This window comes from Brevibacterium sp. ZH18, from assembly GCF_022748595.1.
GTDB lineage: Bacteria > Actinomycetota > Actinomycetes > Actinomycetales > Brevibacteriaceae > Brevibacterium.
The window spans coordinates 1-57,671 of the sequence record NZ_JALDSX010000016.1 but is presented as its reverse complement, the minus strand read 5'-3'; the positions used below and the strand labels follow the sequence as shown (position 1 = coordinate 57,671).

50 protein-coding genes and 2 tRNA genes (1 of these 52 running past the window's edge) are annotated in these 57,671 nt (G+C 64.0%); 37 read left to right on the top strand and 15 right to left on the bottom strand.

Translation table 11 applies throughout. The annotated features are described in order from the left end of the window. The 5 genes from MPN20_RS08225 to MPN20_RS08205 all read left to right on the top strand — a co-directional run. Positions 1 to 367, top strand: partial view of an ABC transporter substrate-binding protein gene (locus tag MPN20_RS08225; protein WP_242781047.1) — the 3' end only. The gene continues 1,136 nt to the left of window position 1, outside the view; the window shows 367 of its 1,503 coding nt (coding positions 1,137-1,503); its start codon lies beyond the left edge, outside the window; it ends in the stop codon at positions 365 to 367. A 13-nt stretch (positions 368 to 380) separates the two neighbouring features. Next, on the top strand, positions 381 to 1,328 hold the full coding sequence (locus MPN20_RS08220) for an ABC transporter permease (protein WP_242781046.1): 948 nt from the start codon (positions 381 to 383) through the stop codon (positions 1,326 to 1,328). Between the two features lie 209 nt (positions 1,329 to 1,537). Continuing rightward, positions 1,538 to 2,356, top strand: a complete 819-nt coding sequence (locus MPN20_RS08215) for an ABC transporter permease (protein ID WP_242781071.1) — start codon at positions 1,538 to 1,540, stop codon at positions 2,354 to 2,356. After that, positions 2,349 to 4,154 carry an ABC transporter ATP-binding protein gene (locus tag MPN20_RS08210; protein ID WP_242781044.1) on the top strand — a complete coding sequence of 602 codons (1,806 nt, stop codon included), beginning with the start codon at positions 2,349 to 2,351 and terminating at the stop codon, positions 4,152 to 4,154. The genes MPN20_RS08215 and MPN20_RS08210 overlap by 8 nt, the downstream gene beginning before the upstream one ends. A gap of 59 nt (positions 4,155 to 4,213) precedes the next feature. Next, a complete protein-coding gene (locus MPN20_RS08205; protein WP_242781043.1) occupies positions 4,214 to 5,635 on the top strand; it encodes an amidase in 1,422 nt (473 codons plus the stop codon). Positions 5,636 to 5,848: 213 nt separating this feature from the next. Here MPN20_RS08205 and MPN20_RS08200 read toward each other — a convergent pair whose 3' ends face one another. Then, positions 5,849 to 7,726 carry a hypothetical protein gene (locus MPN20_RS08200; RefSeq protein ID WP_242781042.1) on the bottom strand — a complete coding sequence of 626 codons (1,878 nt, stop codon included), beginning with the start codon at positions 7,724 to 7,726 and terminating at the stop codon, positions 5,849 to 5,851. Positions 7,727 to 7,842: 116 nt separating this feature from the next. Here MPN20_RS08200 and MPN20_RS08195 point away from each other — a divergent pair, with 116 nt between their 5' ends. Then, positions 7,843 to 9,099 carry a DUF6350 family protein gene (locus MPN20_RS08195; RefSeq protein ID WP_242781041.1) on the top strand — a complete coding sequence of 419 codons (1,257 nt, stop codon included), beginning with the start codon at positions 7,843 to 7,845 and terminating at the stop codon, positions 9,097 to 9,099. A gap of 263 nt (positions 9,100 to 9,362) precedes the next feature. On the opposite strand, the gene MPN20_RS08190 is transcribed toward MPN20_RS08195, so the two are convergent. Beyond that, positions 9,363 to 9,815: a hypothetical protein gene (locus tag MPN20_RS08190; protein WP_242781040.1), complete on the bottom strand. Its 453-nt coding sequence runs from the start codon at positions 9,813 to 9,815 to the stop codon at positions 9,363 to 9,365. A gap of 105 nt (positions 9,816 to 9,920) precedes the next feature. On the opposite strand from MPN20_RS08190, the gene purN reads away from it, so the two are divergent. The 4 genes from purN (at position 9,921) to MPN20_RS08170 (ending at position 12,872) form a co-directional block, all read left to right on the top strand. After that, positions 9,921 to 10,541 (top strand): phosphoribosylglycinamide formyltransferase, encoded by a 621-nt coding sequence (gene purN / locus MPN20_RS08185; RefSeq protein ID WP_242781038.1) that lies wholly within the window; start codon positions 9,921 to 9,923, stop codon positions 10,539 to 10,541. Positions 10,542 to 10,594: 53 nt separating this feature from the next. Continuing rightward, a complete protein-coding gene (gene purH, locus MPN20_RS08180; RefSeq protein WP_242781037.1) occupies positions 10,595 to 12,172 on the top strand; it encodes a bifunctional phosphoribosylaminoimidazolecarboxamide formyltransferase/IMP cyclohydrolase in 1,578 nt (525 codons plus the stop codon). 124 nt (positions 12,173 to 12,296) lie between these two features. Then, positions 12,297 to 12,515: a hypothetical protein gene (locus MPN20_RS08175; protein ID WP_242781035.1), complete on the top strand. Its 219-nt coding sequence runs from the start codon at positions 12,297 to 12,299 to the stop codon at positions 12,513 to 12,515. A gap of 174 nt (positions 12,516 to 12,689) precedes the next feature. After that, the gene (locus MPN20_RS08170; RefSeq protein ID WP_242781033.1) at positions 12,690 to 12,872 is read left to right on the top strand and encodes an antitoxin; all 183 of its coding nucleotides are present in this window, start codon (positions 12,690 to 12,692) and stop codon (positions 12,870 to 12,872) included. 155 nt (positions 12,873 to 13,027) lie between these two features. On the opposite strand, the gene MPN20_RS08165 is transcribed toward MPN20_RS08170, so the two are convergent. Continuing rightward, positions 13,028 to 15,550, bottom strand: coding sequence for a UvrD-helicase domain-containing protein (locus MPN20_RS08165; protein ID WP_242781032.1), 2,523 nt, complete (start codon positions 15,548 to 15,550; stop codon positions 13,028 to 13,030). 98 nt (positions 15,551 to 15,648) lie between these two features. Then, a complete protein-coding gene (locus MPN20_RS08160; protein WP_242781030.1) occupies positions 15,649 to 16,056 on the bottom strand; it encodes a hypothetical protein in 408 nt (135 codons plus the stop codon). Between the two features lie 63 nt (positions 16,057 to 16,119). Between MPN20_RS08160 and MPN20_RS08155 the strand changes: the two genes are divergently transcribed. The 6 genes from MPN20_RS08155 to pth all read left to right on the top strand — a co-directional run bounded on the left by MPN20_RS08155 (position 16,120) and on the right by pth (position 21,394). Next, positions 16,120 to 16,191 (top strand) — tRNA-Gln (locus MPN20_RS08155). A 32-nt stretch (positions 16,192 to 16,223) separates the two neighbouring features. Further along, the gene (glmU, locus tag MPN20_RS08150) at positions 16,224 to 17,681 is read left to right on the top strand and encodes a bifunctional UDP-N-acetylglucosamine diphosphorylase/glucosamine-1-phosphate N-acetyltransferase GlmU (RefSeq protein ID WP_242781029.1); all 1,458 of its coding nucleotides are present in this window, start codon (positions 16,224 to 16,226) and stop codon (positions 17,679 to 17,681) included. After that, on the top strand, positions 17,674 to 18,645 hold the full coding sequence (locus MPN20_RS08145) for a ribose-phosphate diphosphokinase (RefSeq protein WP_242781028.1): 972 nt from the start codon (positions 17,674 to 17,676) through the stop codon (positions 18,643 to 18,645). Before glmU ends, MPN20_RS08145 begins: the two co-directional genes overlap by 8 nt. Before the next feature lie 120 nt (positions 18,646 to 18,765). Further along, positions 18,766 to 19,827 carry an alpha/beta fold hydrolase gene (locus MPN20_RS08140; protein ID WP_242781069.1) on the top strand — a complete coding sequence of 354 codons (1,062 nt, stop codon included), beginning with the start codon at positions 18,766 to 18,768 and terminating at the stop codon, positions 19,825 to 19,827. Between the two features lie 160 nt (positions 19,828 to 19,987). Then, complete coding sequence (locus MPN20_RS08135) at positions 19,988 to 20,635, top strand: 50S ribosomal protein L25/general stress protein Ctc (RefSeq protein ID WP_242781027.1); 648 nt, start codon at positions 19,988 to 19,990, stop codon at positions 20,633 to 20,635. Positions 20,636 to 20,794: 159 nt separating this feature from the next. Then, complete coding sequence (pth, locus tag MPN20_RS08130; protein WP_242781025.1) at positions 20,795 to 21,394, top strand: aminoacyl-tRNA hydrolase; 600 nt, start codon at positions 20,795 to 20,797, stop codon at positions 21,392 to 21,394. A gap of 7 nt (positions 21,395 to 21,401) precedes the next feature. Here pth and MPN20_RS08125 read toward each other — a convergent pair whose 3' ends face one another. Further along, the gene (locus MPN20_RS08125) at positions 21,402 to 22,130 is read right to left on the bottom strand and encodes a rhomboid family intramembrane serine protease (RefSeq protein WP_242781024.1); all 729 of its coding nucleotides are present in this window, start codon (positions 22,128 to 22,130) and stop codon (positions 21,402 to 21,404) included. A 259-nt stretch (positions 22,131 to 22,389) separates the two neighbouring features. On the opposite strand from MPN20_RS08125, the gene mfd reads away from it, so the two are divergent. The 10 genes from mfd to MPN20_RS08075 all read left to right on the top strand — a co-directional run bounded on the left by mfd (position 22,390) and on the right by MPN20_RS08075 (position 34,458). Beyond that, positions 22,390 to 25,998: a transcription-repair coupling factor gene (gene mfd / locus MPN20_RS08120; protein ID WP_242781023.1), complete on the top strand. Its 3,609-nt coding sequence runs from the start codon at positions 22,390 to 22,392 to the stop codon at positions 25,996 to 25,998. A 99-nt stretch (positions 25,999 to 26,097) separates the two neighbouring features. Beyond that, the gene (locus tag MPN20_RS08115) at positions 26,098 to 26,292 is read left to right on the top strand and encodes a CsbD family protein (RefSeq protein ID WP_242781021.1); all 195 of its coding nucleotides are present in this window, start codon (positions 26,098 to 26,100) and stop codon (positions 26,290 to 26,292) included. Positions 26,293 to 26,479: 187 nt separating this feature from the next. Then, entirely contained in the window at positions 26,480 to 27,034 is a 555-nt protein-coding gene (locus MPN20_RS08110; RefSeq protein WP_242781020.1) for a MazG nucleotide pyrophosphohydrolase domain-containing protein, read from the top strand. Further along, positions 27,031 to 27,834, top strand: a complete 804-nt coding sequence (locus MPN20_RS08105; RefSeq protein WP_242781018.1) for a tyrosine-protein phosphatase — start codon at positions 27,031 to 27,033, stop codon at positions 27,832 to 27,834. The genes MPN20_RS08110 and MPN20_RS08105 overlap by 4 nt, the downstream gene beginning before the upstream one ends. A gap of 108 nt (positions 27,835 to 27,942) precedes the next feature. Next, a complete protein-coding gene (eno, locus tag MPN20_RS08100) occupies positions 27,943 to 29,223 on the top strand; it encodes a phosphopyruvate hydratase (RefSeq protein WP_242781017.1) in 1,281 nt (426 codons plus the stop codon). Positions 29,224 to 29,510: 287 nt separating this feature from the next. Further along, positions 29,511 to 30,002, top strand: a complete 492-nt coding sequence (locus tag MPN20_RS08095) for a septum formation initiator family protein (RefSeq protein WP_242781016.1) — start codon at positions 29,511 to 29,513, stop codon at positions 30,000 to 30,002. Continuing rightward, complete coding sequence (locus tag MPN20_RS08090) at positions 30,002 to 30,643, top strand: DUF501 domain-containing protein (protein WP_347566810.1); 642 nt, start codon at positions 30,002 to 30,004, stop codon at positions 30,641 to 30,643. The genes MPN20_RS08095 and MPN20_RS08090 overlap by 1 nt, the downstream gene beginning before the upstream one ends. 9 nt (positions 30,644 to 30,652) lie before the next feature. Next, complete coding sequence (locus MPN20_RS08085) at positions 30,653 to 31,600, top strand: Ppx/GppA phosphatase family protein (RefSeq protein ID WP_242781015.1); 948 nt, start codon at positions 30,653 to 30,655, stop codon at positions 31,598 to 31,600. Then, positions 31,597 to 32,949, top strand: coding sequence for a S8 family serine peptidase (locus MPN20_RS08080; RefSeq protein ID WP_242781010.1), 1,353 nt, complete (start codon positions 31,597 to 31,599; stop codon positions 32,947 to 32,949). The genes MPN20_RS08085 and MPN20_RS08080 overlap by 4 nt, the downstream gene beginning before the upstream one ends. Positions 32,950 to 33,084: 135 nt before the next feature. Then, complete coding sequence (locus tag MPN20_RS08075; protein WP_242781009.1) at positions 33,085 to 34,458, top strand: NAD(P)/FAD-dependent oxidoreductase; 1,374 nt, start codon at positions 33,085 to 33,087, stop codon at positions 34,456 to 34,458. Between the two features lie 186 nt (positions 34,459 to 34,644). On the opposite strand, the gene MPN20_RS08070 is transcribed toward MPN20_RS08075, so the two are convergent. Further along, positions 34,645 to 35,250 carry an NAD(P)H-binding protein gene (locus MPN20_RS08070; RefSeq protein WP_242781004.1) on the bottom strand — a complete coding sequence of 202 codons (606 nt, stop codon included), beginning with the start codon at positions 35,248 to 35,250 and terminating at the stop codon, positions 34,645 to 34,647. A 79-nt stretch (positions 35,251 to 35,329) separates the two neighbouring features. Here MPN20_RS08070 and MPN20_RS08065 point away from each other — a divergent pair, with 79 nt between their 5' ends. Continuing rightward, positions 35,330 to 35,704 carry a helix-turn-helix domain-containing protein gene (locus MPN20_RS08065; RefSeq protein WP_242781002.1) on the top strand — a complete coding sequence of 125 codons (375 nt, stop codon included), beginning with the start codon at positions 35,330 to 35,332 and terminating at the stop codon, positions 35,702 to 35,704. Here MPN20_RS08065 and MPN20_RS08060 read toward each other — a convergent pair. The 3 genes from MPN20_RS08060 to MPN20_RS08050 all read right to left on the bottom strand — a co-directional run bounded on the left by MPN20_RS08060 (position 35,686) and on the right by MPN20_RS08050 (position 37,539). Beyond that, the gene (locus tag MPN20_RS08060) at positions 35,686 to 36,771 is read right to left on the bottom strand and encodes a carcinine hydrolase/isopenicillin-N N-acyltransferase family protein (RefSeq protein ID WP_242781000.1); all 1,086 of its coding nucleotides are present in this window, start codon (positions 36,769 to 36,771) and stop codon (positions 35,686 to 35,688) included. The two genes, MPN20_RS08065 and MPN20_RS08060, sit on opposite strands and share 19 nt — an antisense overlap. A gap of 162 nt (positions 36,772 to 36,933) precedes the next feature. Beyond that, positions 36,934 to 37,386, bottom strand: a complete 453-nt coding sequence (locus tag MPN20_RS08055; RefSeq protein WP_242780998.1) for a hypothetical protein — start codon at positions 37,384 to 37,386, stop codon at positions 36,934 to 36,936. Between the two features lie 79 nt (positions 37,387 to 37,465). Further along, a tRNA-Leu gene (locus MPN20_RS08050) sits at positions 37,466 to 37,539 on the bottom strand. A 99-nt stretch (positions 37,540 to 37,638) separates the two neighbouring features. Between MPN20_RS08050 and MPN20_RS08045 the strand changes: the two genes are divergently transcribed. Both MPN20_RS08045 and ppk2 read left to right on the top strand, forming a co-directional pair. After that, positions 37,639 to 38,991: an MFS transporter gene (locus MPN20_RS08045; protein ID WP_278189757.1), complete on the top strand. Its 1,353-nt coding sequence runs from the start codon at positions 37,639 to 37,641 to the stop codon at positions 38,989 to 38,991. A 138-nt stretch (positions 38,992 to 39,129) separates the two neighbouring features. Next, positions 39,130 to 40,032 (top strand): polyphosphate kinase 2, encoded by a 903-nt coding sequence (ppk2, locus tag MPN20_RS08040; protein WP_242780992.1) that lies wholly within the window; start codon positions 39,130 to 39,132, stop codon positions 40,030 to 40,032. A 218-nt stretch (positions 40,033 to 40,250) separates the two neighbouring features. On the opposite strand, the gene MPN20_RS08035 is transcribed toward ppk2, so the two are convergent. The 5 genes from MPN20_RS08035 to MPN20_RS08015 all read right to left on the bottom strand — a co-directional run bounded on the left by MPN20_RS08035 (position 40,251) and on the right by MPN20_RS08015 (position 43,707). Continuing rightward, positions 40,251 to 41,324 carry a TIGR01906 family membrane protein gene (locus MPN20_RS08035; protein ID WP_242780987.1) on the bottom strand — a complete coding sequence of 358 codons (1,074 nt, stop codon included), beginning with the start codon at positions 41,322 to 41,324 and terminating at the stop codon, positions 40,251 to 40,253. A 154-nt stretch (positions 41,325 to 41,478) separates the two neighbouring features. Next, positions 41,479 to 42,405 carry an AEC family transporter gene (locus MPN20_RS08030; RefSeq protein WP_242780985.1) on the bottom strand — a complete coding sequence of 309 codons (927 nt, stop codon included), beginning with the start codon at positions 42,403 to 42,405 and terminating at the stop codon, positions 41,479 to 41,481. Between the two features lie 130 nt (positions 42,406 to 42,535). Beyond that, positions 42,536 to 42,856, bottom strand: coding sequence for a hypothetical protein (locus MPN20_RS08025; protein WP_242780984.1), 321 nt, complete (start codon positions 42,854 to 42,856; stop codon positions 42,536 to 42,538). A 135-nt stretch (positions 42,857 to 42,991) separates the two neighbouring features. Next, complete coding sequence (locus tag MPN20_RS08020; RefSeq protein ID WP_347566809.1) at positions 42,992 to 43,369, bottom strand: DUF202 domain-containing protein; 378 nt, start codon at positions 43,367 to 43,369, stop codon at positions 42,992 to 42,994. Then, complete coding sequence (locus MPN20_RS08015) at positions 43,366 to 43,707, bottom strand: DUF202 domain-containing protein (protein WP_242781068.1); 342 nt, start codon at positions 43,705 to 43,707, stop codon at positions 43,366 to 43,368. Before MPN20_RS08015 ends, MPN20_RS08020 begins: the two co-directional genes overlap by 4 nt. Positions 43,708 to 43,797: 90 nt before the next feature. On the opposite strand from MPN20_RS08015, the gene MPN20_RS08010 reads away from it, so the two are divergent. Beyond that, positions 43,798 to 44,385 carry a DinB family protein gene (locus MPN20_RS08010; protein ID WP_242780982.1) on the top strand — a complete coding sequence of 196 codons (588 nt, stop codon included), beginning with the start codon at positions 43,798 to 43,800 and terminating at the stop codon, positions 44,383 to 44,385. Between the two features lie 62 nt (positions 44,386 to 44,447). Further along, positions 44,448 to 48,713 carry an ATP-dependent RNA helicase HrpA gene (gene hrpA / locus MPN20_RS08005; protein ID WP_242780981.1) on the top strand — a complete coding sequence of 1,422 codons (4,266 nt, stop codon included), beginning with the start codon at positions 44,448 to 44,450 and terminating at the stop codon, positions 48,711 to 48,713. An 8-nt stretch (positions 48,714 to 48,721) separates the two neighbouring features. Here the strand turns inward: hrpA and MPN20_RS08000 are convergent, their stop codons facing one another. After that, positions 48,722 to 49,081, bottom strand: a complete 360-nt coding sequence (locus MPN20_RS08000; protein WP_242780980.1) for a hypothetical protein — start codon at positions 49,079 to 49,081, stop codon at positions 48,722 to 48,724. Between the two features lie 114 nt (positions 49,082 to 49,195). Here MPN20_RS08000 and MPN20_RS07995 point away from each other — a divergent pair, with 114 nt between their 5' ends. The 6 genes from MPN20_RS07995 (at position 49,196) to MPN20_RS07970 (ending at position 57,599) form a co-directional block, all read left to right on the top strand. Continuing rightward, the gene (locus tag MPN20_RS07995) at positions 49,196 to 50,788 is read left to right on the top strand and encodes a peptide chain release factor 3 (RefSeq protein WP_242780979.1); all 1,593 of its coding nucleotides are present in this window, start codon (positions 49,196 to 49,198) and stop codon (positions 50,786 to 50,788) included. 245 nt (positions 50,789 to 51,033) lie between these two features. Beyond that, positions 51,034 to 52,119, top strand: a complete 1,086-nt coding sequence (locus tag MPN20_RS07990; RefSeq protein ID WP_242780978.1) for an inositol-3-phosphate synthase — start codon at positions 51,034 to 51,036, stop codon at positions 52,117 to 52,119. 279 nt (positions 52,120 to 52,398) lie between these two features. Further along, the gene (locus tag MPN20_RS07985) at positions 52,399 to 53,982 is read left to right on the top strand and encodes an AbgT family transporter (RefSeq protein WP_242780977.1); all 1,584 of its coding nucleotides are present in this window, start codon (positions 52,399 to 52,401) and stop codon (positions 53,980 to 53,982) included. A gap of 189 nt (positions 53,983 to 54,171) precedes the next feature. Then, positions 54,172 to 54,969 carry a Bax inhibitor-1/YccA family protein gene (locus MPN20_RS07980; protein WP_242781066.1) on the top strand — a complete coding sequence of 266 codons (798 nt, stop codon included), beginning with the start codon at positions 54,172 to 54,174 and terminating at the stop codon, positions 54,967 to 54,969. A gap of 244 nt (positions 54,970 to 55,213) precedes the next feature. Further along, the gene (locus MPN20_RS07975) at positions 55,214 to 56,119 is read left to right on the top strand and encodes a dihydrodipicolinate synthase family protein (RefSeq protein WP_242780976.1); all 906 of its coding nucleotides are present in this window, start codon (positions 55,214 to 55,216) and stop codon (positions 56,117 to 56,119) included. After that, a complete protein-coding gene (locus tag MPN20_RS07970) occupies positions 56,112 to 57,599 on the top strand; it encodes an aldehyde dehydrogenase family protein (RefSeq protein WP_242780975.1) in 1,488 nt (495 codons plus the stop codon). Before MPN20_RS07975 ends, MPN20_RS07970 begins: the two co-directional genes overlap by 8 nt. The last annotated feature ends 72 nt before the right edge of the window (positions 57,600 to 57,671 follow it).

Genomic DNA, 57,671 nt, shown 5'->3' with positions numbered 1-57,671 from the left:
CAAGGCCGACATCAAGACGCAGGAGTTCCCCGCAGTGTGGTTGGACAAGACGTTCACGAAGCACGACTTCGACATGTCTGTGATCAACCATGCCGAACCGCGTGACATCCTCACCGTGTTCTCGAAGGACTACTACATCGGCTACGACGATTCGAAGATCAAGAAGATCGCGGAGAAGGCAGACACCGGAACCGAAGAGGAATACATCTCGGGAATGAAGGACATCGCGAAGACCATCACCGATGACGCAGCGTCGGACTTCCTGTTCCTCTTCCCGAACCTCGTCATCGCGAAGTCCGATGTCAGCGGAATCCCCGCCAACAGGGTCTCCGATGCCTTCCGGATCGCGGATCTGAGCTGGAACTGAGCCGTCGTCGTCCATGATCACCTATGTGGCCAATCGCGCACTCCAGTTCGCACTGTCACTGATCGTCGCCTCGGTGGCGGTGTTCGCCCTGATGAGCCTTCTGCCTGGCAATGCCGCGCAGGTCGCCCTGGGAACGAACGCCACACCTGAGGCGGTGGCGGCGCTCGAAGCCCAGTACGGACTCGACCAGCCGCCTGTCCTCCGGTACTTCGACTGGATGGGCGGAATGCTGACAGGCGACTTCGGCACCTCGTACGTCACCGGAGCTGCGATCACTCCTGTCATCGTCGGCAGCGTCCAGGTCACCGGGATCCTCGTCATCGCCTCGATCGTGCTCGCGATCCTCATCGCCGTGCCGCTGGGCACCTTCGCCGCACTCGAGCAGCGCAACTGGATCGGCGTGACGATCTCTGCCCTGAGCCAGATCGGCATCGCCGTGCCGAACTTCCTTGCAGCGATCATCCTCGTCATGGTCTTCTCACTCACCCTCGGCTGGTTCCCGTCCCAGGGATGGATGGCCCCGGTCGAGGGGGTGGGCGGATTCCTCGTCCGACTGGTCCTGCCGGTCGTGTCGCTGGCACTCGTCCAGGCCGCGATCCTCACCCGCTATGTGCGCTCAGCGGTCCTCGACGTCATGCGCGAGGACTATATCCGCACCGCCCGGGCCAAAGGCCTGACACGGACCAAGGCACTGTTCGTCCACGGTCTGCGCAACGCCGCGATTCCCGTCGTCACGGTCGCCGGCGTCCAACTGGCGACTCTGCTCGTCGGGGCCGTGATCATCGAGCAGATCTTCGTCATCCCCGGCATCGGCTCGGAACTCGTCCGCGCTGTGGCCAACCGCGACCTCGTCGCAGTCCAGGGCATCGTCATGGTCCTCGTCCTGCTCGTACTCGTCATCAACCTCATCGTCGATGTCCTCTACCCGATCATCGACCCCCGGATCAGGACCGCCGCATGAGCCAGAACCCGAGCCCCGCCTCGTCGGGGGAGACGAACCCCCGCAACGTCGTCACCGCCGACGGGATCCCCGCGGCAGCCTCGGCGGAGGGAACCACTGCGCCGGGAACCACTGCGCCGGGAACCGCCGCGCCAGAAGCTGCCGTGCGTCCGAGCAGACGAACTGGCGTTGACCAGCGCAAGCGGACGTTGCTGCGCCTCAACGCGTCCATGGTCATCGGCGCCGTCCTTGTCATCCTCATCTTCGCGCTCGCCCTCGTGTCCTTCCTCTGGACACCGTACGACCCGAGCGCCGTCGATCCCGTCGCCCGGCTGCAGTCCTCGAGCCTCGAGCATCCCTTCGGCACCGATATGTTCGGTCGTGACACCTTGACCTGGGTTATGTACGGGGCGCGGATCACGCTCATGGTCGGGATCGTGGCCGTCGGCATCGCCCTGCTCATCGGCACCCCCATCGGGGTCATCGCGGCGCTCTTCGCCCAGTATCCGTGGGGCGCGTGGATCGGGGCCGTGATCATGCGCGCCAACGATATCCTGCTCGCGTTCCCGGCTCTGCTGCTCGCGATCATCTTCGCCGCCGTCTACCAACCCGGGACCGGTCCCGCCATGGTCGCAGTCGGGATCGCCGCGATTCCCGGGTTCGCTCGCGTGGCCCGGTCCGGCACGATGCAGGTCCTCGGCTCCGAATACGTGCGGGCCGCCAGGGCCTCGAACCGTCGCGTGCCCGCGATCGCCCTCTTCCATGTCCTGCCGAACATCGCCGGGATGGTCATCGTGCAGGCCTCCGTGGCGTTCGCGATCTCGATCCTCGCCGAGGCGGGGCTGTCGTTCCTGGGACTCGGCACCCAGGCTCCGGTTCCGTCCTGGGGGCGGATGCTCCAGGAGTCCCAGCAGTTCCTGTCCACCCACCCGGGGCTCGCGCTGTGGCCGGGACTGTTCATCGCCCTGGCCGTGCTGGGGTTCAACCTGCTCGGTGATGGGCTGCGCGACCGATTCGATCCGAAGATGGAGGCCCGCGGCAATGGCTGAGAACCTGCTCGAGGTCCGCGACCTCACGATCACTCCGGCCGGAGCTGATGGGCCAGTGCTCAAGGACGTGTCCCTGAGCTTGGCGCCGGGAGAACGGGTCGGCCTCATCGGCGAATCCGGCTCCGGGAAATCACTGACCGCGCAGTCCGTGATGGGCCTGCTGCCCGAAGAGCTCAGAGCCACGGGGACGGTATCGCTGGCGGGATTTTCCGGAAACGTCCTCGAAGCGAAGGAGCGGACGCTGGCGCGGATGCGCTCCGACATCGTCTCGATGGTCTTCCAAGAGCCCATGAGCGCGCTCAATCCGCTGATGCGCATCGGGGACCAGATCGCCGAGGCGCTGCGCATCCACGGCAGCACTGATCGCCGTGCCGTTCCCGGCCGGGTCCTCGAGCTCCTCACCAGTGTGCACATGCCCGATCCGGAGGGTGCCCGCTATGCCTATCCGCATCAGATGTCGGGTGGACAGCGACAGCGCGTGATGCTCGCGATCGCGCTGGCGAATACGCCGCGGCTGCTCATCTGCGACGAACCGACCACAGCACTCGACGTGACCGTGCAGAAGCACATGCTCGACCTCATCGCCGAGCGTGTGGCCGCCGTCGAGGCGGGACTGCTGTTCATCACCCACGACCTGGCCGTCGTCGCGGGAGTCTGCGACCGGGTCATCGTCATGAACTCCGGTCGCATCGTCGAGACCGGAAGCGTGCACGACATCTTCACGAATCCGCAGCACGAGTACACGCGCGGTCTCCTGGCCTCCTCCGATCTCGAAGCCACCGACGCGAACGGGAAGCTGTTCACGCTCAAGACCGCCCTCGCCTATGCGGGGCCCCTTGGCGAAGCAGGCTCACCCCCTGAGGCAGGGACGAACCCTGACGAAAACGTCGATGCTGATGTGGAGCCGACGACCGCCTCGGCGGGGGAGAGCGGACGTGTACGAACACGTGCGGTGGACAGTCCGCGTGCGCGGGAGCCCGAACTGACAGGGCAGTCTGCTCCGCTCATCGAGGTCACCGGAGTCTCGAAGCTGTACAAGGCCCGGGGGCTCACGCTTCGCCGGCGCTCTGAAGTGCAGGCCCTCGAAGACATCGGCTTCCGAGTCTCGGCCGGTCAGCGCCTCGGCATCGTGGGGGAGTCCGGTTCGGGCAAGTCGACGCTGCTCAACATCCTCTCGGGCCTCGACAGACCGACCACCGGACATGTGCGAGTCGGCGACGTCCGCGTCGAGTCGGCCAGTGCCTCGGCGCTGCGGTCGCTGCGTGAGAACCTGCAGATCGTCTTCCAGGATCCGTTCGCCTCTCTCGACCCTCGCATGCGGGTCGAGGACATTGTCTCCGAACCCCTGATCGCGCGGGGAATGGGCCGAGACGAAAGACTCTCTCGCGTCGAGGAGATGCTGCTCGCCGTCGACCTCGACTCGGCTGCGATGCGACGATATCCGCACCAGTTCTCCGGCGGTCAGCGACAGCGGATCTCCATCGCCCGAGCGCTCGTGACCCGACCACAGATCCTCATCGCCGACGAACCGGTCTCCGCTCTCGACGTCTCGGTGCGCGCTCAGGTGCTCAACCTGCTCACCGACCTCGTCGACGACTACGCACTGACGCTGCTCTTCGTCTCCCACGATCTGGGCGTCGTCCAGCATCTGTGCTCGGACATCATCGTGATGAAGGACGGGCACATTGTCGAATCCGGTACCACCGAGGACATCTACGCGAACCCGCGCGAGGAGTACACGCAACGCCTCATCGCGGCGACCCCCAGCCTGGCAGGAGCGCTCGCCTCAGCCGGTTGATCCGGAGAGCAGGGGAGAGCGAACCTGTCCGCAGAATGCACGAGAAGAAAGGACGGCACTTGAGCCAGAACACGCTTGCCGACCACACCGCTGCCGCGATGACCACGGGATTCGCGGCTGGAGACTTCGATCCGCTCGACGTCCATGCCGCCGTCGTCGACCGCATGGACGACTTCGAACCGATCATCAACGCCCTCCACCACCGTGACGATGAGCGCTCACGTGGCGCAGCCGAGGCCAGCGCAACCCGGTGGCGGGAAGGGAAATCGCTGGGCCCGCTCGATGGGGTGCCGGTGACAATCAAGGAGAACGTCGCCCGCAAGGGTGTGCCGATGCCCAGCGGCCACGCGTGGGTCGAGGTTCCCGTGTCAACTCACGATTCTCCGATCACCGAGCGCCTCGAAGAAGCCGGTGCCATCATTCTCGGATCGACGACGATGCCCGACTGGGGCATGCTCTCCTCCGGCGTCTCCTCGCTACACGGCGTGACTCGTTCCCCTCTTGACCCGAACCTGACCACAGGTGGATCCAGTGCTGGAGCGGGTGCTGCTGCGGCGGCCGGCTACGGACCGATTCACATCGGCTCCGACATCGGCGGGTCGATCCGTCTGCCCTGTACTTGGCTGGGGCTGGCCGGTCTCAAACCCAGCTTCGGCAGGGTGCCGCTCGATGCTCCGTACATGGGCCGCTGCGCAGGACCGCTGGCCCGGCGGATGGCCGACGTGAAGATCGCGATGGACGTCATCTCCGGCACCGACGATCGCGACTACTCGCGTCTGCCCCGGTTCGCCGCCGATGATCGTGCAACGCTATCGGACTCTGCTTCCGACGCCGCGTTCGATCCTCGAGGGCTGAGAATCGGAGTCCAACTCGACGCCGGGTGCGGAGAGCCCGTGGAACCTGAGATCGCGGCCACCATCGCCGAGGCGGCCGAGCGTTTCGCCGCTGCCGGCGCCCAGGTCGAAACAGTCGACCCCTTCATCGACGATGACCTGCTGGCGGACATGGACCTGTTCTGGCGGGTGCGCTCATGGTCCGATCTGCGGGCCCTGCCCGTCGAGGAGCAGGCGCTCATCCTGCCCTATATCCAGCAGTGGGCACAGGGCGGAGCCGACGTGACCGGTGTGAAGCTCATGGACTGCTACCACAGCGTGCAGGAGATCCGCCGACGCAGCGTGGCCGCGACCGGCGGCTTCGACCTGGTCATCTCGCCGGTGTCGCCGAACGCGGCGTTCCCTGCAGACCAACCCATGCCGTACCCGAAGGTCAACGAACCGATGGGCCACATCGGGTTCACGATGCCCTACAACATGTCGGAGCAGCCGGCGGCGACAGTGCTGGCCGGGTACATGAAGGACGGGCGGACGATCGGTGCGCAGATCTCGGGCCGGCGCTTCGCCGATGAACTCGTGATGGCGGCAGGGACCTGGTTCGAACAGGCTGCGGACATTCCACTGCCGGAGCGCACCTCTCCGAACTGAGCAACGCGGACGGGCAGCGCCGGCTGAGCAGCGCGGACGGGCTGGGCACTGCCAGCCGGCCGGGATTTGCTCAGGTGGCGTGCGGCGTTCGACGCGATCACACACAGACGACAGGAGGGCCGAGGTTCGAAAGAACCCCGGCCCTCCTGTCTGCCGACTTACGCTTCGGTGGGCACCGCCTCGGTGAGGCTCGAGCAGAAGTCGACGACCTCGTCAGAAGTCGAAGAACTCGACCTTGAGCTTGTCACCGTCGATCTTCACACTGCCCGAGACCGACAACGTGTTGCCGTTCGAGAAGTACGACGAACCGGACTTCTTGCCCTGCACGGTGAAGTTGAACTTGCCTGGCTTCTCCGTGAAGAACGAACCGGTGCTCGTGTCGCCGGCGCCGAAGTCCGCCTTGACCTTGGGCATGTCCTTCATATCCCATTTGGCGGTGTTCTTCTTGGCCAGATCATCGAGCTTCTTGTCCGTGCCGCCGACCGGGATCTCGGTCGGGTCGAACTTGATGAACTTGCACTTGGGCTTGATGTCCTTATTGTCGAAGCACTTCTTGAGCTCGGCCTCGACCTGCTTCTGGACTTCCTTCTGGAATTCACCTGTCGGCGAGAGATCGAGATTGAGAGTCATCGGCGACACCTGGTCGGTGTTCGGCTTCCCACCCGGTCCGAACGCCTGCGGGAAGTTCACTGCGGCAGTGTCCGAGGCCTTGCTGACCCATTTGCTGGCCGGGATCGAGAAATCATAGTTGCCCGGATACACGGCGAAGGAGGTGGTTCCCGACTGTGCCTTGTAGTCCTGGCCGTTGACGGTCATGCCGTCGGCGGCCGGAACGTCGAGGGAGATGACGTTCAGTGCGGGGCCGGTGAGCTTCCATTTGTCGAAGAACAGATCCTGTTTGCCGTCCTTCTTCGCCGTCAGCTCAACGTTGAAAGCGCTGCCATCGAGCTCATAGGAGACGACGACCTTGCCGTTGTCGCCATCGACGTTCGACGACTCGACCTTCGCGTTCTCGACCTTGGTCGATGAGTTGTCGGTGAAGTTCTTCGACAGCAGATCCAGGTTAGTGCCCTCGGGTCGCGGTGATGGTGCGATCTTCTCCGCGGCGGCGAAGTCGCCCTTGCTCAGCGCCGAGACGTAATCCTCGGCGACTTTGTCAGGTCCGTAATTGTTCTTATTCACCGAGTTGACGACGAGGAATCCGACGAGGACCAGGATGATGACGAGCGCGACGGCACCGAGAGTGATGAAGAGAGGCATCTTGCTCTTCTTCTTCTCGGGACGCGCATCAGCGCGGGTCGCGGCCGCGGTCGAACCGGCGAACCCGGGAGCCGGAGCCGGCTGTGGGATGGCCTGCGACTGGCCTGGGCCCGATCCCGTGCGATGGGCGTCTGGGCCGGAACCGGTCTGGTACTGACCGTACTGGCCGGGACCTGTCTGTGCTGGGCCCGAACCGTACTGGCCCTGGCCGGGCTGGCCCGAACCATACTGGCCCTGGGCAGGAGGATATGCGCCGTTCTGGCCGGGGCCCGACTGGTACGGGGAGCCGCCCTGGTACTGGCCACCCCACTGCTGATTGCCGCTGTGCTGTCCACCGGAGTAATACGGAGCCTCGTTCGACGGCACCGGATTCGGATTCTGCGGTGGCTGATTGGGATTCTGCGGCGGCTGGTTCGGGTTCTGCTGACCCGATCCGCCCTGCTGCGGGAAGTTCCGATGAGAATCGCCCGACTGAACCTCGGGACGAGGCTGCTGGTTCTGGTTCGGATTCTGCTGGCTCGGATTGCCGGCCTGAGAGTTCTGGCCGGATGGATCAGCACGTTTGCCGTCGCGGTTGTCGGCTTGAAGGGGAGGTGCCTGATCCTTCGGGTATGACGGTGCAGACGATGCGCCTGACTCAGCCGACTCCGACGCCGAATCCGGCTCGGTGCGCGATGTGTCGTCTTGAGGAGTGTTCTCGGAACGGTCTGCCCTCGATGGACTATCTGATTGGTCGTCCGCCGACGTCTCCGAACCGGTTCCCGAGTAGTTGTTCTCCGGAGGGGTGTTGGGAGGTGGCGGGAAATTCGGCTGATCGTTCCCGTTGCTCATCGCTGGATGCATCCTTCGTGTCTACAAGCTTGTCCTGGCGCAATTGTACGTCCCACAGCAGGGAATCGCGTGGTCAATACCGCGATGAGAGCGCGACGTCAGCGAAAATGGAAGAGATGCACACTTCTCCTCATCCTCGAACCAACCGCCATCCTGTTCTCCAGGGACTGATGGAGGCCCTCAAAGTCGATCTCATTGTCGTCCCTGCCGCCTTCGTCGTCGCTGCGGTCTGCTGGATCGTCGGCCTCGGATCGCAGCTTGCGTACTCCATCATTCCTGAGTGGGCCTTCGCACTGTGGGCCGTCGTGAACGGACTGACCGTGACGACGATCGGCTTCGACTTCTCACTCGCGCCCAGCTTGGTCACTGTGGGGGTGTGGTTCCTGCTGGCGTTCGGGGCGAAACGTCTGGTGGAGGAGTTCTCAGCCGCCGAGGCCGATGGCACCAACGATGATGACTCGTCGTGGTGGAAGGACATCGCCCTTGCCCTGGCAGCTTTCGTCGTCGCCTATGCCGCGCCTCTGCTCGTGCTCGCCATACTCGTTGGCGAGACGACTGTCACTCCCTTCGGATTCCTCCGACTCTTCCTGCTCTTGATGACCGCCTCGGCGGCCGGTTGGCTCTGGGTCCGCGGTGTCGCCGACATCCCTCGGCTGCAGGATCTCGACCTCGACGTCTGGGATGCGAGTGCGCGACTCGTCAAGAGACTTCTCTGGTCAGCAGCTGTCCTCTCCATCGTCGTCCTTGCCGCAGGCATCGTCCTTCGTTGGAGCGAACTGACTGACTCGCTCCAGGCCTACAGCTCACCGGCGGCAGCGGGATTGGGTCTGCTCGTCGTCCAGATTCTCTTCGCGCCCGGAATCCTCTTCGCAGCCCTGTCTTGGGTTGCGGGGACAGGGGTTGATGTGGGCGCGGGAGGCCCGAGTTCAGTGTTCCACTCGGCCCCAGGGCCGATGCCGAACGTTCCCGTGCTCCAGCTGCTCATCGGCGACTACCCGGGATGGACGTATGCCGCTCCTGTGCTGCTCGTCTTGGTGGGAGTCCTCGCTGTCATCCTCGGGCGGGACCACGCCTGGCAGGTGCTGAACGGCTCCTGGTTGGGCCTCGGAATCGCGGCGATCAAATTCTTCGTCGTTGTCGAGATGCTTGCGCTCTTCGCCAGCGGAGCGATGGGACCACTGGGACTCTCGGACTTCGGCCCCTCACCGCTGACCTCCGGCGTGGTCGTCACCGCGTGGATCGCGCTGGGACTGGGCATCGGCCTCGGGCTGACCAGACTGTCCCACATGCAGAGTGGTCAGGGCTGGGGTGCCTCGAACCTCGACGACCTCGATGCGCATGAACCGTTCGCCCGTGACTCGGACGAGGACTGAGAAGCTGCCGCAGGCGGCAGACTATTATCTCAGGCGGCAGGCTATCGCAGCCGGCAGTGACTGTCCGCGGTCTGCAGCGACTATCCGCAGGCGGCAGACGACGCGGGAGTCGATACGGGACGGGCGCCAACCAGAACTGACCTGATTCCGTCCCAACAGCAGGAACGCCTCCGGCCAGTTGCCGGAGGCGTTCCCCTTTGCACGATCAGATTCGCGCCCTGAGCTCAGCGTCTCACCGATGGCTCATCGTGCGAGCGCGGTGCTCAATTGGCTCCGGGCATCTTGAGGTCCTGTCCGGTGACCTGCTTGAACCAGTCGCCCATACCGTTCTGATAATCGGTCGTGCAGGTCAGCTGCGCCTGCTGCGTGATCGCATCGCGCACGCATTCTTCGTATTTGGACTGGACGGGCCAGAGCACGACCGAGGACAGCGTGGAGAAGATGAGGTAGACGCTGAGCAGACCACCGAGAATGCCCAGGGACATGCTGCGCTTCTGCTTGGCTTTCACGACAGCGACGATATAGCGGACCGCCCACACGATCGCGGCGATGGCGAATCCGATCGCTGCGAGTTTGAAGGGCAGGGGATAGGTGAACGTCAGCACCGAGGCGAGGATCAGCAGTATCAGAACCAGGCCGTGGCGGGAGGGTGCGGCCAGCCTCTCCTCTTCGGGAGTGGGGGCGCTCTTCTCTTCAGTGTTGTTTGGTGACGTCACGTCCCCAGTTTGTCACAGTCCACTGACAAAAGCCTTTGCGGGAGGTGCTGTCCACATTCTCACCAGCTGACAGGCACAGCCAGGAACAGACGGTAGAATGGTCGCGTGCGCATCGTTCTTCTGGCCTCCGGTTCCGGTACCCTCACACAGGCCGTCATCGACGCGTTCGCAGATTCGGACCGCGGCGTCGAGATCGCAGCGATCGGTGCTGATTCGCAGACTGCAGGGGTACTCGACCGCGCGGCAGAGCGCTCCATCCCGACCTTCGTCGTTCGTCCCAAGGACTGCGCCGATCGTGAGGACTGGAACGTCCGCCTCCGCGACACGGTCGCCGAATTCTCGCCCGACTGGGTGATCTCAGCCGGCTTCATGCGGATCCTCGGCCCCACCTTCATCGCCTCGTTCGCCGATCGGATCATCAACACCCATCCTGCTCTGTTGCCGTCGTTTCCCGGCGCTCACGGTGTGCGCGACGCGCTCGCCCACGGAGTGCGCATCACCGGCGGGACGATCCACCTCGTCGATGCCGGAGTCGACACCGGTCCCATCATCACTCAGTTCCCGGTCTCGGTGTCCGACGACGACACCGAGGAGACTGTGCACGAACGCATCAAGACCAGGGAGAGAGAAGAGCTCGTCCGCCTCCTCGCCCACCTCGCCCATCACGACCTCGTCATCGACGGACGGCATGTCAGCGGATATGCCACCTCGGCGGCGGCCACCTGACTGCCAACCCACCAACCGTACGAATCGGCAACCACGCCTTCAAGGAGGACTCTGTGACAGGAACCCGCGCGATCAAGAGAGCGCTCGTCAGCGTCTACGACAAGACCGGATTGGAGGATCTGGCTCGCGGACTCCACGCTGCCGGTGTGCAGATCGTGTCGACCGGTTCGACTGCAGCGAAGATCGCCGAGGCGGGTGCTGAGGTCACGAAGGTCGAAGAGCTGACCGGGTTCCCCGAATGCCTCGAAGGTCGAGTCAAGACCCTGCACCCTCGCGTGCATGCCGGCATCCTCGCCGATTCGCGCAAGCCCGATCACATGAGGCAGCTCGAAGAACTCGAGATCGAACAGTTCGACCTCGTGATCGTCAACCTCTACCCCTTCGCCGAGACCGTGGCCAGCGGCGCCAGCTTCGACGACTGCGTCGAGCAGATCGACATCGGCGGCCCCTCGATGGTGCGTGCCGCTGCGAAGAACCATCCGACAGTCGCGGTCATCACGAATCCTGACGACTACTCAGCAGTCCTCGATGCGGCCCAGGGTGAAGGGTTCGACATCGCCACGCGGCGCGGATTCGCCGCCCGCGCGTTCGCTCACACCGCAGCGTACGACACGGCTGTAGCTTCGTGGTTCGCCGAAGAGCTGACCGCTGCCGGTGACGCAGACGCAGAGGAATCCGCCACCTCTGCACGTCCGGCGTTTGCTGGAGTCACCGGCGAGAAGATCGCTGATCTGCGCTACGGCGAGAACCCGCACCAGAAGGCAGCGGTGTACTCCGACGGCACCCGCGGGATTGCCGGAGCGAAGCTGCTGGGCGGCAAAGCGATGTCGTACAACAACTACACCGACACCGATGCCGCGATCCGTGCGGCCTTCGATTTCGAGCGTCCTGCCGTGGCGATCATCAAGCACGCCAATCCGTGTGGGATCGCCGTCGCCGACACCGTGGCAGAAGCCCATAAGGCAGCCCATGAGTGCGACTCGCTGTCCGCCTACGGTGGGGTCATCGCCACCAACCGTGAGGTTGATGCCGATCTGGCCGCATCGATCAAACCCATCTTCACCGAGTGTCTGGCCGCACCGTCGTTCTCCGCCGAGGCGCTCGAGATCTTGTCGTCGAAGAAGAACCTGCGTCTACTCGAACTCGGCGATGTGGACTTCTCCGCGACTGAGATCAAACCCATCACCGGTGGATTCCTCGTCCAAGATCGTGATGCGTTCCAAGCAGACGGCGATTCGTCCGAGAACTGGACCCTGGCTGCCGGAACCGCTGCTGCACCTGAGGTGCTCGCCGATCTCGAGTTCGCGTGGAAAGCCTGCCGTGCGGTGAAGTCCAACGCGATCCTCGTGGCCCGCGACGGAGCCTCGGTCGGTGTCGGAATGGGACAGGTCAACCGCGTCGACTCTGCAAAACTGGCCGTCGAACGAGCCGGCGCAGAGCGTGCGACCGGTGCGGTGGCTGCCTCTGACGCGTTCTTCCCCTTCGCAGACGGCCTCCAGATCCTCATCGATGCAGGAATCACTGCGGTGGTCCAGCCCGGCGGATCGATCCGTGATGACGAGGTCGTTGCGGCAGCAGAAGAGGCCGGGATCACGATGTACCTGACCGGGAGCCGCCATTTCTTCCACTGAGAGAGCGAAGTCCTACCCACGCCATGCCAGGCGTGGGCGGGGCCCGCTCGCCAAGCGTTGGATCTACTGGAAACGGCGCTACTCGCACCCGGTTCGACGTGATTGGGTTCTGCTGGCGTGCCTGGTGGGGATCATCATCGCCGCAGCCGGTGCGTTCATCGACTTCCGCCTGGGGGCCATCATCCTAGCCATCGTTCCTGCCGGCTTGGCGATGGTGCGCGCAATGCCGTCACCATGGGATGAGGTCTGGACGAACAGGTCGAGAAGCGTCGACATCGCGACAGGGCTGATCTTCGCCATTCTGCTCGTCGCACTGGCCTTCGTCGTTCCGCAGTCGCGCTGACCGGTTCAGACTCATCAATTCCGGACCATGCGCGAAGTTGCTATCTGTGTAACCGTCGTCACTTTGTGCATTCGCTGAGAAACCGCGCTCTCGGCTTTCACCGAGGCGAGATCAGTGGCAGGGTGAAGGGCGTAAGAAGGTTCGTAAGAACCTTTTCCGTTGAAGGGAGACAGTATGGGACTCGACGATCTTACTAACAAAGCCAAGGACGCCATGAGCAGCGACAAGGGTGAAGAGATTTCCGATCAGGGTCTGGATAAGGCTACTGACTTCGCCAACGATAAGACCGGCGGCAAGTTTGAAGACCAGATCAACAAAGGTCGCGACGGCGCCGACGGTAAACTCGGCAACGAATGATTTTTAACCCATAGCCGCGTCCGGCATGGTAGAGCGCCGAGGTGAATGAACTTTCACCTCGGCGCTTTCTTTGTGTTATTTCGGTCTCTGCCACGTGCACCGGATGACAGCTTCGTCTGACGAACACAGTCCGGTCCTGTGGTGTGCAGGTCTGCTCAGTCGAGCTTTTCGATGGGGGCGTAGCGGAGCAGAAGCCGCTTGGCGCCCAGCGAGCCGAAGTCGACGACCGCAACAGTCTTGTCGCCGACGCCGTTGACCTCGGTGACGGTCCCCAGCCCGAAGGACTCATGCGAGACCTTCTCTCCCACAGCGACAGTGATGACTTCACGATTCGGACGGATCCGATTCGGGAATCCCGCCACCGGCGACGAGGAACTGGCTGAACCTGAACGCGACGAGCTGCGCGATCCACGCGACGATTCGTAGCTTCCGGAGCCGCGAGACGCTCCTGAAGAGCCTCCGGACCCGAATCCTGAGCTGTAACCGCCACCGAAGCCGCCCGAGCCATAGCCGCTCGAAGAGAATCCGCCCATCCCGGACGAAAAGCTGCCGGTGTTCTCCCATTCGATGAGGCTCTCCGGAATCTCGGAGAGGAATCTGCTTGGCGGGTTGTACTGGGGCTGCCCCCACATGCTGCGCGTCTCCGCGCGAGAGAGCAGAAGGCGCTGCCGGGCACGAGTGAGGCCGACATAGGCCAGTCGGCGCTCCTCGGAGAGCTCATTGGGGTTCTCGAATGACCGGGCGTGCGGGAAGCCGCCGTCCTCGAGGCCGGTGAGGAACACAACAGGAAATTCCAGACCCTTAGCCGTATGCAGCGTCATCAGTGTGACCTGCCCGAGCTCGGCATCCGGGATCTGATCCGTATCCGATGCCAGGGCCACCTGCTCGAGGAATGCCTCGATGGAGGAACTGGTAGAAGCGGGCGCATCGCCGTCGGCGATGCTGCTGTCGGTGTCGCCTTCGGCATCGTTTGGTGCTACGGCGTCGCCATCTCCGTCGCTGCCGTCGGTCTCCTCGTCGGCAGCAGCCGCCAGGGCCTGAGTGGTGACGAAGTCCTCGGCGACAGCGACGAGTTCGGCAAGGTTGTCGACGCGAGACTCGTCCTGGGGGTCTGTGCTCTTCTGCAACGACTCGAGGTAACCGCTCTGTTCGAGGATCGCCTCGATCACACGGGACAGCGGAGCCGCCTCGGCGGTGGCTGCGAGGTCGCGCATGAGGTCGTAGAACTTCGCTACGGAGGTCTTCGCCCGCGAGGTCAGATGCTCGATCTCGTCGAGGCGGCCGAGCGCCGTGTAGAAGCTGATGCTCTCGCGGTCGGCGAAGTCCGCGATGATGCCCTCGGTGCGATCGCCGATCGACCGTTTGGGGACGTTGAGGATGCGACGCAGATTGACGTCGTCATCGGGGTTGGCCACGACGCGCAGGTAGGCGAGTGCGTCCTTGATCTCCTTGCGCTCGTAGAACCGCGTGCCGCCGACGACCTTGTACGGGATGCCGGATCGCACCAGAGCGTCCTCGATCGCACGCGACTGCGCGTTCGTGCGGTAGAAGACGGCGAAATCGCCGTAGGTGAACTTCTCATCGTCGATGAGGTCGTCGATCCGGTCGACGATGAAGCGCGCCTCGGCCTGCTCGTTCTCCGCCACCCATCCGATGATCGGTTCGCCGGACCCCTCAGAGGTCCACAGCTTCTTGTCCTTACGATCCTGGTTGTTCGAGATCACAGCATTCGCGGCATCGAGGATGTTCTGCGTCGACCGATAGTTCTGCTCCAGCAGGATCGTCTCGGCGTCGGGGAAGTCCTTCTCGAACTCCACGATGTTGCGCACTGTGGCTCCGCGGAAGGCATAGATCGACTGGTCGGCGTCGCCGACGACCGTCAGCTCGGCACCGGTCGCGCCTCCGGCTCCGTCGCCTGCCAGGGACTTGATGAGCGCGTACTGTGCCGGGTTCGTGTCCTGGTACTCGTCGACGAGGATGTGCCGGAACCGGCGGCGATAGAAGTCCGCGACCTCGGGGAATGCGCCGAAGAGGTGGACGGTCTCAGCGATGAGGTCGTCGAAGTCGAAGGCATTGGCCAGGCGCAGGCGGGAAGTGTAGCGCCGGAAGACATCGGCGAGAACCTCGTCGGCAGGGTTGTTGGGTCTGGGCGAGAAGTCGTCGGGGGTCTGCAGATCGTTCTTGAGGTTCGAGATCCTGTGCAGCATCGACCGAGGCGTGTACTTCTTCGTGTCGAGACCGAGCTCCTTGAGGATCTGCGAAACGAGCCGCTGCGCATCCTGCGCGTCATAGATCGTGAAGTTCGACTTCATGCCCAGGACCTTCGCCTCACGGCGGAGGATCCTCACGCACGAGGAGTGGAAGGTCGAAACCCACATCGCACGAGAGGCAGGGCCGACGATGGTGCTGACTCGTTCGGCCATCTCTTTGGCCGCCTTGTTCGTGAACGTGATGGCCAGCACTTCACCGGGATGTGCCCGTCCTGTGGCCAGCGCGTAGGCGATGCGTCTGGTCAGGACCGTCGTCTTGCCGGACCCGGCTCCCGCCACGATGAGCAGGGGAGAGCCCGTGTGGGCAACGGCTTCTCGCTGACGAGGGTTGAGTCCGGTCAGGAGCTCGGCGGCACGCGCATTGGGTGCGGGGGCGGAGTTGTCGATGTTTTCAGCTGCAGCAGTCATGTCCGGATCAACGATACCGTCAGGCGCTGACGCAGAGAAAAAGCTCCGTCCTCACCGCAGAGGCGAGGACGGAGCCGATGATGCGAGGGGTTACAAGATCAGTGGACGAAGACGGCCACCAGCACGTTGATGAGGGCTCCGGCGAAGGCCAGATGCGCCATCGTCGCCGAAGGATTCTTCACAGCTGTGGCCACAGCGCCGGCGGTGCCGTTGGAACTTTCCGCCACCTCGGCGTTGAATGCCTTCTGCTTCTTGTTGCCGATGAACGCGAAGACCGTGACGAGGATCGCAATGACCAGCTTGATCCCGATCTTCATGTGGTTGACGTCGCCGTCGCCCATCTCGGCCAGACCCATGAGCAGCAGTCCGGTGATCAACTGCAGGTAAGCCGCGTGAAGCATTCCCGGGACCACTCGTGGAGAGCGGATGACCGTGAAATACCCGCCGATGATGATCGCCATTCCGATCAGATGAAGGGTCAACAGTATCTCGTGCAGAATTTCCATACCGTTCATCCTAGTGGCATGATGGTGTCTCGTGAGCGCGGGCCCTCTGCTGGCGCACGCTGTTCCGCCCTGGTGTAATGGCAGCACGCCGGCCTTTGGAGCCGTGCAGTATAGGTTCGAATCCTATGGGCGGAGCTGGCCCAATCCGACGCGCGAAGGATTCAACAATGTCGCAGACCCGACCAACCGCCGTCATCGTCCTGGCTGCCGGCCAGGGCACCCGTATGAAGTCGTCGCTGCCGAAGGTCATGCACCCGATCGGCGGACGCTCCCTCCTTCACCATGCGATCTCGGCGGCGGCGGGCACGACGCCCGAACATCTCGTCGTCGTCGTGCGACATGAACGCGACCAGCTCGTCGCTCATCTCGACTCTCTGCCGCTGAACTCGACGCAGACCGTGCTCATCGCCGACCAGGACGAGGTGCCCGGAACCGGCCGCGCCACCGAATGCGCGCTGACCCAGCTGCCCGACGACCTCTCCGGCACCGTTGTTGTGACCTACGGCGATGTGCCACTGCTGACGACCGAGACGATCAACAGCCTCGTCGAGGTCCACGAATCCTCCCACAACGCCGTGACCGTCCTGTCCGCCGAGGTCGACGATCCGACGGGCTACGGCCGCATCGTCCGCGACGCCTCTGGGTCTCTGCTGCGCATCGTCGAGCAGAAGGACGCGAGCGAGGACCAGCGCGCGATCCGCGAGATCAACTCGGGCATCTACGCTTTCGACGCCTCGGCGCTGAAGGCGGGCCTTGACTCCCTGACCACGGACAACGCTCAGGGGGAGAAGTACCTCACCGATGTGATCGGCTTCTCCCGCGAAGGCGGGTTGTCCGTGGCCGCCACCGCCACTCACGACCTGTGGCAGGTCGAGGGCGCCAATGACAGAGTGCAGCTGGCCAATCTCGGCAAGGAGCTCAACCGCCGCGTCTGCGAGAAGTGGATGCGTGCGGGAGTGTCCATCATGGATCCCGACACCACGTGGATCGACGTCGACGTCTCCCTGGGTGAAGACGCCACCATCCTCCCGGGAGTCCAGCTCCTGGGGGCCACCGACATCGGCGCTGGTGCCGTCGTCGGACCCGATTCGACCCTCAAGGACACCGAGGTGGGTGCCGGTGCGCACGTCGTGCGCACCCATGCGGAACTCGCCGTCGTCGGCCCTGCGGCAAACGTCGGACCGTTCGCGTACTTGCGTCCTGGGACCAACCTCGGCGAGGGTGGCAAGATCGGCACCTTCGTGGAGACGAAGAACGCGGACATCGGTCAGGGTGCGAAGATTCCGCACCTGTCCTACGTCGGCGATGCCGAGATCGGTGAGGGCACCAACATCGGTGCTGCTTCGGTCTTCGTCAACTACGACGGCGTGAATAAGCACCGCACCGTCGTCGGCAAGCACGCACGGATGGGCTCGGACAACATGTACGTCGCCCCCGTCACGGTGGGCGACGGGGCCTACTCCGGTGCGAGCACTACGGTGCGCAAAGATGTCCCTGCGGGAGCGCTGGCCATAACCGTGGCCCCACAGCGTAACCTGGAGGGCTGGGTCGTCAGCAACCGCCCCGGAACGCCTGCAGCGCAGGCGGCCGAGGCCGCATCTGAAGGGGAACCGGCAAGTGAATGAAATTACGACGACGGGCGAAAAGAAGCTCGTCCTGGTCAGCGGGCGCGCGAACGCTGAACTCGCTGAGCAAGTCGCTGAGAACCTGGGGACGGAACTCCTCCCCACCGACATTTACAACTTTGCCAATGGAGAGATCTACGTTCGGTTCTCCGAATCGGTCCGCGGCTGTGACGTGTTCGTCCTGCAGTCGCACTGTGCACCCATCAACGAATGGCTGATGGAACAGCTCATCATGGTCGACGCTCTCAAGCGCGCCTCGGCGAAGCGGATCACGGTCATCGCACCGTTCTTCCCCTACGCCCGACAGGACAAGAAGCACCGCGGCCGTGAGCCCATCTCGGCTCGCCTGGTGGCTGACCTGTACAAGACGGCCGGTGCCGACCGCATCATCACCGTCGACCTGCACACCGCGCAGATTCAGGGCTACTTCGACGGCCCGGTCGACCATCTCATCGCGATGCCGATCCTGGCCGGCTACGTCAAGGACAAGTACCCGACGGACTTGGCCGTGGTCTCACCCGACGCCGGCCGCATCAAGGTCGCCGAGAACTGGTCGAACTCTCTAGGTGGAGTGCCTCTGGCCTTCATCCACAAGACGCGTGACATCACGCGCCCGAACGAGACCAAGGCCAACCGTGTCGTCGGTGAGGTCGAGGGGCGCACCTGCGTCCTCGTCGACGACATGATCGACACGGGCGGCACGATCGTCCAGGCAGCCGACGCCTGCATGGCTGCCGGAGCGACCGGCGTCATCGTGGTCTCGACGCACGCTGTCTTCTCCGGCCCGGCCGTCGAACGCCTGTCGAACTCCGTGGCACAGGAGGTCATCGTGACCAACACGCTGCCGCTGACCGAGGACAAGATGTTCGACAAGCTCACCGTGCTCTCGATCGCTCCGCTGATCGCCCGCGCCGTGCACGAAGTCTTCGAAGACGGGTCGGTCACCAGCCTCTTCGAGGTCTGAGACACGAACCGCCGCGAGGTCTGAGCACCTTCCAGTCTCATCCGAATCGAACCCCGAGCCGACCCGTCGGCCCGGGGTTCGTTCTACACTGGAAGCAACCGAGCGAAGGGAGCCGTGACGATGTCGTCCCACGACTACAACCGGTACCGAGTCAGCGTCTCCGGTGGTGAGCTGTCCGTCGGCGTCTGGGAGCCCGTGGCTTCCGGACCCGGACATGTTCCCACCGTGTGCGTCATCCACGGAATCACCTCGAACCATCTGTTCTTCGCCGGACTCGTCTCCGCCCTGCCCGGCGTGCGCGTGATCGGACCGGATCTGCGCGGACGTGCCGACTCCAGAACCCTGGAAGGGCCGTTCGGGATGCGGGCTCACGCTGAGGACGTCCTCGCCGCAATCGACACCTTCGCCCCCGATGGTCCGGTCGTCCTGGTCGGGCATTCCATGGGCGGGTTCGTCGCCATGACCCTGGCCGGCCTGGGTGCCGGTGTGGATCCCGACGCCGAGGTGGCCGATCGTTTCCGCGGACCCGTCCTCATCGACGGGGGACTGCCCCTGCCCGTCGCTCAGCCTGGAGGCGGCCAGACCGCAGGCAGTGCCGACGGCGTTGGCACTGCTGACGGCACCCGGGCGCATCCCGTCGATGATCTCAATGATGCGGGCCTCGACACCGACGACCTCATCGCAGCCGTCCTCGGTCCGGCCGCTGAACGACTGTCGATGACCTTTGCCACCGTCGAAGAGTACCTCGCCTTCTTCGCCGCACATCCGGCGTTCGTCGACGGACTCGACACGGTCGCCACGGAGAGCTTCGTCTACGATCTCGCGGCCAAGGACGACCACACCTTCCAACCTTCGACCTCGGTCGAGGCGATGCAGGCCGATTCCGCCGACATGTACACCGGCGGGGCCTATAAGAACTCTCTGGGGCAGATCATGAGCAGCCGGCGGCGGCAGTCGGAGGTGACGTTCCTCTTCGCCGAGCGTGATCTCGTGGCAGCCGAGCCGGGGCTCTACCCGCCTGAACTCGTCGACACCTACCGGGAGCAGTGGCCGGCGATGACGGTCGTCGATGTGCCTGGCACGAACCACTACGACATCCTGCTCAGCGAAGTGGGCATCGACGCCTGCGCCGAGGCTGTCACGAGCCGACTTGGTGAGGCCGGTGAGAGTGCCTTAGAATGATGAGGTTGCCTCGGCGAGGGAAACGTATGTTTCCGTGATCGACGCGGTCCTGACCCACCACGCTGCCCCACCCGTTCGGGTGCGAAGTTTGCGGCGTAAGTGCGGATTGCGGCTGTTTCGCCGTGGTGCTTGAAAATAAGTACACCACGAAGGAGAGAAAATGGCTGACTTCAAACTCATCGCCGAACCCCGGAACGAATTCGGCAAGGGCGCTGCCCGCCGGACCCGTCGTGCCGGCCGCATCCCGGCTGTCATCTACGGACACGGTGGCGACCCGGTGCACGTCTCGCTGCCGAGCCACGCCACCATGATGGCCCTCAAGCATGCCAACGCGCTGCTCGAGATCGAAAGCACCGACGGTGCCAAGAACATCCTCGCAATCGCTCGCGACGTGCAGACGGACGTCGTCACGCGTGAGATCGAGCACCTTGACCTCATCATCGTCAAGCGCGGTGAGAAGATCGAGGTCGAGGTTCCCGTTCACATCATCGGAGAATCCGCTCCCGGCACCATGGTGCAGCAGGAAGAGTCGACCCTGCTCATCAAGGCCGACGCCACCAAGCTGCCTGAGCTCATCGAGGTCAGCGTTGAGGGTCGTCCTGCAGGCGAGCACGTTCTCGCCGGCCAGGTCGAACTGCCTTCGGGCTCCGAGCTCGCAGCCGACCCCGAACTCCTCGTCGTCAACATCTCGGAAGAAGCCGAGATGGACACCGAGTCTGACGCAGACGAGACCGATGAGGAATCGACTGAGGAAGCGTCGGCTGGGGAAGAGAAGTCCTCTGAGGGCGAGTCCTCGGACGACGAGTGACCTCAACCTCTGCATAGGCACCACACAGTCGCTGAGAGCGGCATGAGGTGACGACATTCGGTGGGCCGTCGCATAGACGGCCCACCGAATGTGCATTGCGGGGCCGTCGTGCTCGGATGACGGCGAGAACCGACAAACGATGATGAGTGAGAGAGAACTATGACGAATGAGCCTTGGCTCGTCTTCGGACTCGGCAACCCCGGACCCAAATACGAGGCGACTCGACACAACATCGGACAGATGGTCGTCGCTGAACTCGCTCAGCGCATGAACCTCAACCTGACCCGCACGAAGCTGCGTTCCAATGTCGGGACCGGTCGACTGCCGGTGGGATCGGTCCCCGGCGTGCCCGGACTTCGGATCGTCCTGGCGACGTCCACCGGGTACATGAACGAATCCGGCGGACCCGTCCGGCAGCTCGCGGACTTCTACTCGATCGATCCCGATCAGATCATCGCCATCCACGACGACGTGGACATCCCCTTCGACACGATCAAGGCGAAGGTCGGCGGGGGAGAGGGCGGACACAACGGCTTGCGATCGATGACCTCGGCGCTGGGCACAAAGAACTACCCGCGGATCAGGGCCGGGGTCGGGCGACCTGTCGGCCGTCAGGACACTGCTGACTTCGTCCTCAAACCGTTCTCGAAGGACGAACGCGCGACACTGCCGATCTTCGTCTCAGACGTTGCCGACGCAGTCGAGATGTACATCGTTGACGGTCTTGAAGCCGTGCAGCAGAAGTATCACTCGAAGTGAGCTGAGCTCACTTCTTCGCGTCGAGAGCTGGGCGCTTGCGGTGGATGAACCAGGCGGCGAAGATGCCGCCGGCGAGACCGAACAGGTGACCCTGCCATGAGATGCCCGCCTGGGGTGCCATTCCGAACACCATCGATGCGCCGTAGGTGACGAGGACGAAGAGCCCGATCGCGAAGTAGACGATCTTGCGGATGATGTCATCGGTGAACCAGGTGCGCACTGCCAGATAGCCGAAGAAGCCGAAGACGATGCCCGAGGCGCCGATGATGTGGGTGCCCGGCATCGTCGTCAGCCACGCACCGAGTCCGGACGCCAGCGCCGTGATGATCGTGACCTCCCAGAACCTGCGGGAGCCTTCGAGGGCGATGAAGAGGCCCAGGATGAGGAACGGGAACGTGTTTGCCGTCAGATGGCCGAATCCCGAGTGCAGGAACGGTGAGGTGACGAGGCCGTAGAGCGAGAGGGGATTCCACGCCTGGAGGCTGAGACTGTCGAGGTCGGCCGGCAGGATCGCATCGACGATCTCGACGATCCACATGATGGCCAACAGGATGCCGACGGGGGCGAAGCGAGACAGGTGATGGTCGCGGTTGACAGTGGTGCGCAAGGTGGCGACCTTCTGTCCTGCGGTCGATGGGCGACCGCCTGACCGGGACGTATTCGGAGTGGACGAATCAGGGCCGAAGAGAAGACGGGATTCTTCGGGGGAGAAGCGAGGGGACTGGTTGGAGCTCATGGTCCAATTGTCGGTCATCAACATTGGAGAACGCCCAAAAACCGCGGCTCGCAGGCAATCGTGACCGATCCGTTAAGCCCGTTACAGCCTTGAGACCTCAACCGCTCGGATCGGGTCCACTCCTCTGCTCCGACCGGGTCCGCCTCCTGCCGATGATCCGTGCGTCTGACCCCCTCCCCAGTGGGATGCCTTCGCTCCCGAATGTCGCGTTCGTCTCCTGTTCTTCAGTCGTGTCGGGCCCGTGCCCTAGAATTGCCTGGTGCTCAACGGACTCGATCTCACACGCCAGAATCCCACTATCACCGAACTCGTCGAAGCCTTCAACGACCCGAGTACGACCGGTGGGACGATCGATGCGATCCGGGGCCTCTGGCCCTCGATCCTGCGGCGCACGGTCGTCGCGGCGGGCCAAGGCTCGTCTGCCGGTGACGGCACGACCACCTCGGCGCCTCAGCTCATCGTCACGGCCACGACCCGTGAGGCCGAGGACCTCGCCCGCTCACTGGCCGACTGGGTGGACGAGGACACGATCGCGGTCTTCCCCAGCTGGGAGACCCTGCCGCACGAAAAGCTCTCACCGCGCTCGGACACGGTCGGACAGCGTCTGGAGATCCTCCGCCGCCTGGCCCATCCGCGTCCGGGCCATGAATTGACCTTCATCATCGCCCCGGTCCGCGCATTCCTGCAGCCGCTGGTCAAGGGCCTCGGCGAGATCGAACCGGTCGAAGTCGCCATTGGCGACGAATGCGAGATCGACGGCCTGGCACAGCGCCTGACCGAACTCGCGTACTCACGGGTCGACATGGTCTCCCGCCGAGGCGAGTTCGCCGTCCGCGGCGGGATCGTCGACATCTTCCCACCGACGTCAGATCATGCTCTGCGCATCGAATTCTTCGGTGACGAGGTCGATGAGATCCGCGAATTCTCCGTCAGCGACCAGAGGTCGATCGCGGCGGAAGAGGGCGCCACGCCGCTATGGCTCTCGGCGCCGCCGTGCCGTGAACTCCTGCTCACCGATTCCATTCGCGAGCGGGCAGCCGCGCTGGCTCCGACCCTGCCTGCCGCAGCCGACATGCTCGACAAGATCGCCGGGGGAGTCGCTGTCGAAGGCATGGAATCGCTCTCGGCTGTGCTTGCCGACGGGATGGAGCCGATCATCGCGCTGCTGCCCGCAGCCACGAAGATCATCATCACCGAACCCGAACGGGTGGCGGCCAGAGCTGCCGACCTCGTCGTGACGACGAACGAATTCCTCGAAGCCGCATGGTCCGGAGCAGCTGCCGGAGGTGACTCTCCGATCGACCTCTCGGCAGCGACGTTCCGCACCCTCGACGAGATGGAGGAGGGCGCTCGCCTCATCGGACTCGCCTGGTGGGAGATCGGCGGATTCGCCACCGATGAGGAACTCGCCGCGCCCACAGACAATCTGTTCTCGATTCCGGCCCGCACGCCTCGCGGCTATGCCGGTGACGTCGAAGCGATCCTCGCCGACGTCAAAGGTCTCATCCACGATGAATGGCGCATCCTCGTCCTGACCGAGGGGCATGGACCAGGCCAGCGCATGGTCGAAGTGTTCTCCGACGCCGGAGTGCCCGCGACCTTCGTCGACGATCCGAGCGACCTCCCCGACGCTCTCGTCACCGTGACCACGGCGGCACCGTTCGGCGGTTTCGTCTTCGACGATCTCAAGCTCGCCGTCCTCACTGAGGCCGATGTGCTCGGTCGCGCTGCGGCAACCTCGACGCGGGACATGCGCCGACTGCCGACCCGCCGCAAGCGCAACCAGGTGGATCCGCTCAACCTCAAACCGGGCGACTTCGTCGTCCACGACCAGCACGGTGTCGGCAAGTTCGTCGAGATGACTCAGCGGACCACGGGCAAGGGTGCGAGCAAGCACACCCGCGAATACCTCATCGTCGAATACGCCCCGGCCAAACGTGGTCAGCCCGGGGACCGTCTCTACGTGCCCAGCGATGCGCTCGACCAGATCACCCGCTACGTCGGCGGTGAGGCTCCGAGCCTCAACAAGATGGGCGGCGCGGATTGGCAGACGACGAAGGCCAAGGCGCGCAAGGCGGTCAAGGAGATCGCAGGCGAACTCGTCCGCCTCTACTCGGCCCGCCAAGCCACCGTCGGCCACACCTTCGGTCCGGACACTCCCTGGCAGCGTGAGCTCGAGGACGCCTTCCACTACGTGGAGACCGCCGATCAGCTCACGACGATCGACGAGGTCAAGTCCGACATGGAGAAGTCGGTGCCGATGGACCGACTGATCTGCGGCGACGTCGGCTACGGCAAGACGGAGATCGCGGTCAGAGCTGCGTTCAAAGCAATCCAGGACGGCAAGCAGGTCGCCGTCCTCGTGCCCACGACCCTGCTCGTCCAGCAGCACTTCGAGACCTTCGCCGAGCGCTATTCGGGATTCCCGGTCACTGTCGGTGCGCTCTCGCGCTTCCAGACGAAGAAGGAGTCGGACAAGGTCGTCGAGGACCTGGCGGCAGGCAAACTCGACCTCGTCATCGGCACGCACCGCCTGCTCAGCGGTGAGGTGCGGTTCAAGAACCTGGGACTCGTCATCATCGATGAGGAGCAGCGCTTCGGCGTCGAGCACAAGGAGACGCTCAAGGCGATGCGCACGAACGTCGACGTGCTCGCGATGTCGGCGACGCCGATCCCGCGCACCCTGGAGATGGCAGTCACCGGCATCCGGGAGATGTCGACCCTGGCGACCCCGCCGGAGGAGCGTCACCCGGTTCTGACCTATGTGGGCAAGCGCGAGGACAAGCAGATCAAGGCTGCGATCCGTCGTGAGCTGATGCGCGAGGGTCAGGTCTTCTACATCCACAACCGAGTCAAGGACATCGAGTCGGTGGCCGCGCACATCGCCGAGCTGGTGCCCGAGGCACGGATCGCGATCGCCCACGGCAAGATGAACGAACACCGCCTCGAGCAGGTCATCGTCGACTTCTGGGAGAAGAAGTTCGACGTGCTGGTCTGTACGACCATCGTCGAGACCGGCATCGACATCGCCAACGCGAACACGCTGATCATCGACAATGCCGATCGCTTCGGACTGTCCCAGCTGCACCAGCTGCGAGGTCGGGTGGGCCGCGGTCGCGAACGTGCTTACGCCTACTTCCTCTACCCACCCGAGACGCAGCTGACGGAGACAGCCCACGACAGGCTTACGACTCTGGCCGCGCATACGGAGCTGGGCGCGGGCATGCAGGTGGCGATGAAGGACCTCGAGATCCGAGGAGCCGGCAACCTCCTCGGCGGGCAGCAGTCCGGCCACATCGAAGGCGTCGGATTCGACCTCTATGTCCGGCTCGTCGGCGAGGCTGTGGCGAACTTCCGCGGCGAGGACACCGAGCCCGAGGCGGATATGCGGATCGAACTGCCTGTCGACGCGCACCTGCCTGCCGAGTACGTCGATCATGAGCGTCTGCGCCTCGAGGCGTACAGGAAGCTTGCGGCAGCGACGAACGAAAAGGAGCTGCAGGAGGTCCTCGACGAACTCGTCGACCGCTACGGTCCGTACCCGGAGGCCGTCGGCGTGCTCGCCGATGTCGCCAGGCTGCGGATCCGTGCGAAGGCCTCGGGCGTCAATGACATCGTCGTGCAGGGCAACTTCGTCCGCTTCGGACCGCTCGAGCTTGCCGACTCCCAGCTCGTACGACTCAAGCGTCTGTACCCGAAGTCGCTGCTCAAGCCCACGATCCGCTCCGTGCTCGTGCCGAAGCCGATGGACGGCAACGGCTTCGGTGCGAAGGAGATGACGGATTCCGACATCCTGCGTTGGGCTCACCAATTCCTCGATGCGATCGTTCCCGTCGTGGTTTCGGAGACCGTCGAAGCCAATGTCTGATTATTCTTCGCATTCCGTGACCGTTCAGCTTTGCGTCGGACAGATGGCGTAGAGTGCGGCGTAAGGGCACTCCAGTGCCCAATATCAAAGGAGGACAACATGGGTTTCGACGATAAGTTCGAGAACAAGTCAGAAGAATTCTCCGGCAAGGCCAAGGAGACCATCGGTGAGGCCACCGGTGACGACGAGCTCAAGAACCAGGGCGCTGCTGACCAGCTCAAGGCCAAGACCAAGCAGGTCGGCGAAAAGGTCAAAGACCTCGGTGACGACATCAAGGACAAGTTCACCAAGTAAGACGGTTCGCCACGTCATGCGGAATTCGGTCCCCATCGCTTCGGCGGTGGGGACCATTCTCGTCGGTGAAGAGCAATCGTTTGGAGATCCAGGGATGTCAGTTGATGTGATGTCGTCGGCTGCCTGCGGCGGCTGAGTGAAGCGCAGAGGGCGCTTTCGGGCGTGGATAGAGTGGAGAGCAGCAGACATGGGTGAAGATGACGGTGTGAGTAAGGCTCGAACTGACGGCGACGCGCGCACTGACGGCGTGGCGACCAGCGAGGCTCGAACTGACGGCGACGCGACCAGCGAGGCTCGCGCCGATGGTGTGATCGACGCGATGGCGACGCTGCGCCGCCGGTGCCCATGGTCGAGCCAGCAGGATCACGGCAGCCTCAAGAAGTTCGCCCGCGAGGAGACCGAGGAGCTCATCGAAGCGCTTGAGGACTATCGCAGCGACGCGAGTCCAGCCCATCGCGCTGCCGTCGTCGAAGAGCTCGGTGACGTCTTCTACCAGGTGCTGTTCCACTCGGCGCTGCTCGATGAGAGCGGCGCGACACCGTACGGTCACACGCTGGGCCTCATCATCGACGGGCTTGAGCAGAAGCTCATTCGCCGTCACCCGTTGGCCTTCGGCGAGGGCAGCCACAGCGATGATGGTGCTATGCCCCCGCTCGAAGATGTCGAACGCGAGTACCGGCGCATCAAAGCAGAAGAGAAGCAGCAGTCTCCATCCTTTCCGACGAAAGACACGAAACAGTGAGCTTGGACCGCATCGACATCGAAGGCACCTTCAACTTCCGCGACCTCGGGGGAGCGACCACCTCGGCGGGGGAGTCTGCAGTCGCCCAGGGCAAGGTATTCCGCTCCGACGGTCTTGCCCAGCTGACCGACAGATCGCGAGCCGACCTGCGCGCCCTCGGCATCTCGACCGTCATCGATCTGCGTGACATCGGTGAACGGTCGAAGCTGCCGGATGCTCTCGACGGACTCGACGTCGAGTACGTCGAACTTCCGATCTTCGACGACCACTTCTTCCCGGCCAAGCGTCTCAGCATCGACGAGATGAAGGAGATGGCAGCAGCGACGGGCCTCGACTTGTCCGACCGGTCACTGAGCAGGATCTACGACCTGATGATCGCCCACTTCGGTCCCCGTCTGGCTAAGGCCGTCGACCTCATCGCCGACACCTGCGACGAGGGAGTGGTCTTCCACTGCTCGGCCGGCAAAGATCGCACCGGGACGGTCTCGGCCTTCCTCCACAGCCTCCTCGGCGTCGAGCGAAGCGACATCCTCGACGAATACTCGGTCACCGCCGAGTATCTCTCTGGTGGCTTCCTTGAGAACATCACCAGGAACTTCGCCGATGCGGGCATCTCCGGGAATCTCGCCGAGACAGCGACCGCTGCGCCGCCCGAGCTGATGGCAGGAGTCCTCGACTCCATCGACGCACAGCACGGCGCGGGCGGCGTCGAGGCGTACCTGCTCGAACACGGCATGGATCCGCAGACTCCCGCCCGTCTCCGTCAGCTGCTGCTGGAGTCGGTCCCGGACGCTTTCTGACTGGGCACAGACCTCCTGCTGTCGGAGAATGAGCGAGGCGTGTCGGTGCACTAAGCTGTCCTGCAGGCACATGTTCCCCATGTGAAACCAATTGCGAAGGAGTAATCAGTGGCTGAGATCGTTGCCGCAAACGCCCGTGAGATCCTGGATTCTCGGGGAAATCCCACCGTAGAGGTGGAAGTGCTGTTGGCCGATGAGTCCGTCGGTCGTGCCGGTGTCCCATCCGGTGCCTCCACAGGTGAGTTCGAAGCAGTGGAACTGCGCGACGGTGACCCGGAGCGCTACCTGGGCAAAGGCGTCACCAATGCCGTTGACGCAGTCGTCGATGAGATCCACGAGGTCATCGTCGGGCTCGAAAGCGATGATCAGCGTCTGGTCGACCAGGCCCTGATCGAACTCGACGGAACCGACAACAAGTCCCGCCTCGGCGCCAACGCCATGCTGGGCACGTCGCTGGCAGTGGCCCGCGCGGCCGCAGTGTCAGCTGACCTGCCTCTCTACCGTTACCTCGGTGGACCGAACGCCCATGTCATGCCCGTGCCGATGATGAACATCCTCAACGGCGGATCGCATGCCGACTCCAATGTCGACATCCAGGAGTTCATGATCGCCCCGATCGGTGCGGCCAGCTTCCACGAGGGACTGCAGTGGAGCGTCGAGGTCTACCATGCGCTCAAGGGCGTGCTCAAGGAACGCGGACTCTCGACCGGTCTCGGCGATGAGGGCGGCTTCGCACCGAACCTCGACTCCAACGCCGCCGCCCTCGACCTCATCTGCGAGGCCATCGAACTCGCCGGACACCGTCCCGGTCGGGACATCGCCCTGGCACTCGACGTCGCCTCCTCGGAGTTCTACTCCGACGGGTCCTACGAGTTCGAAGGCGGGAAGAAGTCGGCCGAGGATATGGCCGCCTACTACGAGGAGCTGCTGGCCAAGTACCCGCTCGTCTCCATCGAGGATCCCCTCGACGAGAACGATTGGGACGGCTGGGCCACCCTGACCGCTTCGATCGGTTCGAAGGTTCAGCTCGTCGGCGATGACCTGTTCGTCACGAACCCCGAGCGGCTCCAGCGCGGCATCGACAACGACACCGCGAACTCGCTGCTCGTGAAGGTCAACCAGATCGGCACCCTGACCGAGACCCTTGACGCGGTGCGCCTGGCACAGTCAAACGGCTACACGACGATGATCTCGCATCGCTCGGGTGAGACCGAGGATACGACGATCGCTGACCTGGCCGTGGCTACCAACGCCGGTCAGATCAAGGCTGGAGCTCCCGCCCGGTCCGAGCGCGTGGCCAAGTACAACCAGCTGCTGCGCATCGAAGAGCAGCTCGGGGATGCCGCTCGCTACGCGGGCAAGTCTGCTTTCCCGCGCTTCGAAGCCTGATCCGCTTCGCAGCCTGAGCAGTCTCAGCAGTCTCAGCAGTTCCAGAGATCGATCGGCCTGATGGTCTGATCGGCTTCGCACCCCGAGCGGCATCGCCGCGCAGGGCGCAGTTCTCCCGCCGAGGCGGGGGTCGAGTGATCGTACGCGGTCACCCGGCCCCCGCCTCGGCGCTTTTGCGGATTCGAACACGCCACGACTGCGAAATCCTCGCGCTCCGGTACCGGACACGGCAGACTTAGACGTGTTGCGACTGCCTTCCCCATCCCCGGTCGCAGAGGAAAGAGTCCATGGTTCCGAGCAAACCGAGAAACAGCGCCCCCAAGTCGGCTCCGGGCAGAGCCGCTTCCCGGCGGCGCCCGAAACCTGTCGCCGAAGCTCCCGCATCCCCTGAAGCACGCAGGCGGAGACTGTCTTGGCAGACCGGCATCTTCCTCGTGACCATCGCGATCGTCCTCTTCGCCTTCCTCCAGCCGATCAACTCCGCCGTCAAGCAGGCTCAGCAGATCGCGGCGCTCAACAGCGAGATCGACTCGACGAAATCCGAAGTCCAGGCGCTGAAGTCGAAAAACGAGAACCTCAGGAACCCCGAGTACATCAAACGCAAGGCTCGCGCCGACCAGTACTACGTGGAGAAGGGGAAGAACGCGGTCATCGTCACCAATCAGGACGCCATCAAAGGTGACGATTCGGATTCGGATCGCCCGCAACGCAAGCAGGCCTGGTACCTTGAGTTGCTGGAGTCGATTCAAGAGGTCGGCAATACCGTGGAGAAGGGCTGATGATCACAGAGTGCACCGAGGCGGACTTTGCAACCTTGAAGGAACAGCTCGGACGCATTCCTCGCGGGGTCGTCGGCATCGCCGCCCGCAGCACTTCGGGTGAGCCCCTGGTCGTGGCCACTGCGCCTCGGCTCGAGGATGGGACGCCGTTCCCCACCACGTACTACCTCACCCATCCCGCCTTCGTCACCGAATGCTCACGCCTCGAGGCCTCGGGAATCATGGCCGAATGGTCGTCCGAAGTGTCTGAGGATGACGAGCTGGCAGCCGCCTATGCGCAGGCGCATGCTGCTTACCTGGCCGCCCGTTCGGAGATCGGTGCCACAGCCGGCATCGCCGAGGTGACCGAGATCAACGACTATTCCGCCGGTGGCATGCCCACCCGGGTGAAGTGCCTCCACGCTCTCGTCGGCCATTCCCTGGCCGCGGGGCCAGGAGTCAACCCGATCGGCGATCGTGCGATCTCCTTCATGACCGATGTGCCGACGCCGGCGGGCTCAGTCTTCGCCGATGCCTCTGCCGCCGGCGCTCCCGTAGCGGATGCCTCAGAAACGGATGCCCCCACGGCCGCCACGGAACCGACCGCCACGGAACCGACCGACATGGAACCGACCGACACGGCGCCCGAGCCGACGGAGTAGGAGAGACTCATGCGCGTTGCCGCCTTCGACTGCGGGACTAATTCCCTCCGCTTGCTCATCGCCGATGTCGATGAGCACGGTGCCATGACCGATCTGCGCCGCGAGACCCGCATCGTTCGTCTCGGCCAAGGGGTCGACGCGACAGGTGAGTTCGCCCCGGAGGCACTCGAGCGCACGTTCGCCGTAGCCCGGGAATTCGCCGAGGTGGCCGCTGAGTACTCCCCGGAGAAGCTGAGATTCGTTGCGACCTCCGCTAGCCGCGACGTTAAGAACCGCGACGAATTCTTCGCCGGCATCTTCAGCATCCTCGGTATCGTCCCCGATGTCATCACCGGTGACGAAGAGGCACACCTGTCCTTCCTCGGAGCCACCGCAGGCCGCAGCGCTGCGGCCGGTCCGTTCATGGTCATGGATCTGGGCGGCGGTTCGACCGAGCTCGTCTTAGGCACCGGAGACGTCGACTCGGCCGTGAGCATGGACATCGGATCCGTGCGCCTGACCGAACGCCACATGTCCGTCGAGCTGCCCGATCAGACTCAGATCACCGCCGCGATTGACGACATCGACGCCCAACTCGACCAAGCGGCCGACATCGTCGACTTCTCCGCTCCACGCACGTTCATCGGCGTCGCCGGCACCGTCACCACGCTGACGGCCGGGATCCTTGGCCTCGAGAGCTACCAGCGGGAGAAGATCCACGGCGCCCGTTTCAGTGTGCAGGACGTCGAGCGGCAGGCGGAGCAGCTGCTGAGCATGGATCGCGAAGCCCGCGCCGCTCTGCCCTACATGCATCCGGGGCGCGTCGACGTGATCGCGGCTGGAGGACTGCTCTTCTCCCGTGTCGTCGCCCGCATCGATTCTGCCGTCCGGGCTGCCGGCGCCGAACTCGACATACTCGTGTCCGAGACGGACATCCTCGACGGCATCGCGCTCGACCTGGCGCGCCCACAGTCGTGAACCCGGCCGAACAGCTCGGTCGGCCACGCAGGTTGGCGGGACGCACCACGACTCGCGCACGCGCGCACACCTCGGCGCGTTCCGGCACAGCCGCAGGCCGGTCGATCAAGCATGCGGCGAAGCTCGCACTCGTCGGCTCGCTCGCACTGAGTCTGGTCGTGGGAACCACCCAACCTGCCATGGCTGCGCCCGAGCCCGGACCCGGACAGTGGTTCATCAAGGACTACGGCATCGACGACCTGTGGAAGAAGTCGACGGGCAAAGGCGTGAAGGTCGCTGTCATCGACTCCGGCGTCAATGCCGATCACGACGACCTCAAGGGCGTCGTCACCAAAGCCAAGGACTTCAGCGGTCTCGACAAGGACGGCAAGACTCCGATCGGCGGTGAGACGACGATCCACCACGGAACCGCAGTCGCCGGTGTCATCGCCGGGCAGGGTGACGGTGCAGGGCCCACAGGGGTCGCCCCTGATGCGAAGATCCTCTCGGCCTCGATGTGGCTGGGCCCCGACCGTCCGAAGGAATCCGGGTCGACGCGGGAGCAGGCCAACAAAGCGATCCGCTGGGCCGTCGACTCCGGCGCCAAGGTGATCAATATGTCCTTGGGTTGGGACGATCCCGCCTGGCCCGAGAGCTGGGATGACTCTTTCGCCTATGCCTACAAGAAGGACGTCGTCATCGTCGCCTGCGTCGGCAACGCCTCTCAGGGCGCGACCCAGGCGTGGTCCCCGTCGACCGTTCCCGGCGTCATCGGCGTCGGTGGACTCAACAAGAAGGGGCGCGTGCTGAAGAACTCCACGGCCCCTGGCACTGCCGTCGACCTCATGGGCCCGGCAACGGACATTCCGATCCCGTACTACTCGGGCGGATACGCCGAAGGGCAGGGCTGCTCGTTCGCCTCACCCGTCGTCTCCGGTGTCGCAGCGCTCATCCGGTCGGAGAACCCCGACCTCAGCGCCGACGAGGTCAGCGCCAAGCTGCTCTCGTCCGCAGCGGAGGTGGACGGGCACAAAGGCCGGAGCAAGAAGGGCAAACCCGATCCGATCGTCGGCTGGGGTCGACTCGACCCGAAGGCCGCGATGAAGGCCGATGTCCCGAAGTCGGTGCCCAGCGCCAGCGATGACCTTGAGAACTGGGTGAAGATGCACCGGCGCGCGGCAGCCGACCCGGCCGAGACCGAAACTGCGGCCCCCGCCGAGGATGGCCGCCCGAAGGCCGTTGCACCGAAAGATGTCGTTGCGTCGCAGTCGACACCGACCTTCGGCTTCGCGGTGCTCGGCATCGGGGGACTGGTCGCTGTGATCCTGTTGGTGGCATCGGCAGTGGCCTTCATCCGTCGCCGACGGTGACCGACTTGAGCACGACAGGTGGGATGCCGGGTCGGATACGTCTGAAATGCAGGGCGCAATACCTCTGAGCTGGAGCGTCGAAAAACAGCCTGCAGACAATTAGTGAAAGTTTTCACAAAGGCCTAAGATGAGAATATGGCACTCATCAGAAACTCAAAATTGCGTCCTCGAATCCTCGTCGTTGGTGGCGGCTACCTTGGTCTCGTTACCGCACAGAATCTGCTGAAGAACCTCGGCCGTGGCGAAGCCACCGTGACCGTGGTCGACCCCAACCCCTACATGACCTACCTGCCCTTCCTCCCCGAGGTGGCAGCCGGGTCGATCGAACCGCGTCACGCTGTCGTGCCGCTGCGTCGCAACCTCTCCGGTGCAGAGGTCATCACCGCGAAGGTGACGTCGATCAACCACGCCGACAAGTTCGTCACCGTCGAGCCTGAGAACGACGAAGCATTCGAGCTCGACTACGACCACATCATCATGGCCTCCGGCTCGGTCGCCCGTGCGCTGCCGATCCCCGGTCTCAAGGAGAACGCGATCGCGCTCAAGCGCATCGAGGAAGCCGTCGCCCTGCGCGACCACCTCCTCTCGCGCCTGGCCGATGCCTCGCTGATGGAAGACGACGAAGAACGCCGCAAGGCTCTCACCTTCGTCTTCGTCGGCGGCGGGTTCGCCGGCATCGAACTCCTCACGGAACTCGAAGACGTCGTCCGCTCCGCAGTGGCTCAGTACGAGACGCTGACCGAAGCCGATGTCCGCTTCGTCCTCGTCGAGGCACTGGGTCGCGTCATGCCCGAGGTCGGCGAAGCCCAGGCTCGCTGGGTCGTCGAGCACATGCGTGAGCGTGGCATCGACGTCTACCTCGAGACGTTCCTCCAGGACTGCACCGACAAGCACGTCAAGCTCTCCAGCGGCGAAGAATTCGACGCTGACACCATCGTGTGGTCGGCAGGCGTCAAGGCCAACCCGCTCCTCGTCGACTCGGATCTGCCTCTCGATGAGCGCGGTCGCGTGACTGTTCGCGCTGACCTGCGCGTCGAAGGTGACGACGGTGTCGTCGAAGGCGCATGGGCCGCCGGCGACAATGCTGCGGTTCCCGACCTCTCCGGTGGCGGAGTCGGCGGCTACTGCGTGCCTAACGCACAGCACGCCGTTCGTCAGGCCCCGGTGCTGGCTGCCAACGTTCTCGCCGCGCTGCGCGGAGAGACCGAGTTCAAGCAGTACTTCCACAAGACCATCGGCTCGGTCGCTGGTCTCGGACTGTACAAGGGCGTCTCGCAGATGGGCGACTTCGAAGCCCGCGGACTCCTCGCCTGGCTCATGCACCGCGCCTACCACGGCTACGCGATCCCGACCCTTGACCGCAAGGTGAAGGTCTTCGGCAACTGGATCATCAACGCCGTTGTCGGTCGCGACGCCATGCCGCTGGCCGACCTCGATGTTCCCCGCAAGAACTTCGTCGAGGCCGCCAACTCGAAGCCGGCTCCGAAGAAGGAAGCCGCTAAGGCCTGATGCCTGAGTGAGGCTGGGCGCACCGATTGTCTCGGTGCAGACAGCCTGATGAGTTCGCAAGGAACGCCGGGAGTGCACTGCACTCCCGGCGTTCTCTCGTTTGCGGCCCCACTTGCCGCCCGCCGAGGTGGGGTGACCGTTGTCGTCGCGGGCGCCGTTGACGTGGGCTCCGCCTCGGCGAGGTTGTCAGTTCGCGACGGTGAACCGGGCGTCGATGTGCTGGGGATCGACGATCTCGTCGACCATGGCCACGACGAAGTCCTCCGCTGAGACCGAATCCCCGGCAGGGACGTCGCGCTCGGTCGAGTACTTTCCGGTCCGCTCACCCGGGGCGATCTCCGGTGCGGGGGAGATGAGCGTCCACGGGGACCAGTTGCCTGCACGCAGATTGTCGAGTGCGATCGAGGCGGTGTCCGATTCGGCCTTGTAGGCGGCCGGGAATCCTTCGGTGTCCTTGAGCTGGGTATCGCCGACGAGCAGCGATCCGGCACCGCCGACGAAGAAGACCCGCTTGTCGCCGCTGGCCTTCGCGAGCGTTTCGACGGCCTTGAGCCATTCGTCATGGGATCCGCCGGTGCGGCTGGGGCCTGTGGTCGAGACGATGACGTCGTGGTCGGCGACGATCTGGCGGTCGAAGTCCGCGTCTCCCATATCGCCCTTCAGGGACTGTGCTGCTCCGGGGACCTTGTCGCCGGAGCGGGTGATGGCGGTGACTTCGAGTCCGCGCTCAGCTGCTTCCTTGGTCAGGCGTGATCCGACCATGCCGGATGCTCCGAACAGTGCGATCTTCATAGTGGTTCCTCTCGTTGAATCGGATGTTGATTCAACAGTATCGTTTGGATACCGAGTACCTCAAGGATACTATTGGGGGATGAGTGTGAAAGTTTCCTGGGAAGGCGATGCCTTCGACCCCGAGTGCCCCACGCGAGTCGTCCTCGACCGTGTCGGGGATAAGTGGACGGTCCTCATTATCGAGATCCTCGATGGGGGACCGAAGCGATTCAGTGAAATCCGGACGGCCATCGGTGGGATCACTCCGAAGGTCCTCACCTCGACGCTGCGATCGTTGGTCGCTGACGGACTTGTCACCAGAGAGGTGTTCGCGGAAGTGCCTCCGCGGGTTGAGTATGCCCTGACTGACCTCGGCCGGTCGCTGCAGGGGCCCGTTGCGGCGCTGCGTCGATGGGCGGAGCTCAATGTTGCGGCCATTGAGGACAGTCGTGATCGTCAGCTGCTCAGCTCGTAATCGTGAGTCTTCTCGCCGATGACCTTGAGCGTGCCCGCGGCCAGGCTGTAGACGCTCTGCCATTGGGTCTGCGGCTGACGCACGTCGTCGAGGAGGCTGAAGGCGTCGTCGACGGAGATCTTGCCGCGCGAGGAATCGAGAGACTTGGCGCAGGTGGTGTAGCGGGAATGGACGCTGCGGGCGTCTTCGGCAGTCGAGGACATATGGAAGTTCTCGAGGCACATCCACGGCTGCCCTGAGGGTGGGCGAATGACGGCAAGCTTCCCGGCATCGAATTCGACGACTGCCTTGCCGCCCTTGCTGTCGGCGAGAAGGTAATGCAGTCCGGGGCCGCCGGAGAAGTCGATGTTGTAGCTGTCGAAGAGTTCGATCGCGTCGTCAACCGTGTCGGCGTGGTCGAGCACCATGCGCTGAATGCCGAGTCCGCCGATGTAGCTGCGACCGTCGACGACTTCCGCCCGGGCCGAGGCATCGGCGGCCAGCCCGATGAACACTCCGGCGTCGTTGATGCCGTCGAAGGAGTACGCCTGAGCTCGAGTCAGGCCACCTGCCTTCTTCTTGTCGTCGAGATCCGACTCCGATTCGACGCCCACATAGCGAAGATCCGTGACCGACACAGTCCTGCGCCCGTTGTCCAAAGTCGATTCCACCACCGAGGCGGGGCCCGGTTCCCAGTCGAAATTCCGGGCAACGAGCGGTGCCCCGTCAGCATCGGCTGCTGCGAAGAGAGTGCAGGCGAAGCCAGTGGGCTGAGCCGCCGCGTTCGTGTCGTTAGGCGAGCCCAGTTCAGCGGGCGCACCCTCCCATGTCAGGTGGTACATCGGGTGTCCGTCGAGGCGAGTGCAGGAGGCCAGGGTCGCTGCCGCCTGAGCGTCGGTCTGGGTGATCGACAGCGGCTGTGCGTGCTGAGCGGAGTCGGCACCGCCGGTGGTGGGAGAGGCATCGGAGGTTTCGGCTCCTCCGTCTCCTGACGCGCAACCGGCCAGCCCAAGGGCGGCTGAAGTGGTTCCTGCAACCAGCAGGCATCGTCGTGTGATGTCTGCGGTGGGCGTCGATTTGTCTGCCATGGTCCTTACCTGTCCGTGGACTGTTTGAGTCGCATGGCGGCGGTTCAGCACCGCCACGTTGCGGTTGGTGTGAATCCTACTCCTGCGGACTGTCGGCGACTCAGTTTTTCGGCGCGACTCCTTGGATCGGTTCGTCACCACGGCAATGGACAGATCAGCTGTTCAGCTCAGCTCCGCAACCACCTCGGCGAGTTCACGCAGTTCGCCGGCGATGCGGTACATCCGGGGTGAACCAGAGTGGACCCAGTTGTTCGTGATCATCGAAGCACTGGCGCCGTCGGTGGTCGCCGAGTACTCCGCGACGCTGACCTGCGCCGTCCTATCTGCGATGAGTCGCTCGCGCAGCTCGGAGGAGAGGTTCTCCCAATGATCGGCGGCTTCATAGCCGAGTTCATGCCAATCGGCTCCGGCTTCACGGTAGGCGACCGGGCGGTTGGCCAGCGCGGGCTTCGCGTCATGAGGGCGCGGATACTCGGTGGATGCGACGCGATTGTCTCCTGAGGCAGTGGCGCACGCGAAGAGCACAGCGGGTCCAACTGTGGCGCCGACGCGAGGATCGGTCTCGTCGTCGACGGGCAGGGGTGGTTCCTGCGCAGTGAGCAGCAGTGTGGTCATGTCACCATCTTGCCTGGGCCGTCGTCGGGATGCGAACCACACCGGCTTGCGGTCGCTGAGCTCTTGGCGACAGAAGAAGTCCCCCCACTGGGACTCGAACCCAGACTGAATCGATTTTAAGTCGACTGCCTCTGCCGATTGGGCTATGGGGGGATGACTGACGCTGACCGCGTGACATCGGCTCGCATGAGCGACGTGAGCGAAGAGCCGGGACTCCGCAGCGCCAGGAATCACTGTATAGCGTAATCCCTCCTGCCGCGATCTGAGACAGAACAGCGCCCTATTGGTGAGACGACTAGTCTCAAACTTATGTTCGAGCCCCCACCCAGCAGACAAGCCTGGGTGATCCTCGTCGTCGGTGTGCTGTCCCAGATGGCGGCTACGGTCGCGATCACCGGCCCCGCCTTCCTCATCCCGTATATGCATACGGACCTCGGATACTCCCTGACTCAAGCCGGCACTGTGGCAGCGGCTCCGAGCTTCGGCCTCATCGTCACCCTCATCGCCTGGGGCGCGTTCGCCGACCGCTTCGGCGAACGCCTCGCCATGACCCTGGGCATCGGGCTCACCGCGCTGATCTCTGCACTCGCGGTGCTCGTCGTCGGATCACCGATCTGGACCGTCATCGCCATCGCCGCCTCCGGTGCGGCTGCCGCCTCGGTGAACTCGGCCAGCGGGCGCGTGGTCATGGGATGGTTCCCTCGCTACAGGCGCGGCCTGGCAATGGGCATCCGTCAGATGTCACCGCCCTTGGGTACGAGCGTGGCCGCCCTGGCGATCCCGCCGATCGCCGCCGCGAACGGCCTCGTCGGCTACCTCTGGTTCGCAGCCATCGTCACCGGTGCGATGACGATCGTGTGCTTTGCCCTCGTCCGCAATCCTCCCGCCGCCGAGGTGGGGCCAGCCTCAGCCTCGGATGCTCAGCCGATCTCGGCTTCGGATCCCGACCCCGCGAGCTCGGCGGGGGAGGGGGAGCCTGCAACCACCTCGGCGGGGGGATCCCCTCTGCAGACCGCGCACGTGACGAACCCGTACCGTGCGGATTCGTTCCTGTGGCGTATCCACGCAGTTTCTGCACTGCTCGTCATCCCACAGTTCGCGTTCTCCACCTACGGTCTGATCTGGCTCATCGCCAACCAGCACATCAGCGCGGGCATCGCCGGCGGAATCGTCGCGGCTTCACAGATCGTGGGAGCGCTGGGACGGATGGTCGTCGGCGGGCTCTCGGACAGGTTAGGGTCCCGCGTCGGTCTGATGCGGATCGTGGCCATCGCCGCTGTCGTCCTCGTGGCCGCGATCGCGCTGATCTCGCTGACTCCGATGCCGGTCGTCGCCGCGGTCGTCTTCATCCTCGCCTCCACCGTGTCGGTGGCCGACAACGGTCTCGCCTTCGCCTCGGTGGCCGAGGCAGCGGGCCCGAAGTGGTCGGGCAAGGCTTTGGGCACACAGAACACGGGACAGTTCGTGATGTCGGCGATTCTGGGCCCAGGATTCGGCGCACTCATCACGGTCTTCGGATACCCGCTGTCGTTCGGCATCGTTGCCGTGGCACCGCTGCTCAGTCTCGGAATGCTTCCGAAGCGGGACATTGATCGCATAACCTGATGTTCACCTGGGCGCACTAGCCTGCATGTGAAACTGCAGACCTGCGCGCGAGTCGCCGTCTCTGCGCGAGTTGCGGCAGCCCCGAATGTCCGGGGTTCTGTTTCCTGTCCAGTCGGAAGTCGATGTGAAGGAGAGTTCGTGAACCACCTGCTCAAGGAGAACCTGCGCGAGTACATCGACAAGCTCCGGCTGGAGGGCTACACGGTCGAAGACAGCCACACCACGGATCCGCACCTCATCGATCCGATGGGCCGCGCCGTCGAAACGTGGCGCGAAGGCTATCCGTACCCCGAGCTCATGGACCGCGAGGAATACGAACTCGAGAAGTACCAGCTGCAGGTGGAGCTCCTGAAATTCCAGTACTGGGGACAGGACACGGACAGCAAACACGTGATCCTCTTCGAAGGACGTGACGCAGCCGGCAAGGGTGGCACGATCAAACGCTTCACCGAACATCTCAACCCCCGCGCGGCCCGCGTTGTGGCGCTGAACAAACCCTCGGACAAAGAAGCCGGTCAGTGGTATTTCCAGCGCTATATCGCGCACCTGCCCACGGACGGTGAGTTCGTCATGTTCGACCGCTCCTGGTACAACCGAGCCAACGTCGAACGCGTGATGGGCTTCTGCAGCGACGAGGAATACGAGATCTTCATGGAGCAGGCTCCGCTGTTCGAGAAGATGCTCATCGACTCGGGCATCCATGTCACGAAGTTCTGGTTCTCCGTCACCCAGCACGAACAGCGGACGCGGTTCGCGATCCGCCAGATCGACCCCGTGCGGCAGTGGAAGCTTTCGCCGATGGACCTCGAATCCTTGGGCCGGTGGGAGGATTACACCGCGGCGAAGGAAGAGATGTTCCGCCGCACGGACACCGACCACGCCCCGTGGATCACGATCAAGAGCAACGACAAGAAGCGCGCTCGGCTCAATGCCATCCGTTACTTCCTCAACCAGTTCGACTACGAGGGCAAGGACACAGAGGTCGTCTACGACCCCGATCCGCTCATCATCCGCCGCGGACGCGACGCCGTCGACGATTGAGGCTTCAGGTCGAGTCAGGCTCAGGTCGGCTGAGGCTCAGACCGACTGAGGCTCAGGCCCACTGACCGCGGACATAAGTGCGGCCGGGTGGAAGGGGAAAGACCACCCGGCCGAAACCGTGGAGCGAGGCGCGACCTCGCAGCTGTGTGCCCGGGCTCTGTTGTGCCCGGACCCTGTGTGTCCGAGCTCTGTGTGCCCGGACTCTGTGATGCCTGAGCTCAGGCCTCGCGCAGCGCCTTCCGGCGGGCGCGGCGCTTCTTGTGTCCGGCGAAGCTGAGGCAGAAGAGGACGATGGCGATGAGTAGGAAGAGCCCGCCGCCCGCGATGCCCGAGTCGACCCAGAACTGGGGTGGGAACAGTCGGATGAGCGAATCATCCGTGTAGAACTCCCACGTCCCGTTGGAGAAGAAGATCTTGTGGAAGCCGCGGAAGAAGCTGTCCCAGCCGAGGAACGCCAGCACCGCCGCAATGGCGATGACGATGACGCTGAGGATCGACCCGAGGCGCACACCCAGATTCATGCCGGGTCCGTGCCGGCGCGAGAGGTAGAGCGCGAAGAGGACGGCGCCGATGATGCCGATGATCGCGACCAGGTACAGCAGCGAGATGAGACTCTTGACGTCGGCCATGTGGTTGAGCTCTTCGGAGATGAAGACGGGCTCACCGTTGGGCATGACGACATCAGCGAGGTAGCGGCGCGAATCGAGGTTCGACAGGTAGTCGATGACGTAGGTGCCGTAATGCTCGCGCTCGGCACTGCCGAATCCGAACTGGTCGGCAGGGAATCCGGGGCGGAAGTACTCGAACTTGAGGAACAGCCCCGATGCGACGAAGCGCACGGCCAGAGCCAGCAGGATGAAAGGGGTGGCGAGTGTGATCCAGATGGTGCCGATGACGTCGAGGACGTTGCCTCGGTGCTCGGGGACCTCCGGCTCGTGAACGTCGGACGCGGTCGCAGCCTGCGTCACCGCGGCCCAGTCCGCTTCGCTCATCACCGAGGTGTGGGCGTTGGCTGGGACCTCACGGGTCCGGGACGTCGCGTGGGCGTTCGACCTGGTGGCCTCCGTCGGATTCGACGAATGCGCAGGTGCGACTCGCACCGGTCCGGTTGAGGGCCTCGGCTCGTCCTTGGCGATGGGATCCTTGATCGGATCGAACGCCTCGGTGTCGGTCGATGGGTCGTTTGCCGCCTCCAGCGGTGGATCCGTCTGCTTTTCGGCAGCACTACTGGATCCTGAACTCATCCGCCTGCTCAGGAGGTCTTCGGTCTCGTTCTTCTCGTCTCCAGCCACGTTTCCATTGTCAGTGACCCGGCCGAACAACCGGTGTAGGACACGCCACAGGCGCCCAGATCACCGAGGCGGCCCCGCAGTCACCGAGACGCCCAGATCACCGAGGCGGCCCCGCAGTCACCGACGTGCGTGGTCCCCGTCGGTCCGGTTCCTCTCACCCCAGCAGGGCGGCGACGATGACGAGGGCAGGTACGGCCAGGACTGTCGTGATGAATACGGCATCGCGCATCAGCGCTTCGGACTGTTTGTACTGCATCGAGTAGATGTAGACATTCTGTGCAGTCGGCAGGGTCGAGGTGACGACGATGGCGAACAGGGCGATGCCCTCATAGCCCAGCAGAGGTCCGCCGATGACCCAGGCGAGGACGGGCTGGACGATGAGTTTGGCGACGGTGATGAAGGTGAGCTGCTTGCGGGTCCCGCGTGCAGGAAGAGCCCATCCGTCCTTGAGCGAGATTCCGAAGGCCAGCAGCGCACCGGGAACCGCGATGGCACCGATCATGTCGATGGGTTCGAAGATGAAGCGGGGGAGTTCGAAACTCGTCGCGGAAGCGGCCACTCCGGCAGCAGCACCGAGGACGATGGGGTTCTTCAGGATCTGCAGAGGAGCCGAATACCAGTGCTGGTCGACCTTCTTCTTGCCGGCCGAGTCGAGGACGGCCATGCCGATCGGCGCGAGGATGAGCAGCTGGAAGAGCAGGACAGGTGCAACGTATCCGATGTCGTGGAGGACATAGGCGGCGATCGGGATGCCGAGGTTGCCGATGTTGACGTAGCTTGCGGACCAGGCGGAGAACAGTGCTTCACCTGTGCTGCGTCTTCGGACCCAACGGGTGAGGACGAACAGGATGATCGCGACGAGCAGAGCTGACCCGCCCGTTGCCAGCAGTGCCGTGTTGAAGATCAGCCCCAGATCGGTGTCCGCGACGGTGACATAGAGCAGCGCCGGGGTGCCGGCGTAGAAGACGAGCTTCGCGATGACCTGCTGGCCATGGGGCCCGAGGACATCGGAGCGTCCCAGGACGAACCCGACGAGAATGACTGCCGCAATGACGGCGAAACCTTCGAAAACGGCCAGCATGGGCTACCGGTGATCCTCGCTTCCTGGGCCAAGTGATGGTGGGGCGCTGAAATGAGCCGCCGAGGTGGGCCGCCGCAGGTGCTGAGCGGAGGTGCTCAGAGGACGGCGTTGAGCCGAGAGGCGATCAGGTTCAGTCGCTGCTGTCGGCCGAGTCGACGGCGAAGTGGGCCGCCAGGGCACTGGCACCGGCGACGGTGAAGACAGCGGGCCACGCGCCGATCTTCTTCGCCAGCGGGTGAGAGGCGCCGAATCCGCCGAGGTAGCCCAGTGTCAGAGCTGTCGCTGTCGGCCAGCCCTGCTTCTGAAACCACGTGCGCGCAGCATAGGCACCCGCCGCTGCGAGAACGACTCCGCCGAGGGGACGGATCCCGGTCTCCCGGGCGGTGAGGAATCCGCCGATGAGTCCGACGGCGACGATGGGGGCTGTGGAAACGTCCTGTGCATCCTTCATGGGGACCAGTTTAGAGAACGGGTGCCGTCGACGAGCAGGCGGTCTCACAACGAGGAACGCTGATTCGCGAAGCCCAAGGGTCCACAGCCCTCATCGTCATCGCAGGTGGAGTTCCGCGAGCAGAGGTGGGTCGGGTCAGCCGAGTGCGATCTTGAGGACCGAGGCGATCCCGAGGAGGGCGATGAGACACACCGAGCTGGTGAGGAACAGGACGGCCCACGGTGTGGGGCGGCCCCGTTCGGCACGGATGGACACCGCGCCGAGGCGGTACCGGCGCACCTGCAGAGCGATGGCCGAAATCGCCAGGCCCAGGCAGATGACGAAGATGACGACGGAGAGGAAACCGAACACGTTGACCCAGCGGATGAAGAGCAGACTCACGACCGTCATCGTCAGGCTCGTGCGCAGCCACGACTGAGTGGTGCGCTCTGGCTGCAGGCCCGGATCTTGGTGCGGTTGGGGCCGCGGGGGACGAGGGGGTCGCCGGGGATTCTGAGGGCGAGGAGTGCTCACAGCACTCCGGCGAAGACCAGAACGAGAAGCCCGGCACCCAGTGCCGAGGCGAGACTGACGATGGGAATGATGAGAGGCAGCGGCAGGGAGGTCTTGCGCCTCATCGCCGATTCGATCCGATGCCACCGGAACGCGGCGCCGGCGGCGAGGATGAAGCCGATGACCATGAGCACGATCGACAGGGTGGCACGCAGGCCGGGGGTGAAGATCGCCGAGGTGAAAGCCTCGACCGCGATTCCACCGCCGATGAACGCAAGAGACGTCCGAATCCACGACAGGAACGTGCGCTCGTTGGCAAGTGTGAAGCGGGGGTCGGGATCCTCGCCGTCGGGGAACATCCGCCGGGCGATCCTGCTGCGTGAGTCATCGGGGTCCACACTTCGAGGATAACGGTATTCGCCGCCGGGCGTGTGAGGCAGACTGGGACCATGATCGACGAAGCCGCGATGAAGGCCATCCTGGGCAACAACCTGCGAGCCTCGCGCAGGGATCTGCTGTGGAAACTCGACGGGCTGAGCGAAAAGCAGCTGCGCTCGCCGCAGACACCCACAGGCCTCAACCTGCTGGGAATCGTCAAGCACATGGCCGGCGTAGAGATCGGATACTTCGGAGATACCTTCGGCCGCCCGTGGCCGAACCACGACGAAGTCATCACCCTCGAGGAATTCGACAACGACCCGCAGGCCGACTGGTTTGCCACCGAGACCCAAACGTCGACGTCCATCGTCGACCTCTACCACCGGGTCTGGGACTTCGCGGACGAGACCTTCGCCTCCCTGCCTCTTGACGCCATCGGAGCCGTTCCGCATTGGCCCGCCGACAGGAACACGGTGACCCTGGCCCAGATGATGACCCACGTGCTCGTCGACCTCACCCGCCACCTCGGGCAGGCTGATGTCATCCGGGAGGCCATCGACGGTCAGGTCGGACTCAATGCGACCAACCCGAACATGCCCGAGGACCAGAACTGGGACGCCTACCTCGCCAAGCTGCGGCGACTGGCGGACAACGCCTGAGCCCACCAACGCCTGAGCCCACCACCGCCTCGGCGGGGGCAGACGCTAAGCTGGGACATGAAATGGCACATGAGAACCCAGCACATCCGACGCAGCATGCGCCCGAGCCGTCGACGGCGCGCTCGCAGCCCTCGAAGCGGCGGCACAAGAATCCGCGCGGCAAGACTTCAGGCGCCCACCACCGCGAGCGTCGGGCCCGTCTGAAAACCGCGCGCGAGGCACAGGACGTTCAGGTCACCTATCCGCCTGACCTGCCCGTCAGCGCGGCGAAGGACGAGATCGCCGCGGCGGTCCGCGACAACCAGGTCGTCATCATCGCTGGCGAGACCGGGTCGGGAAAGACCACCCAGCTGCCGAAGATCTGCCTTGAGCTGGGGCTCGGCGTCAACGGACTCATCGGCCACACTCAGCCGCGGCGCATCGCTGCCAGGACTGTGGCTGAGCGCATCGCTGACGAACTCGGCGAAGACCTCGGCGGGACCATCGGCTACCAGGTGCGCTTCACCGCGCAGGTCGCCGACTCGACCCGCGTGAAGGTCATGACCGACGGCATTCTGCTCTCCGAACTCTCCCGCGACAAGCTGCTGCGCGACTACGAAGTCATCATCATCGACGAGGCCCACGAACGCAGCCTCAACATCGACTTCCTCCTCGGCTATCTCAAAGAGGTCCTCGGCAAACGGCCGGACCTCAAGGTCATCATCACCTCGGCGACGATCGACCCGCAGTCCTTCTCAGCTCACTTCGACGATGCGCCGATCATCGAGGTCGAAGGCCGGACCTATCCCGTCGAGGTCCGCTACCGCCCGCTCGTCGACGACGAAGAGGACGACGACGTCGACGGTCCGGGGGAGTCCGGCAGCTTCGAGACCGGAGTCGAGGAGCAGACCGACGGCATCATCGCCGCCGTCGACGAACTCAGCAAGGAGGAGCCGGGTGACATCCTCGTCTTTCTCTCCGGCGAGCGCGAGATCCGCGACACCGCCGATGCCCTCGAAGATCATCTGCGCAGGCGCACCCGACTGAGCAGCTGGGAGGTCGTTCCGCTCTTCGCCCGCCTGTCCGCAGGGGAGCAGCAGAAGGTCTTCAAACCCCACTCGCGTCCGCGCATCGTCCTGGCCACGAACGTCGCCGAAACCTCACTGACGGTCCCCGGCATCAAATACGTCATCGACGTCGGCACGGCCCGCATCTCCCGGTATTCGAACCGCACCCGCGTCCAGCGCTTGCCCATCGAACGCATCTCCCAGGCGAGCGCCAACCAGCGCAAGGGCCGGTCGGGGCGCACCAGCGACGGCATCTGCATCCGTCTGTACTCGGAAGCCGACTTCGACTCCCGACCCGAATTCACCGATCCTGAGATCCTGCGGACGAACCTGGCCAGCGTCATCCTCCAGATGACCGACCTCGGGTTCGCCTCGAGTGACAAAGAGATCCTCGAGTTCCCGTTCCTCACTCCGCCCGAGGCCAAAGCTGTCCGCGACGGCCGCACACTCCTGGCCGAGCTCGGAGCTCTGACCAGTGACGCAGCCGGCACCACGACGATCACGCCGACCGGCCGACAGCTGTCCCTGCTCCCGGTCGATCCGCGTCTGGCGCGGATGATCATCGCCGGCGCCGAGGCGGGATGCGGGGGAGAGATCACCGTGATCGTCGCTGCTCTGTCCATTCAGGACCCGCGCGAACGTCCGACCGAGGTCAGGGCCGCAGCTGACGAGAAGCATGCCCGGTTCACCCATTCGGGAAGCGACTTCCTGTCCTACCTCAACCTGTGGAACTACCTTGATGATCAGCAGGCAGCGCTGACGAGTTCGAAGTTCCGCCGCCAGTGCAAGGCCGAGTTCCTCAACTTCGTGCGCATCCGCGAATGGCAGGACCTCGTCGGCCAGCTGCGCTCCCTGCTCGGGTCCGCCGGAATCCGCATCAACAAGTCCGTCTGGCGTCCCGCCGACGCTGAGACTGGTGCTGACGCGGCCCTCACCGAGGCGGGAAGAGGTGCCGGTAGGCGAGGCACAGGCTCATCGTCCGGAGGCCGGGGGTCGTCGCGTGGTGGTGAAGGTGCGAAGGCGAAGGGCTCGGGTGCCGCCGCGGCGCTGCCGACGTCGAACGGCAAGATCGGATTCGCTGAACTCAGCGCAGCCAAACGCAGCGCGAAGAAGAACGGCGTGGCCAACGATGAAGCCGCCTCGGGTCAGAGCGCTGCCAGCGCTCGACTCGATCCGCATGCAGCGGCCATCCACCGCGCACTGCTGGCCGGACTGCTGTCGATGATCGGCTCCCGGTCCGAGCGGAACAAGGATTACCAAGGTGCCCGCGGGACCCGCTTCGCGATCTTCCCCGGCTCCGGGCTGTTCAAGAAGAAGCCCGACTTCGTCATGGCCGCCGAACTCGTCGAAACCTCCAGGCTGTGGGCGCGCACAGTGGCCGCGATCGAACCCGACTGGGTTGTCGAAGCTGCCGGTGACCTCGTGAACAGGCAGTATTCGGACCCGCACTGGTCGACGAAGGCCGGCGGATCGATGGTCTACGAGAAGATCTCACTCTACGGCGTCACCCTCGTCAGCGACCGCCGTGTCGGCTATGGCACCTTCGACCAAGAAGCCGCCCGTGACATGTTCATCCGCAAAGGTCTCATCGAAGGTGACTGGCATGAGCGATTCGCCTTCCTCGAACACAATCAGGCGGTCATCGAAGAGGCCGAGGACCTTGCCTCCCGCACACGCAACAGACGTGTTCTCGATCAGGACGATGCGCTCTTCGAGTTCTTCGATGAGCGGGTGCCGTCCACCGTCACCTCGGCGGCGGACTTCCGCTCCTGGTGGAAGAAGCAGAAACGGCGCGACCCGCACATCCTCGACCTCACAACCTCGGTGCTGCTCAGCGATGACAGCGAGGAGCTGACCGCCTCGGTGGCCGACGATTTCCCGATGGAATGGGAACTGGGCGACGGAACGATGGCGAAGCTGCGGTACTCCTTCGACCCGGGCAGCACGGAGGACGGGGTGACCGTGGAACTGCCTGCAGCCTCGGTGCCGGTGGTCGATGCGGATGAGTTCTCCTGGCAGGTCCCCGGCCTGCGTGAAGAACTCGTCGCCGCCTATATCCGGTCGCTGCCGAAGAGCAAACGCCGTTACTTCGTGCCAGCCCCCGACGTCGCCCGCGACATCTTGCCCAACCTCACGCCGTACCGGGGCAGCCTGCCGGAGGTGCTCGCCGCCCATCTGAGCGAACGTGCCGGTGGGGGAGGCCTGCAGGATCTGGTGCCCATCACCGTGTCCGCCGCAGACTTCGACCGCGACCGGATCCCCGACCACCTGCGGATCCGCTTCCGCGTCATCGACGGGACCACGACCGTGGGCCTCGGCGAGGACCTGGCGAAGCTGACGACGAAGGCCAAGCCGCAGGTGCGCAAGGCCCGGCAGAAGCAGGTCGCATTCAGCACGAAGACCGGTCTGACCTCGTGGTCCTTCGGATCTCTTGCCGACCCGGACGAGGCAGACGCCGGTGCGATCCCCGGTCTTGCCGATCGGGGCACGAGCGTCGATTTCGTCGCCTTCGACACTGCGCTCCAAGCTCGACTGGCCACCCGCGAGGGGCTCATCACACTGCTGAGCCTGCGGGCGAACGAGGCGCTGAAGTACCTGCGCGACGGACTGACGACCGATGAGAAGCTCGTCCTTGCCGGACACCAGAAGACGTCGGAAGAGCTGCTCACCGCCCTGCTCAGAGTCGGTGTCCGCGGTGAGGTCGAATCCGCACTGGGACCGGCCGAAACGGCATGGGTGGCGGACACGCAGCAATTCGACCGCCTCGACAAGACCGTCCAGGCGGCACTGCCGGTCGCGTGTTCTGCTCTGCTGCAGTACCTGATGAAGGCTCTGCGCTCGACGACAGAGCTGGATCGGCTTGTGTCGAAGGCGTCGTCGCTGACGATCCTGTCCAACTTGGCCGATGTGCAGGCCTGGCGCGGCTCCCGGGTCTCCGGGCACGCGGTGGCGGCGATGACTCCGCAGATGCTTCGCGACCTGCCGCGCTGGGTCCGTGCTCACGTCCAGCGCGTCGATGGGATGCAGAATTCGCCGAGTCGGGACAAACAGCTCATGGACCGCGTCTCCGGCAGTGAGGATGAGGTGGCGAAGAAGGTCGCCAAGCGGTTCCCGGACCTGGCAAAGGCCGACTGGGCGACTCGGATCGCAGCGGTGCCCAGCATTTGGCGCGAGGTGATCGTCATGCTCGAGGAGCTGCGCGTCAGTCTCTATGCGAACTCATTGGGAACCGCCCACCCGGTGTCGGAGAAGCGGATCGCGAAGGCTCTCGCGCAGCTGTAGACCTCGATCTACAGGAAGTCGGCGAACAGCCACCAGATCGGCAGAGCTGCTGCGGCGAGGAAGGCGGCCACGGCCCACCAGATGCGCCATTTCCATGTCCGCCTGCGGGTGCCGATGAAGAGGAACGCGAGATAGAAGATGATGCTGAATGCGCCGGAGAGGCTGAGCAGCACCAGGCCGATGGCCTCCCACCCGGAGGTTCCGATGTCGAAGATGTACTTCGTCACCTGCGCAATCGAGATTGAGAACAAGATCGCATACACCAGGCAGGGGATTCCGAGCACCGCTGCGAGAATGAGCGGCAGGGCCTTGAGCCAACGTTCCCTGGGCTCCGAGCGGCCGGCATATTCAACAAATTCCTCAGTCATCGCCCACCAGCATAGAGGCAGAATCCGACAGGACGCTGGATGCGAAACACGATCTCAGACGACTGTGACTGACCGGACACGCGGCAGAGGGCAGAAGCGGGATAGGATATTTTGGTGACTTCTGGCCATTATTCTGACAAGGACATTCGAACCCAGGCGGCTCGCCGCCGCACGTTCGCTGTCATTTCGCACCCCGACGCGGGTAAATCAACGACCACCGAGGCGCTCGCCCTGCATGCGCGAGCAATCGGTCAGGCCGGAGCCACCCATGGAAAGGCCGGCCGCCGCGCGACCGTCTCTGACTGGATGAAGATGGAGCAAGACCGCGGGATCTCGATCTCTTCGGCGGCTCTGCAGTTCGAGTACCGGGATGCGGTGTTCAACCTCGTCGATACCCCCGGCCACGCCGACTTCTCCGAGGACACCTACCGCGTTCTCTCCGCAGTCGACTGCGCGGTCATGCTCATCGACGCGGCGAAGGGCCTTGAGGCTCAGACGATGAAGCTCTTCGAAGTCTGTGCCCACCGCAACATCCCCATCATCACCGTGGTCAACAAGTGGGACCGCCCCGGCCTCGACGCGCTTGAGCTCATGGACGAAGTTCAGGAGCGCACAGGACTCCTGCCCACCCCTCTGACGTGGCCCGTTGGACAGTCCGGAGACTTCCGCGGTGTGCTCGACCGTGTCACCGGCGACTACACGAAGTACGCGCGCACCGACGGCGGAGCGACCATCGCCGGTGAGGAGACCTTCAGTCCGGAGAAGGCTGCCGATCTCGAAGGCGATGCGTGGCAGACTGCTGTCGACGAGTCCGAGCTGCTCGAGATGGAGGACCAGAACCACGATCAGGAGACCTTCCTGGCAGGTAAGTCCACCCCGGTGATGTTCGCCTCCGCGGTACTCAACTTCGGCATCCACAAACTCCTCGACATGCTCGTCGATCTGGCTCCCGCCGCCGAAGCGCGCGAGGACAAGACCGGCGAGCCCCGTGACGTGGCCGACCCGTTCTCCGGCTTCGTCTTCAAGGTTCAGGCCGGCATGGATTCGAACCACCGTGACCGACTCGCCTACATCCGCGTCTGCTCCGGCGTCTTCGAACGTGGCTCCGTGCTCACCCATGCCGCAACCGGAAAACCCTTCGCCACGAAGTACGCGCAGCAGGTCTTCGGCCGCGACCGCGATGTCGTCGACGAGGCGTTCCCCGGAGACGTCGTCGGACTCGTCAACGCCAGTGCGCTGCGTGTGGGCGACTCGCTCTACCTCGACAAGAAGGTCGAGTTCCCGGGTATCCCGACGTTCTCGCCCGAGCACTTCATGGTCATCCGCGCCAAGGACTCCTCGAAGTACAAGCAGTTTCGCCGCGGCATCGAACAGCTCGACCACGAGGGCGTCATCCAGGTGCTTCGCTCGGACCTGCGCGGCGATCAGGCGCCGGTTCTCGGCGCGGTCGGACCGATGCAGTTCGAGGTCGCCGAGGATCGGATGATCAACGAATTCCATGCGCCGTGCGCGCTCGAGCGGCTCAACTTCTCACTGGCCCGACGGACCACGCCGGAATGCGTTCCGACTCTGGCCCGGGAACGTTCGGTTGAAGTCCTCAGCCGCTCCGATGGGGAACTGCTAGCGCTGTTCTCCGACAGGTGGCGTCTGCAGGGCGTGCAGAAGAACCACCCGGACTTGGTTCTGGAGCCGCTCGTCGTCAGCTGATGACGACACCGGGGCTCCCGGGCGACCGGGTCAGGCTCCCGGACGAGCGGGTCAGGCACCCGGACGGCCGGGCAGCAGTGCCATCGTTCACATGCCTCGCCGTTTTGACGAGGATATTAAGATGAATAGTTGGGTCTGATCGAAATGCAGACCCCGTCAGGAATATCTGAGGTTCGAAACCCCTTGAATCCTCAGGAGACCTGACACTCAGGGAAACCTGAAACGACAAAGGAGAAATCACAGACGTGGGAACGAAAACGATTCGAGTCGCGATTGCCGGATTGGGCAACTGCGCCTCTTCCCTGATCCAAGGTGTTGAGTATTACCGGGATGCGGCCCCAGGAACAAAGGTTCCGGGACTCATGCACGTTGAGTTCGGGGAGTATCACGTCGGTGATATCGAATTCGTCACTGCCTTCGATGTCGACGGCAAGAAGGTCGGAACCGACATCGCCGAGGCGATCACGGCCAGTGAGAACAACACGATCAAACTCGCCGATGTGCCGCCGACAGGCGTCGAGGTCAAGCGCGGCCCGACCCTGGATGGGCTGGGGGAGTACTACCGCGAGACGATCGTCGAATCCGACGTCGAACCCGTTGATGTGGCTCAGGCACTGCGCGACGCGAAGGCCGATGTGCTCGTCTGCTACCTGCCCGTCGGTTCACAGCAGGCCGTCGAATACTACGCCCAGGCCGCAATCGACGCGAAGGTCGCCTTCGTCAATGCCCTGCCGGTCTTCATCGCAGGCACGAAGGAATGGGACGACAAGTTCCGGGCGGCCGGCGTGCCGATCGTCGGCGACGACATAAAGAGCCAGCTCGGTGCGACCATCACCCACCGTGTGATGGCCAAGCTCTTCGAAGACCGCGGTGTCGTCCTCGACCGGACCTACCAGCTCAACGTCGGCGGCAACATGGACTTCAAGAACATGCTCGAGCGCAAGCGTCTCGAGTCGAAGAAGATCTCGAAGACGCAGGCCGTGACGTCGAATACGACTGCCGATCTGCCCGCGCGCAACGTCCACATCGGACCCAGCGACTACGTCGAGTGGCTCGACGATCGCAAGTGGGCATTCGTCCGTCTCGAAGGTCGCAACTTCGGCGATGCACCCGTATCCCTTGAGTACAAGCTCGAAGTCTGGGACTCCCCGAACTCGGCCGGAGTCATCATCGACGCTGTGCGCGCCGCGAAGATCGGTCTCGACCGTGGAATCGGCGGCGCCTTGATCTCGGCGTCCTCCTACTTCATGAAGTCGCCCCCTGAGCAGCAGGACGACGACGCCGGTCACGAGGCCGTCGAGGCCTTCATCCGCGGAGACGTCGAGCGCTGACTCAGGAGTCAGACAATCGCTGACGATGCCGGTCGCACATCATGTGCGGCCGGCATCGTGCATTCCGGAGCGGGTCGTATGCTCACGCGGTCATTCCCACTCGGCGGGCCTGATCGCCTCGACTGATGCCGGTGCCGATCCAGAATATGAGATCCTCTCGCCGCAACACCTGTTGTCGATAAAACTAGAACCTTGCTGACGTGAGCTGTGCCATATTTCGTGGACGCCACCAACGTGCCGGTCCGATCGATCGGCGTGCTGAATGACCGAGGAGCATCGATGTCGCGCAATGCCGCTGCCACCGACAACACGACCACCCAAACGAATGAACTCAGCGGGCTCATGCGCCTGCTGGTCATCATCGAGAAGGCGGGCAACAGACTTCCGCATCCGTTCTGGCTGTTCCTCTCGCTGGCTGTTGTGGTCATGGTGCTCTCAGCCATCTTCTCTGCGACCGGACTGAGCGCAGTCAATCCGGCCACCGATAAGACGGTGACGGTGACCAATCTCTTCAGCACGGAATCACTGCGTGCGATCGTCGCCGGAGCCACGGACAACTTCGTCACGTTCCCCGCGCTCGGCCTGGTGCTCATCGTCCTCCTCGGCGTTGCCGTGGCTGAGCAGTCCGGGCTCATCCCGGCGATGCTGCGCGGCACCATCGCCGGGGCCTCTCCGAAGTGGATCACGTTCATCGTCGCCCTGGCCGGCACCGCCTCGTCGATCGCCTCGGATGCCTCCTACATGATCATGATTCCGCTGGGCGGACTCGCGTTCAAAGCGGTGGGACGCAATCCGCTGCTCGGCTGCCTCGTCGCCTACGCCGCCACCTCCGGCGGCTACTCTGCCGCGCCCATGGTCAACTCGCTCGACACCATCCTCGGCGGACTCTCCACCACGGCCGCTCAGATCATCGACCCGGACTACGTGGTCAGCCCCGTTGCGAATTTCTACTTCAACTTCGTGTCGATGTTCGTCGTCGCTGCTGCCGTGACCATCATGACCGAGTTGGTGCTGTCGAAGCGCGCAGACATGATCGAACTCGACGAACCGGATGAGAACGACCCGGACAACTTCGACGTGAAGATGGCGCTGGACTCCAACGAGAAGCGCGGCATGGTCATCGCCGTGGCCTCCATCATCGCGTGTGCTGCCCTCCTGTTCCTCCTCGCCTGGCCGAAGGATTCCTTCCTGCGTGACGAGGCCGGCAGCTTCGGTCCTGAATCGGGACTGATGGGCGGCATTGCGGCCATCATCGGGTTCGGCTTCTTCATCGTCGGCATCGTCTACGGATACGCCACCGGATCGATCAAGAAGACCTCGGATATTCCGGACATGATGGGCAAGGGACTCCTTCCCTTCGTCCCGGTCATCGTGCTCTTCTTCGCTGCCAGCCAGTTCCTTGCACTGTTCAAGATGTCGAGCCTCGGTGAGATCCTTGCGATCCGCGGTGCCGAGTTCTTCGGCTCGCTCAACACCGGGACCCTCGTCATCCTCCTCGGCGGGTGGGTGCTCGTGGCGCTCGGTGCGCTGTTCCTCACCTCGGGATCGGGATTGTGGACCCTCATGGCACCGGTCCTCGTGCCGATGTTCATGCTCCTGTCGATCTCACCCGAGACCACTCAGGCCCTCTACCGCATCGGCGATTCGACGACGAACATCATCTCCCCGATGAGCCCGTATTTCGTCGTCGTGCTCGGCTTCATCCAGCGGTATAAGCGCGACGCGGGCATCGGCACAGTGCTGTCGTTCACCATCCCTCTCTCGTTCGCGATGTTCATCTTGTGGGGACTGCTGTTCTTCGTCTGGTGGGCTACAGGAATCCCGTGGGGTCCAGGTGCTGCTACGAGCTACCACATGGGCTGAGGCTGACGGGGAATAGTGCGGCGCTGCTCAGGCGTTACGATCACGTAACGCTCGTTCTCAGCAGGCCTCGCCCTCAGTCAGTATCCAGGGCAGACCACTACACTGGAACCGTGAATAGACCCCCGCGCGACGTTTTGCCGTGGCGGGCAACCTACTCAGATCGAAAGGATCTCGACCGTGAGTAACCCTATGATGAAGCGGACTCTCAATGAGGGAGTCCAGGCCGGCCGTAACAAGGGCCCGGTCATGTCCGACCAGGAACTGAACAACCTGTTCAACCAGCCTGCCGCGCAGAACCGCAACACAGGTCGCCCGGTCGCTGACCGCGCCATGACCTATGACGATGTGATGATGAAGACCGGTGTGCTCTTCGCCATTCTTCTCGCCGCTGCCGTCGTCGGCTGGTTCGTTCCGCCCTTGGCTTTCCCCGCAATGCTCATCGCGTTGGTCCTCGGCTTGGTCAACGCCTTCAAGAAGGAACCGAGCAAGGCCCTGATCATCGGGTATGCCGCTTTCGAAGGTGTGTTCCTCGGCGGTATCTCCGCGCTGTTCGAATCGCAGTTCTCGGGCATCGTCGTCCAGGCTGTGCTCGCCACGCTCTGCGTCTTCGGCGTGATGCTCGCCCTCTTCAAGTTCAAGGGCGTGCGCTACGGCTCGAAGATGAAGAAGTTCATGTTCATCGCCGTCGGCGGCTACGCGATCTTCTCGCTCATCAACTTCGGCATCGCCATGTTCACCGGCACCGGTGGGGCGCGAGCTGTCGAGATCAACATCATGGGCATCTCGATGCCCTTGGGCGTCATCATCGGCATCGTCGCCACAGTGCTTGCTGCCATGACCTTGATTATGGACTTCCAGATGATCGAGCAGGGCGTGAAGCAGCAGATCCCGGAGAAGTACTCCTGGATGTGCGCATTCTCCCTCATGGTCACTCTCGTGTGGCTCTACATCGAAATTCTGCGCCTCCTCTCCTACTTCAGGAACTAGTCCCAGTCCGGGACACAGACGCAGCAGTTCATACGCATCTGAAGGGGCGGATCTCGATCACGGGATCCGCCCCTTCTGCATGTCGCGGGCGAGATCGTCCCACCTGCTGCAAGTGGATCCGTTCTCAGCTGCACGGATCTGCCATCTCACCTGCAGGTCGGTCATTGCTCCTGGTCGCGCTCTTCTCTATTGTCAAAGGTGTCGGCGCGAAGCGACCGACGCAGATGCGAATGAGGGAGATTCAATGTCGAATCAGCACCGGATGCACGGAGTCTTCGCCGTGCCCACAACGCCGTACAACGCGGACGGAACACAGAACCTTGAGCAGTTGGCTGCCGGGGTTGAGCACGCCCTCGACACCGGCATCGGCGGAATCCTCTGTCTGGGAGCGACAGGTGAGGCGCTGGCTCTGAGCCGAGACGAACGCGAGTCGCAGGTCCGCGCAGTGGTCGAGGCGGCCGCCGGCCGAGCCCCCGTCGTCGTCGGCTGCATGGCCTACGCGCCCGCAGAGATGTCCGAACTCATCGCCGAAGCCGCAGCATTGGGTGCCGACGCCGCGATGATCACCCCTCCCTTCTACGGTGGTCTGCCGCCGGAGGCAGCAATTGCCGCGCTGCGGATCGTGATGGCCGCGTCGGAACTGCCGGTGATGGTCTACAACAATCCGCATTCGACAGGGACCGACCTGCAGCCGTCCCACCTCGTCGAGCTGCTCGACACGGGAAGCTTCTGGAGCGTCAAGGAGACGTCGGGAGCAGCCACCCGGGTTCGGGAGCTGCGGGCGGCACTCGGTGACGAGGTCGAAGTGTTCATCGGCGCCGATGGCATCGCCTTGGAAGGATTCTCCCAAGGCGCCAGCGGGTGGGTGGCGGCCTCGGCCTGGCTGCTGCCTGAGCAGTGCCAGCGTCTGTGGGATCTGTCCCGCGACGGCCGGTGGGGTGAGGCAATCGAACTGTGGAAGGGCCTCGGTGCGGCTTTGGGTCAGATCGAGGACAACCCGGCCTTCATCTCTCTCATCAAAGCCGCACTCAGTCGTCGAGGTGCCGAACAGGGGCCGGTGCGCCCGCCGCTGCCGAGCGTCGACACCGAATCAGTCGACGCGCTGCTGAGCACGATCGACGGGATCGAAGGAAGGGCCCTCCATGTCTGAGTCGGGAAACACGGCACTCCAGCAGCTGCTCGAGGGCGATCGAGGACTCCACATCGGCGGACGGCGGACCACCGGAGCAGGTCCCGGAGTGCAGCTGCGATCACCGGCAAGCGGTGAGGTGCTCGGCACGCTTTCGGAGGCGACAGCCGACCAAGTGGACCAGGCTGTGCACGCAGCGCGCCAGGCCTTCACCTCAGGGCCATGGGCGCAAGACGCCGACCACCGGGCTGCGGTCCTGCGCCGTCTCGCGGAGTTGGTCGCGGAGAACACCGAAGAGATCGCTTATCTCGACGCGGTCGAGGCGGGCAAAGTCTTCGCCGGAAGCCGCGACGAAGACGTACCGGACTTCGTCGACAACCTGCGCTTCTTCGCTGATCTCATCTCCAGAGATGAAGGACGCTTCCTCCAGAACGGGAACGGCTGGGGATGGGTGAAGAAGATCCCCATCGGTGTCGTCGGTGCGGTCCTCCCGTGGAACTACCCGATCGCCATGCTCGGTTGGAAGGTCGCTCCTGCGCTGGCCGCAGGCAATTCGATGGTGATCAAGCCATCCGAGGAATCCACACTCAGCGCACTCTGGTTCGCTGAACTGGCCGCGGCCGCAGGAGTCCCCTCCGGCGTCGTCAACGTGCTCACCGGCACAGGTAGGACCGTCGGGCGAGCACTGGGCCTGCACCCGGACGTCGACGCCCTGACCTTCACAGGCTCAGGACCGGTCGGCCGGTCGTTCCTCGAATCCTCCGCGAAGTCGAACCTCAAGAAGGTGTCGCTCGAACTCGGCGGTCGCGCCGGATACATCGTCGACGTCGACTACGCCAGCGACTTCGCAGCGATTGCCGCAGACGTGGTGGGAGCGGCCTTCGGCACCAGCGGACAGAACTGCACAGCCTCGTCGCGGGTGATCGTCGTCGGCGACGATGAGGAGCGCTTCCAGCAGTTCCGGGATGCCCTTGTGGCAGCGACCGCGAAGCTCGCACTCGGCGACCCGCTGAGCGAAGGCACAGATGTGGGGCCGGTCATCACTGCGGCGTCCCGCGACCGCATCACCACATGGGTTGACGAAGCTGTGGGCAAGGGAGCCACCGTCATCAATGATCCCGCTCAGGTGCCTGAAGCGGGCAATTGGTACCCGCCGACCATCGTGGAGGGCGTTCCGACCGACAGCGAACTGGGCCGCGGCGAGATCTTCGGGCCCGTCACGTCCCTGCTGAGAGTTTCTTCCCGGGACGAGGCCGTGCGTGCCATCAACGACGACCAGTACGGTCTTGCGTCGACGGTGTGGTGTGAGGACCTGGCGATGGCCAAGTGGTGGTCGGATCGCATCCGGGTCGGGACTCTGGCCATCAACGGCTACAGCGAGGGGACCGTGGCCACTCCGTTCGGCGGTCTGCGCCAGTCCGGGTTCTGGGGCCGCGACAATGGTCCGGAAGCACTGGAGTCCTACCAGGAATCGATGACCGTCTGGGTATCCGGCAGCTGAATCGGTGCCGCGGCAGCTGCGCCCGCGCGGCGACTATGATTGAGCCATGACCAACACAGCGGCGGACCTCGA

Coding starts and splice junctions, on each gene's coding strand:
- MPN20_RS08210 (WP_242781044.1), top strand. CDS start 2,349: ATGGCTGAGAACCTGCTCGAGGTCCGCGACCTCACGATCACTCCGGCC.
- MPN20_RS08095 (WP_242781016.1), top strand. CDS start 29,511: ATGGTTCCGAGCAAACCGAGAAACAGCGCCCCCAAGTCGGCTCCGGGC.
- MPN20_RS08055 (WP_242780998.1), bottom strand. CDS start 37,386: ATGACCACACTGCTGCTCACTGCGCAGGAACCACCCCTGCCCGTCGAC.
- MPN20_RS08170 (WP_242781033.1), top strand. CDS start 12,690: ATGGGACTCGACGATCTTACTAACAAAGCCAAGGACGCCATGAGCAGC.
- MPN20_RS08075 (WP_242781009.1), top strand. CDS start 33,085: ATGGCACTCATCAGAAACTCAAAATTGCGTCCTCGAATCCTCGTCGTT.
- pth (WP_242781025.1), top strand. CDS start 20,795: ATGACGAATGAGCCTTGGCTCGTCTTCGGACTCGGCAACCCCGGACCC.
- MPN20_RS08160 (WP_242781030.1), bottom strand. CDS start 16,056: ATGGAAATTCTGCACGAGATACTGTTGACCCTTCATCTGATCGGAATG.
- MPN20_RS08195 (WP_242781041.1), top strand. CDS start 7,843: ATGCACACTTCTCCTCATCCTCGAACCAACCGCCATCCTGTTCTCCAG.
- MPN20_RS08220 (WP_242781046.1), top strand. CDS start 381: ATGATCACCTATGTGGCCAATCGCGCACTCCAGTTCGCACTGTCACTG.
- MPN20_RS08060 (WP_242781000.1), bottom strand. CDS start 36,771: ATGGCAGACAAATCGACGCCCACCGCAGACATCACACGACGATGCCTG.
- MPN20_RS08110 (WP_242781020.1), top strand. CDS start 26,480: ATGGGTGAAGATGACGGTGTGAGTAAGGCTCGAACTGACGGCGACGCG.
- MPN20_RS08070 (WP_242781004.1), bottom strand. CDS start 35,250: ATGAAGATCGCACTGTTCGGAGCATCCGGCATGGTCGGATCACGCCTG.
- MPN20_RS08090 (WP_347566810.1), top strand. CDS start 30,002: ATGATCACAGAGTGCACCGAGGCGGACTTTGCAACCTTGAAGGAACAG.
- MPN20_RS08165 (WP_242781032.1), bottom strand. CDS start 15,550: ATGACTGCTGCAGCTGAAAACATCGACAACTCCGCCCCCGCACCCAAT.
- MPN20_RS08135 (WP_242781027.1), top strand. CDS start 19,988: ATGGCTGACTTCAAACTCATCGCCGAACCCCGGAACGAATTCGGCAAG.
- glmU (WP_242781029.1), top strand. CDS start 16,224: ATGTCGCAGACCCGACCAACCGCCGTCATCGTCCTGGCTGCCGGCCAG.
- MPN20_RS08030 (WP_242780985.1), bottom strand. CDS start 42,405: ATGCTGGCCGTTTTCGAAGGTTTCGCCGTCATTGCGGCAGTCATTCTC.
- MPN20_RS08140 (WP_242781069.1), top strand. CDS start 18,766: ATGTCGTCCCACGACTACAACCGGTACCGAGTCAGCGTCTCCGGTGGT.
- MPN20_RS08200 (WP_242781042.1), bottom strand. CDS start 7,726: ATGAGCAACGGGAACGATCAGCCGAATTTCCCGCCACCTCCCAACACC.
- MPN20_RS07970 (WP_242780975.1), top strand. CDS start 56,112: ATGTCTGAGTCGGGAAACACGGCACTCCAGCAGCTGCTCGAGGGCGAT.
- MPN20_RS07975 (WP_242780976.1), top strand. CDS start 55,214: ATGTCGAATCAGCACCGGATGCACGGAGTCTTCGCCGTGCCCACAACG.
- MPN20_RS08085 (WP_242781015.1), top strand. CDS start 30,653: ATGCGCGTTGCCGCCTTCGACTGCGGGACTAATTCCCTCCGCTTGCTC.
- MPN20_RS08215 (WP_242781071.1), top strand. CDS start 1,538: ATGGTCATCGGCGCCGTCCTTGTCATCCTCATCTTCGCGCTCGCCCTC.
- MPN20_RS07980 (WP_242781066.1), top strand. CDS start 54,172: ATGATGAAGCGGACTCTCAATGAGGGAGTCCAGGCCGGCCGTAACAAG.
- MPN20_RS07985 (WP_242780977.1), top strand. CDS start 52,399: ATGTCGCGCAATGCCGCTGCCACCGACAACACGACCACCCAAACGAAT.
- MPN20_RS08025 (WP_242780984.1), bottom strand. CDS start 42,856: ATGAAGGATGCACAGGACGTTTCCACAGCCCCCATCGTCGCCGTCGGA.
- MPN20_RS08065 (WP_242781002.1), top strand. CDS start 35,330: ATGAGTGTGAAAGTTTCCTGGGAAGGCGATGCCTTCGACCCCGAGTGC.
- MPN20_RS08015 (WP_242781068.1), bottom strand. CDS start 43,707: ATGTTCCCCGACGGCGAGGATCCCGACCCCCGCTTCACACTTGCCAAC.
- MPN20_RS08010 (WP_242780982.1), top strand. CDS start 43,798: ATGATCGACGAAGCCGCGATGAAGGCCATCCTGGGCAACAACCTGCGA.
- MPN20_RS08115 (WP_242781021.1), top strand. CDS start 26,098: ATGGGTTTCGACGATAAGTTCGAGAACAAGTCAGAAGAATTCTCCGGC.
- hrpA (WP_242780981.1), top strand. CDS start 44,448: ATGGCACATGAGAACCCAGCACATCCGACGCAGCATGCGCCCGAGCCG.
- MPN20_RS08125 (WP_242781024.1), bottom strand. CDS start 22,130: ATGAGCTCCAACCAGTCCCCTCGCTTCTCCCCCGAAGAATCCCGTCTT.
- MPN20_RS08000 (WP_242780980.1), bottom strand. CDS start 49,081: ATGACTGAGGAATTTGTTGAATATGCCGGCCGCTCGGAGCCCAGGGAA.